Source organism: Nonomuraea sp. NPDC049400, assembly GCF_044466425.1.
Classification (GTDB): domain Bacteria; phylum Actinomycetota; class Actinomycetes; order Streptosporangiales; family Streptosporangiaceae; genus Nonomuraea.
Genome location: NZ_JBITMP010000001.1, coordinates 1 through 57,032, shown reverse-complemented (window position 1 = coordinate 57,032; position 57,032 = coordinate 1). Strand labels below are relative to the sequence as shown.

The 57,032-nt window shown below is 71.9% G+C and carries 45 protein-coding genes and 1 pseudogene; 22 read left to right on the top strand and 24 right to left on the bottom strand.

Going from position 1 to position 57,032, the window contains the following annotated elements:
- The first annotated feature begins 220 nt into the window (after positions 1-220).
- The 3 genes from ACIBVN_RS00230 (at position 221) to ACIBVN_RS00220 (ending at position 4,658) form a co-directional block, all read left to right on the top strand.
- Positions 221-1,147, top strand: coding sequence for a pseudouridine-5'-phosphate glycosidase (locus ACIBVN_RS00230; protein WP_397130986.1), 927 nt, complete (start codon positions 221-223; stop codon positions 1,145-1,147).
- Positions 1,144-2,073, top strand: a complete 930-nt coding sequence (locus tag ACIBVN_RS00225) for a carbohydrate kinase family protein (RefSeq protein WP_397130984.1) — start codon at positions 1,144-1,146, stop codon at positions 2,071-2,073. The genes ACIBVN_RS00230 and ACIBVN_RS00225 overlap by 4 nt, the downstream gene beginning before the upstream one ends.
- Before the next feature lie 83 nt (positions 2,074-2,156).
- A complete protein-coding gene (locus ACIBVN_RS00220; protein ID WP_397130982.1) occupies positions 2,157-4,658 on the top strand; it encodes a hypothetical protein in 2,502 nt (833 codons plus the stop codon).
- 174 nt (positions 4,659-4,832) lie between these two features.
- On the opposite strand, the gene ACIBVN_RS00215 is transcribed toward ACIBVN_RS00220, so the two are convergent.
- The 6 genes from ACIBVN_RS00215 to ACIBVN_RS00190 form a co-directional block, all read right to left on the bottom strand.
- Positions 4,833-7,757 (bottom strand): AAA family ATPase, encoded by a 2,925-nt coding sequence (locus tag ACIBVN_RS00215; RefSeq protein ID WP_397130980.1) that lies wholly within the window; start codon positions 7,755-7,757, stop codon positions 4,833-4,835.
- A 74-nt stretch (positions 7,758-7,831) separates the two neighbouring features.
- Positions 7,832-8,266, bottom strand: coding sequence for a GNAT family N-acetyltransferase (locus ACIBVN_RS00210; RefSeq protein ID WP_349453256.1), 435 nt, complete (start codon positions 8,264-8,266; stop codon positions 7,832-7,834).
- A gap of 121 nt (positions 8,267-8,387) precedes the next feature.
- The gene (locus tag ACIBVN_RS00205) at positions 8,388-9,524 is read right to left on the bottom strand and encodes an acyl-CoA dehydrogenase family protein (protein ID WP_397130978.1); all 1,137 of its coding nucleotides are present in this window, start codon (positions 9,522-9,524) and stop codon (positions 8,388-8,390) included.
- Between the two features lie 2 nt (positions 9,525-9,526).
- On the bottom strand, positions 9,527-10,432 hold the full coding sequence (locus ACIBVN_RS00200) for a hydroxymethylglutaryl-CoA lyase (protein ID WP_397130976.1): 906 nt from the start codon (positions 10,430-10,432) through the stop codon (positions 9,527-9,529).
- Positions 10,432-12,480 carry an acetyl/propionyl/methylcrotonyl-CoA carboxylase subunit alpha gene (locus ACIBVN_RS00195; RefSeq protein ID WP_397130974.1) on the bottom strand — a complete coding sequence of 683 codons (2,049 nt, stop codon included), beginning with the start codon at positions 12,478-12,480 and terminating at the stop codon, positions 10,432-10,434. Before ACIBVN_RS00195 ends, ACIBVN_RS00200 begins: the two co-directional genes overlap by 1 nt.
- Before the next feature lie 4 nt (positions 12,481-12,484).
- Positions 12,485-14,053 carry a carboxyl transferase domain-containing protein gene (locus ACIBVN_RS00190; RefSeq protein WP_397130972.1) on the bottom strand — a complete coding sequence of 523 codons (1,569 nt, stop codon included), beginning with the start codon at positions 14,051-14,053 and terminating at the stop codon, positions 12,485-12,487.
- A gap of 62 nt (positions 14,054-14,115) precedes the next feature.
- Between ACIBVN_RS00190 and ACIBVN_RS00185 the strand changes: the two genes are divergently transcribed.
- The 4 genes from ACIBVN_RS00185 to ACIBVN_RS00170 all read left to right on the top strand — a co-directional run bounded on the left by ACIBVN_RS00185 (position 14,116) and on the right by ACIBVN_RS00170 (position 17,221).
- Complete coding sequence (locus tag ACIBVN_RS00185; RefSeq protein ID WP_397130970.1) at positions 14,116-14,712, top strand: TetR/AcrR family transcriptional regulator; 597 nt, start codon at positions 14,116-14,118, stop codon at positions 14,710-14,712.
- A gap of 83 nt (positions 14,713-14,795) precedes the next feature.
- Positions 14,796-15,386 (top strand): PadR family transcriptional regulator, encoded by a 591-nt coding sequence (locus ACIBVN_RS00180; RefSeq protein ID WP_397130968.1) that lies wholly within the window; start codon positions 14,796-14,798, stop codon positions 15,384-15,386.
- Positions 15,387-16,364 (top strand): ATP-binding cassette domain-containing protein, encoded by a 978-nt coding sequence (locus tag ACIBVN_RS00175; protein ID WP_397130966.1) that lies wholly within the window; start codon positions 15,387-15,389, stop codon positions 16,362-16,364.
- 2 nt (positions 16,365-16,366) lie between these two features.
- A complete protein-coding gene (locus ACIBVN_RS00170; RefSeq protein ID WP_397130964.1) occupies positions 16,367-17,221 on the top strand; it encodes an ABC transporter permease in 855 nt (284 codons plus the stop codon).
- Between the two features lie 66 nt (positions 17,222-17,287).
- Here the strand turns inward: ACIBVN_RS00170 and ACIBVN_RS00165 are convergent, their stop codons facing one another.
- Complete coding sequence (locus ACIBVN_RS00165; RefSeq protein WP_397130962.1) at positions 17,288-18,631, bottom strand: hypothetical protein; 1,344 nt, start codon at positions 18,629-18,631, stop codon at positions 17,288-17,290.
- 198 nt (positions 18,632-18,829) lie between these two features.
- Between ACIBVN_RS00165 and ACIBVN_RS00160 the strand changes: the two genes are divergently transcribed.
- Positions 18,830-21,052: a thiamine pyrophosphate-dependent enzyme gene (locus ACIBVN_RS00160; protein WP_397130960.1), complete on the top strand. Its 2,223-nt coding sequence runs from the start codon at positions 18,830-18,832 to the stop codon at positions 21,050-21,052.
- Here the strand turns inward: ACIBVN_RS00160 and ACIBVN_RS00155 are convergent.
- A complete protein-coding gene (locus tag ACIBVN_RS00155) occupies positions 20,995-21,573 on the bottom strand; it encodes a serine/threonine-protein kinase (protein WP_397130958.1) in 579 nt (192 codons plus the stop codon). The genes ACIBVN_RS00160 and ACIBVN_RS00155 overlap by 58 nt on opposite strands.
- 44 nt (positions 21,574-21,617) lie before the next feature.
- Positions 21,618-22,316 carry a M50 family metallopeptidase gene (locus ACIBVN_RS00150; RefSeq protein ID WP_397130956.1) on the bottom strand — a complete coding sequence of 233 codons (699 nt, stop codon included), beginning with the start codon at positions 22,314-22,316 and terminating at the stop codon, positions 21,618-21,620.
- A gap of 34 nt (positions 22,317-22,350) precedes the next feature.
- On the opposite strand from ACIBVN_RS00150, the gene ACIBVN_RS00145 reads away from it, so the two are divergent.
- Genes ACIBVN_RS00145 through corA form a run of 4 tightly spaced genes read left to right on the top strand, consistent with a single transcriptional unit; the run spans position 22,351 to position 24,849 of the window.
- A complete protein-coding gene (locus ACIBVN_RS00145; RefSeq protein WP_397130954.1) occupies positions 22,351-22,551 on the top strand; it encodes a hypothetical protein in 201 nt (66 codons plus the stop codon).
- Between the two features lie 12 nt (positions 22,552-22,563).
- Positions 22,564-23,235, top strand: coding sequence for an amidohydrolase family protein (locus ACIBVN_RS00140; RefSeq protein ID WP_397130952.1), 672 nt, complete (start codon positions 22,564-22,566; stop codon positions 23,233-23,235).
- 7 nt (positions 23,236-23,242) lie between these two features.
- Positions 23,243-23,710, top strand: a complete 468-nt coding sequence (locus tag ACIBVN_RS00135; RefSeq protein WP_397130950.1) for a nuclear transport factor 2 family protein — start codon at positions 23,243-23,245, stop codon at positions 23,708-23,710.
- A gap of 20 nt (positions 23,711-23,730) precedes the next feature.
- Positions 23,731-24,849, top strand: coding sequence for a magnesium/cobalt transporter CorA (gene corA / locus ACIBVN_RS00130; protein WP_397130948.1), 1,119 nt, complete (start codon positions 23,731-23,733; stop codon positions 24,847-24,849).
- A 13-nt stretch (positions 24,850-24,862) separates the two neighbouring features.
- Here the strand turns inward: corA and ACIBVN_RS00125 are convergent, their stop codons facing one another.
- The 4 genes from ACIBVN_RS00125 to ACIBVN_RS00110 form a co-directional block, all read right to left on the bottom strand.
- The gene (locus ACIBVN_RS00125; protein WP_397130946.1) at positions 24,863-25,090 is read right to left on the bottom strand and encodes a hypothetical protein; all 228 of its coding nucleotides are present in this window, start codon (positions 25,088-25,090) and stop codon (positions 24,863-24,865) included.
- On the bottom strand, positions 25,090-25,977 hold the full coding sequence (locus ACIBVN_RS00120) for a hypothetical protein (protein WP_397130944.1): 888 nt from the start codon (positions 25,975-25,977) through the stop codon (positions 25,090-25,092). Before ACIBVN_RS00120 ends, ACIBVN_RS00125 begins: the two co-directional genes overlap by 1 nt.
- 153 nt (positions 25,978-26,130) lie before the next feature.
- Complete coding sequence (locus ACIBVN_RS00115) at positions 26,131-26,880, bottom strand: Clp protease N-terminal domain-containing protein (RefSeq protein WP_397130942.1); 750 nt, start codon at positions 26,878-26,880, stop codon at positions 26,131-26,133.
- A gap of 39 nt (positions 26,881-26,919) precedes the next feature.
- Positions 26,920-27,672, bottom strand: coding sequence for an IclR family transcriptional regulator (locus ACIBVN_RS00110; RefSeq protein ID WP_397130940.1), 753 nt, complete (start codon positions 27,670-27,672; stop codon positions 26,920-26,922).
- Positions 27,673-27,720: 48 nt separating this feature from the next.
- On the opposite strand from ACIBVN_RS00110, the gene ACIBVN_RS00105 reads away from it, so the two are divergent.
- Genes ACIBVN_RS00105 through ACIBVN_RS00090 form a run of 4 tightly spaced genes read left to right on the top strand, consistent with a single transcriptional unit; the run spans position 27,721 to position 31,071 of the window.
- Positions 27,721-28,761 carry a cupin domain-containing protein gene (locus tag ACIBVN_RS00105; protein WP_397130938.1) on the top strand — a complete coding sequence of 347 codons (1,041 nt, stop codon included), beginning with the start codon at positions 27,721-27,723 and terminating at the stop codon, positions 28,759-28,761.
- Positions 28,758-29,582, top strand: coding sequence for a fumarylacetoacetate hydrolase family protein (locus tag ACIBVN_RS00100; RefSeq protein WP_397130936.1), 825 nt, complete (start codon positions 28,758-28,760; stop codon positions 29,580-29,582). The genes ACIBVN_RS00105 and ACIBVN_RS00100 overlap by 4 nt, the downstream gene beginning before the upstream one ends.
- The gene (locus ACIBVN_RS00095) at positions 29,575-29,964 is read left to right on the top strand and encodes a maleylpyruvate isomerase N-terminal domain-containing protein (protein WP_397130934.1); all 390 of its coding nucleotides are present in this window, start codon (positions 29,575-29,577) and stop codon (positions 29,962-29,964) included. Before ACIBVN_RS00100 ends, ACIBVN_RS00095 begins: the two co-directional genes overlap by 8 nt.
- Positions 29,965-29,976: 12 nt before the next feature.
- A complete protein-coding gene (locus ACIBVN_RS00090; RefSeq protein WP_397130932.1) occupies positions 29,977-31,071 on the top strand; it encodes an FAD-dependent monooxygenase in 1,095 nt (364 codons plus the stop codon).
- A gap of 60 nt (positions 31,072-31,131) precedes the next feature.
- On the opposite strand, the gene ACIBVN_RS00085 is transcribed toward ACIBVN_RS00090, so the two are convergent.
- The 3 genes and pseudogenes from ACIBVN_RS00085 to ACIBVN_RS00075 form a co-directional block, all read right to left on the bottom strand.
- The gene (locus tag ACIBVN_RS00085) at positions 31,132-32,076 is read right to left on the bottom strand and encodes a winged helix DNA-binding domain-containing protein (protein ID WP_397130930.1); all 945 of its coding nucleotides are present in this window, start codon (positions 32,074-32,076) and stop codon (positions 31,132-31,134) included.
- Positions 32,073-32,876 (bottom strand): RNA-guided endonuclease InsQ/TnpB family protein, encoded by an 804-nt coding sequence (locus ACIBVN_RS00080; protein ID WP_397130928.1) that lies wholly within the window; start codon positions 32,874-32,876, stop codon positions 32,073-32,075. The genes ACIBVN_RS00085 and ACIBVN_RS00080 overlap by 4 nt, the downstream gene beginning before the upstream one ends.
- 7 nt (positions 32,877-32,883) lie before the next feature.
- A pseudogene (locus tag ACIBVN_RS00075) lies at positions 32,884-33,047 on the bottom strand (transposase); the annotation flags it as partial.
- A gap of 106 nt (positions 33,048-33,153) precedes the next feature.
- On the opposite strand from ACIBVN_RS00075, the gene ACIBVN_RS00070 reads away from it, so the two are divergent.
- From ACIBVN_RS00070 to ACIBVN_RS00060, 3 genes are all read left to right on the top strand, one after another.
- Positions 33,154-34,350 carry a hypothetical protein gene (locus ACIBVN_RS00070; RefSeq protein WP_397130926.1) on the top strand — a complete coding sequence of 399 codons (1,197 nt, stop codon included), beginning with the start codon at positions 33,154-33,156 and terminating at the stop codon, positions 34,348-34,350.
- Between the two features lie 101 nt (positions 34,351-34,451).
- Positions 34,452-36,059, top strand: coding sequence for a hypothetical protein (locus tag ACIBVN_RS00065; protein WP_397130924.1), 1,608 nt, complete (start codon positions 34,452-34,454; stop codon positions 36,057-36,059).
- A 69-nt stretch (positions 36,060-36,128) separates the two neighbouring features.
- Positions 36,129-39,452 (top strand): chromosome partitioning protein ParA, encoded by a 3,324-nt coding sequence (locus ACIBVN_RS00060; RefSeq protein ID WP_397130922.1) that lies wholly within the window; start codon positions 36,129-36,131, stop codon positions 39,450-39,452.
- Positions 39,453-39,473: 21 nt separating this feature from the next.
- On the opposite strand, the gene ACIBVN_RS00055 is transcribed toward ACIBVN_RS00060, so the two are convergent.
- Positions 39,474-40,685, bottom strand: coding sequence for a citrate/2-methylcitrate synthase (locus ACIBVN_RS00055; protein ID WP_397130920.1), 1,212 nt, complete (start codon positions 40,683-40,685; stop codon positions 39,474-39,476).
- 64 nt (positions 40,686-40,749) lie between these two features.
- Between ACIBVN_RS00055 and ACIBVN_RS00050 the strand changes: the two genes are divergently transcribed.
- A complete protein-coding gene (locus ACIBVN_RS00050; RefSeq protein ID WP_397130918.1) occupies positions 40,750-41,970 on the top strand; it encodes a LeuA family protein in 1,221 nt (406 codons plus the stop codon).
- Here ACIBVN_RS00050 and ACIBVN_RS00045 read toward each other — a convergent pair.
- On the bottom strand, positions 41,967-43,253 hold the full coding sequence (locus tag ACIBVN_RS00045; RefSeq protein ID WP_397130916.1) for an MFS transporter: 1,287 nt from the start codon (positions 43,251-43,253) through the stop codon (positions 41,967-41,969). The genes ACIBVN_RS00050 and ACIBVN_RS00045 overlap by 4 nt on opposite strands.
- 87 nt (positions 43,254-43,340) lie before the next feature.
- Between ACIBVN_RS00045 and ACIBVN_RS00040 the strand changes: the two genes are divergently transcribed.
- Entirely contained in the window at positions 43,341-43,979 is a 639-nt protein-coding gene (locus ACIBVN_RS00040) for an HAD family hydrolase (RefSeq protein WP_397130914.1), read from the top strand.
- A 9-nt stretch (positions 43,980-43,988) separates the two neighbouring features.
- Here the strand turns inward: ACIBVN_RS00040 and ACIBVN_RS00035 are convergent, their stop codons facing one another.
- Genes ACIBVN_RS00035 through ACIBVN_RS00025 form a run of 3 tightly spaced genes read right to left on the bottom strand, consistent with a single transcriptional unit; the run spans position 43,989 to position 49,842 of the window.
- On the bottom strand, positions 43,989-44,873 hold the full coding sequence (locus tag ACIBVN_RS00035; protein ID WP_397130912.1) for an NAD-dependent epimerase/dehydratase family protein: 885 nt from the start codon (positions 44,871-44,873) through the stop codon (positions 43,989-43,991).
- Between the two features lie 49 nt (positions 44,874-44,922).
- Positions 44,923-48,723: an AAA family ATPase gene (locus ACIBVN_RS00030; protein WP_397130910.1), complete on the bottom strand. Its 3,801-nt coding sequence runs from the start codon at positions 48,721-48,723 to the stop codon at positions 44,923-44,925.
- Entirely contained in the window at positions 48,724-49,842 is a 1,119-nt protein-coding gene (locus tag ACIBVN_RS00025) for an exonuclease SbcCD subunit D (protein ID WP_397130908.1), read from the bottom strand.
- 107 nt (positions 49,843-49,949) lie between these two features.
- Between ACIBVN_RS00025 and ACIBVN_RS00020 the strand changes: the two genes are divergently transcribed.
- Positions 49,950-51,443 (top strand): alpha/beta hydrolase family protein, encoded by a 1,494-nt coding sequence (locus ACIBVN_RS00020; RefSeq protein ID WP_397130906.1) that lies wholly within the window; start codon positions 49,950-49,952, stop codon positions 51,441-51,443.
- A 366-nt stretch (positions 51,444-51,809) separates the two neighbouring features.
- On the opposite strand, the gene ACIBVN_RS00015 is transcribed toward ACIBVN_RS00020, so the two are convergent.
- The 3 genes from ACIBVN_RS00015 to ACIBVN_RS00005 all read right to left on the bottom strand — a co-directional run.
- Positions 51,810-53,741, bottom strand: a complete 1,932-nt coding sequence (locus tag ACIBVN_RS00015) for a protein kinase (protein ID WP_397130904.1) — start codon at positions 53,739-53,741, stop codon at positions 51,810-51,812.
- 144 nt (positions 53,742-53,885) lie between these two features.
- Positions 53,886-56,516: a BTAD domain-containing putative transcriptional regulator gene (locus tag ACIBVN_RS00010; protein WP_397130902.1), complete on the bottom strand. Its 2,631-nt coding sequence runs from the start codon at positions 56,514-56,516 to the stop codon at positions 53,886-53,888.
- Positions 56,517-56,795: 279 nt separating this feature from the next.
- A partial coding sequence (locus ACIBVN_RS00005; protein WP_397130900.1) for a hypothetical protein occupies positions 56,796-57,032 on the bottom strand: 237 nt, incomplete at its 5' end.

Below are 57,032 nucleotides of genomic sequence, written 5' to 3'. Positions count from 1 at the left end.
ATTGGACATTTCTCCCGGGCCTGCCGGCACCCTGCGCGACCCGCCCGCCACCCACGGTCGGGGCACGGGCGGGTCGCTGGCGTGCGCGACGCCGCTCGTGTGATCCTCAAATGGACGGGCGTCCGGCCAGAGCCGTAACCTGCTGCGTTCGGAACAAATCGCGTAAAATACGCCGTTCGCCCAAAGCACGCTGAACGACTAAAGGAGCACCAAACACACCATGCGCAGCACCCCCGACTCCGTTCTCCAGCCGTCAGACGAGGTCGCCGAGGCCCTGGCGAGTGGCGCACCCGTCGTGGCCCTGGAGTCCACGATCATCTCCCACGGGCTGCCGCAGCCGCGCAACCTCGAGGTGGCGCGCGAGCTGGAGGGGGTCGTACGGGCCGCGGGCGCCGTGCCGGCCACGATCGCCGTGCTGGACGGCGTACCCCGCATCGGCCTGAACGAGGTGGAGCTGGAGCGCATCGCCGGCGAGTCCGGGCTGCGCAAGCTGGGCCAGCGGGACCTGCCGGTGGCGGCGGCGCTCAAGGCCAGCGGCGCGACCACCGTGTCCGCCACGTCGTTCCTGGCGGCCCGCGCCGGCATCCGGGTCTTCGCCACCGGCGGGCTCGGCGGCGTGCACCGCGGGTGGACCGAGGACCAGGACGAGTCCGCCGACCTCGACACGCTGGCGCGCACCCGCATCACGGTCGTCTGCGCCGGCGTCAAGTCGATCCTCGACGTGCCCGCGACGCTCCAGCGTCTGGAGACGCGGGGCGTGACCGTGGCGGGATTCCGTACGGACACCTTCCCCGGCTTCTACCTGCACTCCTCCGGCCTGCCGATCGACTGGCGGATCGAGTCGCCCGACGAGGCGGCGGCGATCATGCGTGGCCAGGACGCGCTCGGCGGCCAGGAGACGGCGCTGATCGTGGCCAACCCGGTGCCCGAGGACCAGCAGCTCGACCCGGAGCTCCATGACCGCGTGCTGGCCGAGGCGCTGGCCGCCGCCGAGCGCGAGGGCGTCAAGGGGCAGGCGATCACGCCGTTCCTGCTCTCCTACCTGGTCGACGGCACCGCCGGCGCCTCCCTGGAGGCCAACCTGGCCGCCGTGCGCGGCAACACCGCGCTGGCCGCCCAGATCGCCCGCTGCTGGGCGCGATCGTGACGGGCGACGCCCTCCTCGTCGTCGGTGACGTGGTCACCGACGTGGTGGCGTTGCACGGCTCGCCGGTGATGTCGGGCACCGACACGTCCGCCGACATCGTCCTGCGCCCCGGCGGCTCCGGCGCGAACACCGCCGCCTGGGCCGCCCGCCTGGGCGCCGACGTGCGCCTGCTGGCCAGGCTCGGCTACGACAGCAGCGAGTGGCACACCACCGAGCTGGCCAGGACGGGCGTGCGCACGCACATGACCGTCGACGCCGACCGCCCGACCGCGGTCGTGATCGCGATGGTGGACAAGAGCGGCGAGCGTACGATGCTCACCAACCGCGGCGCCGGCGGCCTGATCTCCGAGGACGACTGGGACCCGGCCCTGCTCGACGGTGTCGCCCGGCTCCATCTGTCCGGCTACATCATGTTCGCCGAGTGCGGTCTGCGGCTGGCCAGGCGGGCGATGGCCGAGGCGGCGGCCGCGGGGATCGCGATCAGCATCGACCCGGCCTCCACGGGCCCGCTGCGCGACTTCGGCGTCGAACGTTTCGTCCGCGAGTCCGCCCCCGCCGGTCTGATCCTGCCGAACCTCGACGAGGCACTCCTGCTGAGCGGCGCCACCACGGCGGAGCAGGCCGCCGTACTTTTGAGTGAGACGTACGGCACAGCCGTCGTGAAGCTAGGATCGCTGGGCGCGCTGGCCGCCGTGGACGGCGAGATCGTCGCGACGGCCGCAGGGGTGTCCGCCGAGGTCGTGGACTCGACTGGGGCGGGTGACGCGTTCGCCGCCGGGTTCCTCACGGGGGCTTTGCAGGGTGTCAGTGAAGAGGCGGCTTTGGAGGCAGGTTGCCGTGCCGGTGCCGAATGTGTGGCCCAGGTGGGCGGCCGACCACGGTACGGTTTGGATCTGAACCGTCTTTACCCTATTCACACTGATTGATAGCTTGCCGCGTAAGCTGCACCATTAGCCACACGCGTTACGGCCAGCACCACGCGGCCCACTGGGGAGGATAAGGTCCGCCGATGGAAGTCGAGTCATCGATCTGCCTGAGCGACCTGGTCCCTGCGCTGCGCTGGAGCCGCCCACAGCAGGTGGCCGAGGCGCTGGGTGATCCGCGACTTCCCGCGGGGTGGTGGTCCTCCCTCGCGCTGTCGAGGGCGCTCGGCACGGCGGGGCTCGACTGGATCTGCGAACGTCTGGGGCGACTGGCCTGCTCTCGCTGGGACCATCTGCCGCTGTCCGACCTGCTGCCCGCGCTGACCGTTCACCACATCGACCCCACGCTGCCGGGCTGGCCGGAGGCCACCCGCACGGCGATCACGGGGCTCGGCGGCTGGCAGCGGCTGCGCCGCCTGTCCCCCAGCGACCTGGGCACGCCGTCGGCGACGCCGGAGGCGGTGCTCGGCTCGGTCTTCCGCGAGATCCTCGGCCGCATCCCGGCCCAGCGCGAGGCCCCTGCCGGGCCGCCCGCGGCCGGGCACCCGGAGGTCACGCGGCCGCTCAGCGTCTCATCCCGGAGCACGGGCTCCTTCCCGGCCCAGCCGGAAGGGGGGCCGCAGACCGGCGCGTTCGCCGCGCAGGACGGCCCTCCGGCCGAGGGTGCCGGGCAGCGGCAGGGCCCGTTCGCGAACCAGGGCCAGGCCGCCTCGCCCCCGGACGGCGCCCAGCAACGCCAGCCGGGCTCGTTCCCGGCACCGCAGCCGACGGGCGCCCAGACCGGGTCCTTCGCCGCCCAGCCTCCGGACGCCGCCCAACAGCGCCAGACCGGCTCCTCCCCCGCGCAGCGGCCGGGGGACCGCCAGACGGGCTCCTTCCCCGCGCCGCAACCGCCTGATCGCCAGACCGGCCCCTTCCCCGCACCGCAACCGTCTGACCGCCAGAGCGAGTCCTCGCCCGCGGATGGCGGTCCGCAGCGGCAGACGGGTTCGTTCCCCGCTCAGGGCGGCGGCTCGTTCCCGGCGCAACCTCAGGGCGGCGGCCCGCGCCAGGGCTTCGCGGGCGAGGGCCTGCCGCAGCGCCCGGGCCCCGGCCAGTCCGAACGCCTCCCGCAACGCCCGACCGGCCCGCAGCCCGGCCGCCCGGAAACCGGCCCGATGTCCGGCGGCCCCTCAACCGGGTCGATGCCCCCCGTCCCCGGCACCACGTCCGGCGGGCCCGCGACCGGATCGATGCCCCCCGTCCCGGGCACCACGTCCGGCGGACCCTCAACCGGGTCGATGCCCGCCATCCCCGGCACCACGTCCGGCGGACCCACGACCGGATCGATGCCCGCCATCCCCGGCACCACGTCCGGCGGACCCACGACCGGATCGATGCCTGCCATCCCCGGCTCCACGTCCGGCGGACCCGCGACCGGTTCGATGCCCGCCGTCCCCGGCACGGCGGACCCCTCCAAGAGCGGCAGCGCCTCCCGTTATCCGGCGCCCGTCCCCGGCGCGTCCTCCGGCGGTCCGGCGCCCTCCGACACCGACCACGCGATGGTCCGGGTCGTGGACCAGCTGTTCCGCAGCCTGGACAAGCTGGAGCTGGCCGTGGCCGTGCACCGGCTGTTCGCCCAGGATCCGGTGAGCCTGCGCACGCTCGCCCACAAGATGCTGGTGGACAGGGATGCGCTCTCCCAGGCACAGCGCACCGCCGAGGAGCGGGTGCTGGGCTGGCTGCGTTCCTCGGAGTCCGCGCCGGTCACCGGCCACATGTTCCGCCTGACCGAGTGGCTCGGCACGGCGGCCACCGAAGAGCAGCTCATCGGCGCCGACCCGGCCCACCCCGTGACGGTGCCCTCGCTGCGCACTCCGCTCTGGCGCGTGCTGGTGACGCTCATGCCCGACCGCCGCTTCCAGGACGGCTGGCTGGTCGTGGGCGACATCCATGGCCTGCAGGCGCGTACGAGGCAGCTGCTGGCCGCGAGCCCGCCCGACGCGGACATGGTGGAGCTGATGGCCGAGCTGGGCATCCGCGCCCACTCCGCCAAGGCGTGGCTGGACGCCCTGCCCTCCGAGAGCGCCCCCGACCCGGCCGCTTCGGCCCCGTCGCCCGCCCAGCCCCTCCCCCGCCGCACGCCCGGAGCCAACGGCCACCATCACCGGGGCGGCGCGCCCATCCCGACGGCGTCGGCGGGCTCGATCGACCCCTCCGCCGCGCTGGCCACGCTGTCCGCGCTGTCGGGCGGCCGTTCCCCGGTGCTCCCTGGCAGCCTGGCGGGCACCCCGTCCACGCCGCCTCCGCCCCTGCCGAGTCCTTCCTCGGACCCGCGCCGCTGGCAGCGCATCGAGGTCACCCCTGAACACCTCCGGGGCGGTCCCGTGCCGGTGCCGGAGGGGTACGCGGCCCAGCTCGGCATGCGCCCTGGCACGCTGCTGTCGGTGACGGGCCCGGGCGACAACGCCATCGTCCTGGTCTGGCAGGGCCACCAGCCGGTCTTCGACTCCCTCCAGCCGGTGCTGATGCGCTTGAACGCCCGGCCCGGAGACCAGGTGTATGTCACGGTGGACGGCTATCGCCTCGAGGCCCAGCTGACCGGCTGACCGCCCCACCAGGCCGCCGCCCTACCCGGAACAGCACCCCTGGTGCACCGCCCCACCAGGCCGCCGCCCTACCCGGAACAGCGCCCTCGTAGCACCGCCCCGCCAATGGGCGCCGCGACGCGCGCTCAGGCGGGGAGTGTCACGGCCGGGCCGTACCTCGGCACGCTGCAGGCATCACATGGCGGTGTCGAACAGCCGGAGGCGGTGGGCGGTGGCGGCGGCCTCGCCTCGCGTGGCGACGCCCAGCTTGGCCAGGATGTTGGAGACGTGCACGCTCACCGTCTTGACCGAGATGAACAGCGCCTCGGCGATCTCCCGGTTGCTCCGCCCGTTCGTCACCTCCCGCAGCACCTCCAGCTCCCGAGCCGTCAACCCCAGCGGATGCCCGTCGGCCGCCTCCTCGGAGCCCCCGATCCGGGCGCGCCGCGCGAAGACGTCGAGCTGCTCCAGCAGCGGCGCCGCACCCAGCCGCCCGGCGAGCTCCCGCGCGCGGCCCAGCCGCGCGGCGGCCTCCTGCCGGTCGCCGGACGCCAGCGCCGCCTGAGCCGCACCCATCAGGGATTGGGCCTCGGCGTACGGCTGCCGCAGCGCCGCCCACGCACCCACCGCCAGGTCCCACGCCTTGAACTGCCACGCGACCGCATCGACGGCGTCGTCGCCCTGCGGCGACTCGGGACCCATCAGCGCCGTGAACGTGAGCCGGTGCGCCTGCTGAAGATCGCCGTCGGTCTCGACCTCCTGCCCCAGCGCCCGGAGCCGGGCCATGAGTGACGCCGCCAGCTCGGACTGCGGCACCACGGAGGTGAGCAAGGAGGCGACGGTCACCAGCACCGGCCAGGAGTAACGCGGAGTCTCCAGCAGGTCGCGCTCCTCCATGGCCTGAGCGGCCGCCTCCAGAGCCGCCTCCAGCTGCCCGCGGGCCTGCAGCAGCCGTATCTGCCTGCACAGATGCGGCAGCACCGTCTGATCGCGGAAGGTGCCGCGCGACAGCACGCTCCGCGACGCCCCCAGCAGCTTGTCCGCCTGATCGAGCTCCCCGCGCGCCAGCGCGATGTCGGTGGCGAACCCCTGCAGGCTGGCCCGGTAGGGAGCGGGCGGGGTGAGGTCGAGCGCGTGCTCGATCACCTCCAGCGCCTCGTCCCATCGCCCGAGGGACACCAGCGGCTCGGCCAGGTTGATCGACAGGAACGTGCCCGAGGTGCGCGCCAGGCCGTAGAGCCCCGCCTCCTCGATCCCGTCGCGGGCCACCTGCGCGGCCCGCTCGTGCCGCCCGGCCCCCTCCAGCGCGTCGGACTCGGAGATGGCGCAGCGCATCAACGCGTTGAACGCCCCGTCGCGGTGCGCGATCCTGCGCACCTCCGCGAACGCCTCCATCTGGGCCTCGATCTCGGAGAAGCCGAAGCGCGCCCAGGCGAGGTCGATCAGCGCGTGCGCCTCCACCCTGGCGTCGCCCACCTCGTGGGCGATCTGGATCGCGAGCCGCGCGGTGGCGAGCTTCTCCGGCCAGAGCTCGCGCGCGTGGAGCATACGGGCCAGGTTCTCCAGGACCTGGCCGCGTAGTTTGTTGGGCTTGTCGGAGGGGACCAGCTCCGCCGCCTCGCGCAGGTCGTCGATGTAGCCGGGGCGGCCGAGGTCGTAGCGGGTCAGGCCGCGCTGGCGCAGCAGCTTGGCCGACCTGATCGGGTCGGCGTCGCGGTCGAGCTCGGCCAGGGCGGCGCCGGCCAGGGCGATGGACCGCTCGTACTCTCCGGCGAGGTGAGCGACCGTGGCCGTCTGCGCGAGCACGTCGAGCCGGTCGCGACCGATGCGCTCGGCGGCGTCGGGCACCTGGTCCCACAGCTCGAGCACCCTGGAGAGCATCCCGAGCTGCTCGTCGTAGGCGGTGGACTTGCGGGCGGCGGCGGCCGCGTGCCAGGCGCTGACCAGCGCCCAGGTGGAGTCGTGGGCGGAGTGCCAGTGGTGGGCCAGCTCGATCGCGCCGCGCGGCACGGGCAGGATCGACAGGTCGCGCTCCAGCGCCTCGGCGAAGCGGGTGTGCAGGCGGGTGTGCTCGCCGGGCAGCAGGTCGTCGTGGAGCGCCTCGCGGATCAGCGCGTGCCTGAAGCAGTAGCCCTCGCCGTCGACGGTGAGCACGTTGCCCGCCACCGCGGGCCGCAGCGCGCGGGAGAGCGCGCTCTCGTCGAACCCGGCGACGGCGGAGAGCAGGTCGTGCTCGATGCGCTGCCCGCCGGCGCTGGCCACGCGCAGCAGCTCCTGCGTCTCCTCGGGCAGCCGCTCGACGCTGGCCAGCAGCAGGTCGCGCAGCGACTCCGGCAGCGCGTCAGGGCCGCCCGTGTCGCTGAGCAGCGCCTCCACGAACAGCGGGTTTCCCTCGCTGCGCGCGTAGATCAGGTCCATGTCGGTGGGGGACGGCTCCCGCTCCAGGATGCTCGCCGCCTGCGCGACGGCCTCCCTGCGGGTGAGCCTGCGCAGCTCGACCCGGCTCACCCACTCGACCCGGCCCAGCTCGGCGAGGAGCGGCCGCAGCGGGTGGGTGCGGTGCAGCTCGTCGGTGCGGTAGGTCACCACGATCAGCAGGCCCGCCGCGCTGCGCTGGTAGCGGACCAGGAACGACAGCAGATCGCGGGTGGAGCGGTCGGCCCAGTGGGCGTCCTCGACGATCAGCAGCGCGGGACGCTCTTCCGCCAGCCGCTCCAGCAGCCCCAGCACCTGCTCGAACAGCCGCGCCCGCGCCTCGGGGCCGTCCCTGTCGGGCTCCCCGAACTCGGGCAGCAGCCGCGCGAGCCCGCGCGTGGTGCCACCGGGAACGAGCGCCGCGACGCCGTCACGGCCGAGCTCGCGCACGAGCCCGCGCAGCACGGCGGTGAACGGCGCGAACGGCAGGCCCTCCGTGCCCAGCTCCAGACACCCGCCGACGAGCACCAGGGCGTCGGCCCGATCGGTGAACTCCTTGATCAACCGCGTCTTGCCGACCCCGGCCTCGCCACCGACGAGCACGGTGGACGACGCGCCGGCACGCGCCCTGGCCAGCGCGTCGCCGAGAGCGGCGAGCTCGGGGGCTCGCCCGACGAACCGGGGGCTGACGGCGTGGATACTCACGCCCTAAGAATGCCATCCGGCGATGACAGATTCCCCGCCGCCCACTCGGGAGGAGCAACCCCCCACAGCAGGGATCAGCGCAGGACCTTGCGGAAGAACGTGGCAGAGGCCTCGTAGCCCAGCGCGTGGTAGAACTCGGGCGCCCGCCGTGTGGCCATCGCCACATATCCGGCCTCCCGCGACCGCGCCCAGCGCTCGAACTCCTCCAGCAGGGCCCGCCCGATGCCCTGCCGCCGCGAACCCGACCCGACCATGGCCTCCTCGACCCACGCCACCGGCCCGTTGGCGAACAGCGTCAGATGGACGAACCCCAGCAGGTAGCCCTGGACGCGCCCGCCGACGACGGCTGTGAGCAGCAGGGCGTCGTCGTTCGCCAGCAGCTCGGGGAGGGCGGCGTCGAAGGCCTCGCGCTCGGGCCTGAACGTCAGCCCGAACTCGCGGGCCAGCGCGAACACCGCGTCCGCGTCCGCCTTCTCCGCCCTCCTGATGAGAAGATCGTCAGCCGTCATGAAAGACGACACTAGATCTTCCGGCGTTCCTCACGCAAACTGCACGGTTTCTCCGTTTGCGTGGCGACGGCGTGGTGAGATCAAGTGGGAGACCCGACCACGCTCCCGCCTTCTGTGGTGCTCAGAGGTCGCCCAGCCCGAGCTGGCGGGCGATGAGCATGCGCTGCACCTCGCTCGTGCCCTCCCCGATCTCCAGGATCTTGGCGTCGCGGTAGAAGCGGCCGACCGGGAACTCGTTCATGAAGCCGTAGCCGCCGAACACCTGCGTGGCGTCCCGGGCGTTGTCCATCGCCGCGTTCGAGGAGACCAGCTTGGCGATCGCCGCTTCCTTCTTGAACGGCAGCCCCGCCTCCATGCGCTCCGCCGCGTGGTAGTAGGCCAGCCGGGCGGTGTGCGCGCGGGCCTCCATATCGGCGATCTTGAACTGGATGGCCTGGTAGTGGCCGATCGGGTGGCCGAACGCCTTGCGGTCCCTGACGTACTTGAGGCATTCGTCGACGCAGCCCTGCGCCAGCCCGACGCTGAGCGCCGCGATGGCGATGCGGCCCTCGTCGAGCGTCTGCAGGAACTGCGCGTAGCCACGGCCACGCTCGCCCAGGAGGTTCGCGGCGGGGACGCGGCAGTCGGTGAAGGACAGCTCGCGGGTGTCGGAGGCGTTCCAGCCGACCTTGGAGTACTTCTTCGACACCTCGAGCCCGGGGGTGCCACTCGGCACGAGGATCGTGGAGATCTCCCGCTCGCCGGTGAGCGCGGCCACGCCGACGACGGCCGTGATGTCGGTGCCGGAGTTCGTGATGAACGCCTTCGTCCCGTTGATCACCCATTCGGCCCCGTCCAGCACGGCCGTGGTACGCATGCCACCCGGCACGTCGGACCCGCCACCCGGCTCCGTCAGACCGAACGCGCCCAGCGCCGACCCCGAGGTCAGCTTGGGCAACCAGTGTTCACGCTGCTCCTGGGTGCCGAACCGGTAGATCGGCATCGCGCCCAGCGACACCGCGGCCTCCAGCGTGATCGCCACACTGGAGTCGACGCGGGCCAGCTCCTCGAGCGTCACGCACAGCGCGAAGTAGTCGCCGCCCATCCCGCCGTACTCCTCGGGGAACGGCAGCCCGAACAGCCCCATGGCGCCCATCTGCCGCACGATGTCGTACGGGAACTCCTCGCGCTCGTAGTAGTCGCCGATCACCGGCGCGACCACCTCGCGGGCGAACGACTCAACGGTCTTGCGCAACTCTTCGTACTCGTCCTTGAGCATGATCAGCCTTTCGACAGTGCCTGCACGACGCGGGACGGGCTGGGCCGGCCGAGCAGCCCCGCCAGCCAGGTGCTGGTGGAAACGAGCTTGTCCAGGTCGAGCCCGGTCTCGATGCCGAGCCCCCGCAACATCCAGACCAGGTCCTCGGTGGCGAGGTTGCCGGTGGCGGACTCGGCGTAGGGGCAGCCCCCGATGCCGCCCGTGGAGGCGTCGACCGTGGTCACGCCCGCTCGCAACGCGGCCAGCGTGTTGCCGAGCGCCTGGCCGTAGGTGTCGTGGAAGTGCACGGCGAGCCGGTCCGGCCGGCGGAACGCCTTGATCAGCGCGGTCACGTGCCCTGGCGTGCCGACCCCGATCGTGTCGCCGAGCGACAGCTCGTAGCAGCCGAGCCCGAGCAGCCGCTCCCCGACGGAGACCACCTGCGCGATCGGCGTCGGCCCCTCCCACGGGTCGCCGAAGCACATCGACACGTACGCGCGCACCCGCACGCCGTTGTCCAGCGCCCTGGCCACGACCGGCTCGAACATGTCGAACTGGCTCTCCAGGCTCCGGTTCAGGTTCTTGGCGGCGAACGTCTCGGTGGCGCTGGCGAAGATCGCGATCTCGTCCACGCCGCGTTCGAGCGCCCGGTCGAGGCCGCGCACGTTGGGGACCAGCACCGGGTAGCGCACGCCCGGCTTCCTGCGCAGGCGGGCGAGCAGCTCGTCGGCGTCGGCGAGCTGCGGCACCCACTTCGGGTGCACGAAGCTGGTCGCCTCGATCACTTTGTGCCCGGCGTCCGCGAGCCGCTCGATGAACTCGGCCTTGACCTCGACGGGCACGACAGCGGACTCGTTCTGCAGGCCGTCGCGCGGACCGACCTCGTAGATCGTGACTTGCTGCGGCAGACCTTCCAAGGGGTACGGCATCACGCCTCCTTCGTGCCCATGGCCTCACTCCGTGAGGCGGGTTCGGTCGCCCTCGATGCCGTCGCCTTCCCCCGCTCTGGTCGCTGCGCTCCCGCCGCTCCTCCAGGCGACGGCGCTCCCTCACCGGTCACCACGGCCAGCACGGCGTCCATGTCGACCGGCTGGCCGGCCTGGACCGGCAGCTCGGAGACCACGCCGTCGCGCGGGGCGGTGACCGTGTGCTCCATCTTCATGGCCTCCACGATGACCAGCGGCTGCCCCTCGCTCACCCGGTCGCCGGCCTGGGCCTTGACCACCAGGACCGTGCCGGGCATGGGGCTCCTGACCACGCCGTCGCCCGCGGCCGCGGCGCCGGGCCGGTCGCCCGGGTCGCCGATGAGGTGCCGGGTGAGCGCCCACGCCTCGCCGTCCTTGCCGAGCCAGATGGTGTCGGCATGGCGTACGTGGAGGTAGCGGTCGGTACGGCCGCCGATCGTGACGGTCAGATCGACGCCGCTGCGCCGCAGGCGCGCGGGGGCGGTCTCATCGTCCATCCGGACCTCGGCCGACTCTTCGGGCAGGCCGCGGACCTGGACCGCGTGCACCCCGTCCCTGGACTCCAGCCGCCACGTCGTCCAGGCGGGCGCCCCGATCCGCCACCCGTCGGTGACCTCCCACGGGTCGTCGCCCTGGGGCATGGCGTGGAAGGCCAGCGCCGCCGCCGCGAGCACCTCGCCGGGCACCGCCACGGACGGGACCAGTTCGGGAAGCAGGCGTTCGACCAGCCCGGTGTCCAGCTCACCCGCTCTGACGGCCGGGTGTCCGGCGAGGGCCCGCAGGAACGGGATGTTCGTGACCACGCCGAGGACTGCCGTGCGGGAAAGTGCGCGCTCGAGCGTCCTGAGCGCCGAGGCCCGATCCGGGGCCCAGGCGACGACTTTGGAGAGCATCGGGTCGAACTCGCTGCCCACGACCCCGCCTTCGACCAGCCCCGAGTCCACCCGTACGCCGTCACCCGGCTCGCGGAGCACCAGGACGCGGCCGCCGGTGGGCAGGAAGCCGCGGGCCGGGTCCTCGGCGTAGACGCGGGCCTCGACGGCGTGCCCGTCCAGCAGCACCTCCTCCTGCCCGAACGGCAGCAGCTCCCCCGCCGCCACGCGAAGCTGCAGTTCGACCAGGTCGAGCCCGGTCACCAGCTCCGTGACGGGGTGCTCGACCTGCAGCCGGGTGTTCATCTCCATGAAGTGGTGGGCCCCGGTGGTCCCGTCCACGATGAACTCGACCGTGCCCGCCCCCACGTACCCCACGGCGCGCGCGGCCTCCACCGCCGCCGACCCCATGCGGGCGCGCGTCTCGGGGCTCACGAAGGGTGAGGGCGCCTCCTCGATGATCTTCTGGTGCCTGCGCTGCAGGCTGCACTCGCGCTCGCCCAGGTGCACGACGTTGCCGTGGGTGTCGGCCAGGACCTGGATCTCGATGTGGCGCGGGCTCTCGACGTACCGCTCGATCAGCAGCGTCCCGTCGCCGAACGCCGCCCGCGCCGTACGGCGGGCCGACTCGAGCGCGTCGGGCAGCTCGGCGGCCGACCGTACCAGCACCATGCCCTTGCCCCCGCCGCCGGCGGAGGGCTTGATCAGCGCGGGGAAGTCGCGCCAGGACTCCAGCGAGTCGCCCGGCTCGGCTCCGCCGGGCACCACGGGCACGCCCGCCGCGGACACGGTGGCCTTGGCGCGGATCTTGTCGCCCATCGCCTCGATGGCTTCGGCGGGCGGGCCGACGAACACCAGTCCGGCTTCCGCGCATCGCCGCGCGAACGCGGCGTTCTCGGCGAGGAACCCGTAGCCGGGATGTACGGCCTCAGCGCCCGCGGCCTGAGCCGCCCCGATAATCGCCTCTATATCCAGATATTTCGGCACTTGGAGGGCAAGGTCGGCCTCCAGCACGTGACGCGCGCCGGCGTCCGACGGCGTGTGCACGGCCACCGACGTGATGCCGAGCGTGCGCAGCGTGCGGATGACGCGTACGGCGATCTCGCCCCTGTTGGCGATCAGAACACGGTCGAACAACATCGCGTCACATCCGGAAGACGCCGTAACCGGCGGGCTCGAGCGGGGCGTTGGCCGCCGCGGACAGCGCCAGTCCGAGGACGGTGCGGGTGTCGAGCGGATCGATCACGCCGTCGTCCCACAGCCTGGCCGTGGAGTAGTACGGGTTTCCCTGGTGCTCGTACTGTGCCCTGATCGCGTCGGCGTCGGCGGTGCCGACGGTGGTGAGCACGTTGGCGGCCTGCTCGCCGCCCATGACCGAGATGCGGGCGTTCGGCCACATCCACAGGAACCTGGGCGAGTACGCCCGCCCCGCCATCGCGTAGTTGCCCGCCCCGAAGGACCCCCCGATGACCACGGTGAACTTGGGCACCCGCGCACAGGAGACGGCGGTGACCATCTTGGCCCCGTGCTTGGCGATGCCGCCCGCCTCGTAGGCCTTGCCCACCATGAAGCCGCTGATGTTCTGCAGGAAGACGAGGGGGATGCGGCGCTGGTCGCACAGCTCGATGAAGTGCGCGCCCTTCATGGCGGACTCGCTGAACAGGATGCCGTTGTTCGCCACGATGCCCACCGGATGGCCCTGGATGTGGGCGAACCCGGTCACGAGCGTCGAGCCGTACTCGGCCTTGAACTCCAGGAAGCGCGAGCCGTCCACGATCCTGGCGATCACCTCGTGCACGTCGTACGGCTGGCGCGTGTCGCCGGGCACGATCCCGTACAGGTCGCGCGGGTCGTGCCTCGGCGGCTCCGGCGCGACCGTGTCCCAGGGGCGCGGGGCGCGCGGGGCGAGCGTGGAGACGATGTCGCGGACGATGGCCAGCGCGTGCGCGTCGTCCTCGGCAAGGTGGTCGGTGACGCCGCTGACCCGCGCGTGCAGGTCGCCGCCGCCCAGCTCCTCGGCCGTGACCTCCTCGCCGGTGGCCGCCTTCACCAGGGGCGGGCCGCCCAGGAAGATCGTGCCCTGGCCGCGCACGATGACGGCCTCGTCGCTCATCGCGGGCACGTACGCGCCGCCCGCCGTGCACGAGCCGAGCACGGCGGCGATCTGCGGGATGCCGCGGGCCGACATGGTGGCCTGGTTGTAGAAGATGCGGCCGAAGTGCTCACGGTCGGGGAACACCTCGTCCTGCTTGGGCAGGAACGCCCCGCCGGAGTCCACGAGGTAGACGCACGGCAGGTGGTTGTGCAGGGCCACCTCCTGCGCCCGCAGGTGCTTCTTGACCGTGATCGGATAGTACGTGCCGCCCTTGACGGTGGCGTCGTTGGCGACGATCACGCATTCGCGGCCCGAGACCCTGCCGACGCCCGTGATGATCCCGGCTGCGGGAGCCTGGTCGTCGTAGAGTCCGTTCGCGGCCAGCGGCGACAGCTCCAGGAAGCGGGAGCCGGGGTCGAGCAGGCCGTCGACGCGGTCGCGTGGCAGCAGCTTGCCGCGCTCGACGTGCCGCTTGCGCGACCGCTCCGGGCCGCCCATGGCGGCGACCGCCAGGCGTTCGAGCAGGTCGGCGGCGAGCCGCTCGTTGAGCTCCGCATTGCGTTTGTACGCCTCGCCGCCGGGATCGGCGGCCGACTTCAGCACGGGCCAGTCGCTCATGACTCCCCTCTCATGGCACGAGATGTTAGTCATCATTAACGTACTCGTCTAGTATGTGAGACGTGACCACTACGTCTTCACCTACCCGGAATCGCGGCAACCGGCGCAGGGAGATCCTGGAGGCGGCGGCCCGGCTGTTCGCCGCGCGCGGTTTCCACGGGGTCTCGATCGAGGACATCGGCGGCGCGGTCGGCGTCTCGGGCCCCGCGCTCTACCGGCACTTCAGCGGCAAGGACGCGCTGCTGTCAGAGATGCTGCTCGACGTCAGCTCCCGGCTGCGCGAGTCGGCCGCCGCGGTGGTCACCTCGTACCCGGATCCGCAGGAGACACTGGACGCGCTGCTCAACGTGCAGATCACGTTCGCGCTCGAGCAGCCGGCGCTGATCACGGTGCACGACAGGGAGCTGGGCAACGTGCCGGAGCCGGAGCGCAGGCAGATCAGGCGGCTGCAGCGGCTCTACGTCGAGGAGTGGGTGGCCGTGCTGGCCGAGCTGCACCCCTCGTGCCCTGCCGCGCGGCTGCGGGCGGCCACGCACGCCGTGTTCGGGCTGCTCAACTCCACGCCGCACAGCGCGGGCGAGCTGCCCGCGCAGGACATGCGGCCGCTGCTGCGCGCCATGGCGCGGGCGGCGATCGACGCCTCCGTTAACGCTCGCTAACTTCCAGCGCTATGCCCGACATGCCCTTGCTCATGCCAACTATCTAGATATATCGTCAAGATATCTCGATAGTTGGAGGAATCATGCGCGATCCTGACTTCTGGGATGGTCCACCGCCCCCTCCGATGCGCCCGCCGGGACCGGGCAGGTTCGGCGCGCCCCCGTTCGAGCCGCCTCCTCCGCCCTCGCACGGCCCCGGGTTCGGCGCGGTCGTGCACTGGGAGACGCCCGCGCCGCGGGTCCGCCGCGGCGACGTCAGGGCGGCGCTGCTGGCGCTGCTCCTGGAGGAGCCGCAGAACGGCTACCAGATGATCCAGGGCATCGAGGAGCGCAGCCGCGGCGTGTGGCGGCCCAGCCCCGGCTCGGTCTATCCGGCGCTCCAGCAGCTCGAGGACGAGGGACTGGTGTCGGGCGACGAGTCCGGCGGGAGCCGTACGTACAGCCTGACGCATGAGGGCCGCCGCCACGCGGCCAGGCACGCCGACGAGGCGCCGTGGGACGAGGTCGCCCGCTCGGTGCCGCAGGACCACCACGAGCTGCGCGCGCTCTGGGGCCAGCTCAACGAGGCCTTCTCCCACCTGGTCCGCACGGCCAGCCCCCGTCAGGTGGCGCAGGCCAAGGAGCTGATCAAGAAGACCCGCAGGTCCATGTTCCAGATCCTGGCGGAGGACTGAATGACGGCCGACGCGGCGATTGCCGTTCGCAATCTGCGGAAGGCGTACGGGAAGGTCGAGGCCGTCAAGGGCGTCGACTTCGAGGTGCGCCCCGGCGAGGTGTTCGGTTTCCTCGGCCCGAACGGCGCCGGCAAGACCACCACCATCAGCATGCTCTGCACGCTGGTGAACCCCACCGGCGGCAGCGCCACCGTGGCGGGCCACGACGTGGTGAGGGACCGCGACGAGGTGCGCAGGAACATCGGCCTGGTCTTCCAGGACCCCACCCTCGACAGCTACCTGAGCGCCGAGCAGAACCTGCGCTTCCACGCCGAGCTGTACGGCGTGCCCAAGGGCATGGTCGGCGACCGGATCCGCCAGGTCATGGAGATGGTGGCGCTGTGGGACCGCAAGGACGCCAAGGTGATGACGTTCTCCGGCGGCATGAAGCGGCGTCTGGAGATCGCCCGCGGCCTGCTGCACTCGCCGCGCGTGCTCTTCCTGGACGAGCCGACCGTGGGGCTCGACCCGCAGACCCGCTCGGCCATCTGGGGCTACATCAACCAGCTCAGGCTGCTCGAGGACATCACCATCTTCATGACCACCCACTACATGGACGAGGCCGAGTACTGCGACCGGATCGCGATCATCGACCACGGCGAGATCGTCGTCATCGACTCGCCGGAGGCGCTGAAGGCCAGCGTCGGCAAGGACCGGGTGCAGATCCAGACCGCCGACGACACGAAGGCGATCAAGGCGCTGCGGGAGCGGTTCGGCCTGGAGGCGGCCGTGCGCGAGGGCTCGGTCACGTTCGCGGTGGCCTCGGGCGAGGAGTTCGTGCCCAGGCTGTTCGCCGAGCTCGGCATGCCGATCAAGTCGGTGAGCGTCTCGCGGCCGTCCCTGGATGACGTGTTCATGTCGTACACCGGCTCCACGATCCGCGACGCCGAGGCCGGCACCGACAACAAGGCGTGGATGCGAGCGATGGTGAGGCGATAGCCATGGCGACACAGACCGTCGGCGTCCGCGTGCCGGTCCGCGGCGCCGGGCACGACCTTCGGGCGATCAAGATCGTGCTGCACCGGGAGATGCTGCGCTTCCTCAACGACCGCACCCGCATGCTGTCCATGCTCGTGCAGCCCGCGCTCTGGCTGTTCGTCATGGGCACGGGGCTGGGGTCGCTGGTACAGGGGTCGATCCCGGGGGTCGACTACCGCACGTTCATGTATCCCGGCATGATCTCCATGACCGTGATCATGACGGGGATGTTCTCGGCGGGGTCCATCGTGTGGGACCGCGAGTTCGGTTTCCTCAGGGAGATGCTGGTCGCGCCCGTCTCCCGGGGCGCGATCGTGGTCGGCAAGTGCCTGGGCGGCGCCATCGTGGCCACCGGGCAGGGCGTCGTCATCCTGGCGCTGGCCGGGCTGGTGGGGGTGCCCTACTCGCCCACGCTCTTCGTGACGCTGCTGGCGGAGATGTTCCTCGCGGCGTTCACGATCACCGCCTTCGGGGTGATGCTGGCCGCCCGGATGAAGAACATGCAGACCTTCTTCGGGCTGATGCAGATGGCGATCATGCCCATGATGTTCCTGTCCGGGGCGATGTTCCCGCTGGCCAACCTGCCCTCGTGGCTGCACGTGCTGACCGTGGTCAACCCGATGACGTACGCGGTGGACCCGATGCGGGAGGCGGTCTTCTCGCACCTGGACGTGAGCGCGCAGGTGAACGCGGTGCTGAACCCCGGGGTCCGGTGGTTCGACTTCCAGGTGCCGGTGCTGCTGGAGATCGGGGTCGTGGCCGCTCTGGGGCTGGCGCTGCTGGCGGTCGGGATCGCGCAGTTCAGGCGGGCGGAATAGCCGCCGCAAAGCTGAGGCCCGGGGTGGTGTCCCCGGGCCTCAGGCGTCGATCAGGCGGTCAGCCGGTCAGCGCTTCACGCGGACGTAGTCCGAGCTGCTGGTGTCGCCGTAGGCGTCCTCGTCGCCGGCGAACACGAACCGCCAGCGGCCCGAGTTCCACGCCTTGACCTTGGTGTAGAGGCGGCCGCTGCCGTTCGACCAGGTGGTCTTCACGTACTGCCACTTGTGCGAGCCCGCACGCTTGAAGTACAGCGCCACCTTGCCCCGGTAGCCCTCCCAGGTGCCCTCGTCGTCGATCTGCAGCTTGCCCGTGAACCTCGCGTACTTGCCGCGCTTGACCGGCTCCGGGTACGCGTTGAACTTGATCAGCCGCGTGTCGGCCTTGGCGGGCGGCGGGGCGGGCTGGTCGACCCGCACCCAGTCGGCGTCGCTGACCGAGCCGCGCACGCCGCGGGTGCCCGCGTACTCGGCGCGCCACCAGCCCGAGGTCTGCGCGGTGGCGGAGGCCCAGAAGCGGCCGTCACGGCCGGTCACGTCGCTGGTGACGTACTCCCACCGGTGCGCGCCGCCAGCCCGGAAGAAGATCGACACGCGCTCGCCGGGCACGCCGCCGCGGCCCTCGACCTGCAGGGCGCCGGTGAACGTGAGGCGGTCGCCCTTGTCCACGGGCTCGGGCCGGGCGTCGAAGCCGGCGATCCTGCTGGCGAGCTCGCCGCGCCTGACGTCCACCCTGTCGGCGTCGCTGACCGAGCCCTTGGCCGCGGACGTGGCCGCGAACTCGGCCCGCCACCAGCCCGTCTCGCGGGCCCGCACGTTCGCGCTGAACGAGCCGTCGGCGCCGGTCGTCACCTTGGTGACCGTACGGTAGGCGTCGGTGCCGCGCGCGCGGAAGGTGAGCGCGACGGACTGCCCGCCGTACCCCTTGCCGTCGGCGAGCAGCCGCCCTGAGACCTTGATCAGGTCGCCCCGGTCCACGAAGTCGGGGTTGGCGTCGAAGTCGACGATCTTGGTGTCGAGCACCTTCTTGACGACGACCTCGAACGTGCCGCCGCGGGAGGCGTCGCCGGCGACGGCGAGCCAGCTCCACTTGCCGACGTTCGTGGAGTCGAAGGACCTGGTGCCGGTCCACCTGGTCCAGTCGCCGTCCTTGGTGGGCGTCAGGTCGAGGGGCTTGCCGACGCTGACGTCGCCCGGGGGCTTGAGCTGGAGCTCGGCCTTGTCGGTCCCCTTGGTGGCGAACCGGAACGTGGCCGTGACCGCCCCGTTCGTGACGTCGATCGGCGGGCCGGGGCTGATCCCCACGCGGGTGACGACGGGGTCCGCGGCCGCCGTCGCGGCGGTGGGTGCCAGGACGAGAGTCCCGGCGCCCAGCGCGACGGCGAGAGCGGCCACGCGGAAGCGTTGCAACATGCGGGTTCCTTTCTGGATACCCCAGGGGTTGAACGCGGCATTGAGGGTGCCACGTATGTCGTCTCTGTAGACGTGCGCATCAGCCCAAAAGTTTGGGAATGTGACAAAACGTTATAGATCATGCCCAATAGGACCGGTCCACAAGATGTGGGCGGCGTCCAGCAGACGTCAGCGCCGAACGAGGACATAATCGGTGGTGTGGCGCGGGACACAGTTGAGACTCATTTCATCCAGGCGGTTGCGACGCTGAAGGCGGGCCCCGCACGAGATCCGGGGCGGCCGGTCCGCGAGGGCACCTCCCTGACCGGCGAGCAGTGCGTGCGGCTGTTCCAACGCCAGCTCGACAGCCGCCTGCTGGACATCGCGGCCCGCTGGCTGCGCGAACGGGACGAGGGCTTCTACACGATCGGCTCGGCCGGTCACGAGGGCAACGCGGCCGTCGCCGCCGCCCTGCGGCCCACCGATCCGGCCCTGCTCCACTACCGCTCGGGCGCGTTCTACCTGACCAGGTCCGAGCAGGCCGGCCGGCTGCCCGAGCAGGGGCTCCGCGACGTGCTGATGGGCCTGACCGCGGCGGCCGACGAGCCGATCGCGGGGGGCAGGCACAAGGTGTTCGGCCATCCCGAGCTGGCCGTCATCCCCCAGACCTCGACGATCGCCAGCCACCTGCCGAGGGCGGTGGGCGTGGCGTTCGCCATCGAGCGGGCCAAGGCGCTCGGCGCGCCGAGCGCGTGGCAAGCGGATGAGGCGGTCACGGTGTGCAGCTTCGGCGACGCCTCGATCAACCACGCGAGCGCCCTCAGCGGCCTCAACACCGCCTCCTACGCCACCTACCAGGGGCAGCCGCTGCCGATCCTGTTCGTGTGCGAGGACAACGGCATCGGCATCAGCGTCCGCACGCCCAAGGGCTGGGTGGAGTCGGCCGCGCGGCGCCCCGGCATCGAATACTTCGCCGCCGACGGCTGCGACCTGGCCGAGGCGTACGACGCCGCCGTCCGCGCGGTCCAGCACGTACGCGAGCACCGCTCCCCCGCGTTCCTCCACCTGTCCACCGTGCGGCTCATGGGGCACGCCGGGTCCGACGTCGAGCAGGCCTACCGCACCCAGCGGGAGATCAGGGCCGACCTCGAGCGCGACCCGCTGGTCCGCACGGCGGCGCTGCTCGTGCAGGCCGGGCTGAGCACGCCGGAAGAGCTGCTCAGCGCGTACGAGTCGCAGCGCGAGCACGTGCTGCGGATCGCGCTCGAGACGACGCGCAGCCCGCGGCTCGGCTCCGCCAAGGAGATCATGGAGCCGCTCGCGCCGCGCAAGCCCGAGCTGATCGCGAAGATCAGCCCGATGGCGGCCACGACCGCGGCCAGGGAGAAGGCCTTCGCCGGCGCGCTGCCCGAGCACGACAAGCCGATGACGCTCTCGCAGGCCGTCAACCGCACGCTCGCCGACGCGCTGGCCGTCTACCCGGAGATGACGGTGTTCGGCGAGGACGTCGCCAAGAAGGGCGGCGTCTACGGCGTGACCAGGGGGCTGCAGAAGAGGTTCGGCGCCGGGCAGGTGTTCGACACGTTGCTCGACGAGCAGGCGATCCTGGGACTGGCGCTCGGCTCAGGCGTGTCGGGGCTGCTGCCCGTGCCCGAGATCCAATATCTGGCCTACCTGCACAACGCGCTCGACCAGATCCGCGGCGAGGCGTCCACGCTGTCGTTCTTCTCGCGCGGCTCGTACACCAACCCGATGGTGGTGCGGGTGGCCGCGTACGCCTACCAGAAGGGCTTCGGCGGGCACTTCCACAACGACAACGCGGTGGCCGCGCTGCGCGACATCCCCGGCCTGGTCATCGCCTCGCCCGCGCGTCCCGACGACGCCGCGGCCATGCTGCGCACCTGCCTGGCGGCGGCCCGCACGTGCGGCTCGGTGTGCGTGTTCCTGGAGCCGATCGCGCTCTACCACACGCGTGACCTGTTCGAGGAGGGCGACGGCGGCTGGCTCGCGCCCTATCCGCCGCCCGGGCGCTGGGCGGAGACGCACGTGCCCATCGGGCGGGCGCGCTCCTACGGCGACGGGCGCGATCTGACGATCGTGACGTTCGGCAACGGCGTGCGGATGAGCCTGCGGGCCGCCGTGCGGCTGACCCAGGAGAACGTCGGATGCCGCGTCCTCGACCTGCGCTGGCTGGCGCCGCTGCCGAAGGAGGACCTGCTGCGGGCGGCCGAGCTGACCGGCAACGTGCTGATCGCCGACGAGACCCGGCACACCGGCAGCGTGTCCGAGGCGGTCGTGGCGGAGCTGGTCGACGCCGGGTTCACCGGCAAGATCGGCCGGGTGACCTCGGCCGACAGCTTCATCCCCCTCGGCAAGGCGGCCGATCACGTGCTGCTGTCGGAGGACGAGATCGAGCAGGCGGCGCGCAAGCTACTGGGTTGAGCGGGCCACGGCTCCGCGGACGCACGCCGGCTTGGACCACGCGACCGTGGAGCTCTCCGAGATCTGGAGCGGGACGCCCACCAGGAAGCAGTAGCCGGTGCGCGGGTCCAGGGCTTGATGTCGCCGTGCAGGACCCCGGCCTCGTGTACGGCGGCCAGCGCCCCGGCCAGCTTCACCCCGGCCCGCAGCACGTCGGGGACCGGCAGCGGCCCCTCCTTGCGGACCTTGTCGCGCAGCGAGCCGTTCTCGAAGAAGTCCATCGCGATGTACGGCTTGCCGGAGCGCGTCACGCCGGTGTCGAAGACGGTCACGACGTTCGGGTGGCCGGTGAGGCGGCCCGTGAGCTGCAGCTCGCGCTGGAACCTGCGCATCGTGCGCTGGTCGACCCGGTCGACGGACAGCACCTTGAGCGCCACGACCCGGTCGAGGCGCTCCTGGTAGGCGCGGTACACGACGGCGAACCCGCCCTGGCCCGCCTGATCGAGTATCCGGTAGCCGGGCGCGTCCTCGACTGGCAGCACGGCACTCCCCCTGTTGCAGGCGAGTTTAGTGCGTATTTTCGAGGTTAGAGAGGATTCATGAGGTACGCCCCGAAGGCCGCGGACACGACCGATACCAGCAGGAAGAAGAACACGTAGAACCCGCCGGGGAGGAACGTCAGCCTGGCCAGCTGGTCCGCGTCGGAGTCCCGCGCCTGCCGCCTGCGCCGCTTGCGCTGTAACTCGATGATCGGCCTGATCCCGCCGAACAGCAGGAACCAGACCGCGACCAGGGCGACGACCTGCTGGACCTCGGCCGGCGCGTACATGATCAGGGCGAAGACGGCGCCGCCGGTGGCCAGCAGGATCAGCGCGCCGTACAGGTTGCGGATCAGCAGCAGCATGCAGACCAGGAACAGCAGCACGCCCCAGATCAGCAGCGTGATGTGCCCCATCTCGGTCAGCCAGGCGGCGGCCAGCCCCAGCAGCGGGGGCGCGACGTAACCGGCGAGCGCGGTCAGCACCATGCCGGGCCCGGTGGGCCTGCCCCTGGTCAGCGTCACGCCCGAGGTGTCGGAGTGGAGGCGGATGCCTTCGAGCTTGCGCCGGGTGACCAGCGCCATCAGCGCGTGGCCACCCTCGTGTGCGATCGTGATCAGGCCTCTGGACACCTGCCAGGGCATGCGGAAGCCGACGAGCACGAGCGCGGCCAGAGCCGAGACCCCCACGACCCAGGGGTCGGGGTCAGGCTGAACCTTGATCAGGTGGGCCCAGAGCTGTTCCATCGAAGACAAACCCTATCCAGGTAAAGTCTCGTCCGTGGCCACAGAACAACATTCTGACGCGCGGGTGCCGGACTGGTGGCGGGGGCTGGGTCTGCCCGGACTGATCGACCTGCACGTGCACTTCCTGCCGGAGCGGATGGAGCGCCGCGTGTGGCACCACTTCAGGCACGGTGGCCCGCTGATGGGGAACGGCTGGAAGATCGAGTACGAGTGGCCGGTGGAGGAGCGGGTCTAGCGGCTGCGGGCGATGGGCGTACGGAGGTTCCCCGCCCTCGCCTACGCGCACAAGCCGGACATGGCGGCCGACCTCAACGCCTGGACGCTGGATTTCGCCAGCCGCACACCTGAATGCCTCCCTTCGGCGACTTTCTACCCCGAGCCTGGGGTCGTGGAGTACGTGCGCCGGGCGCTGGAGGGCGGCGCGAGGATCTTCAAGGTGCACCTGCAGGTCGGCGCGTTCGACCCGCGAGCCGCCGAGCTGGACGAGGTCTGGGGGCTGCTGGCGGACGCGGACGTGCCGGTGGTGACGCATGCCAGCTCGGTGCCCGTGCCCGGCGGACACATCGGGGCGGAGCCGATCGGCGAGGTGCTGCGCAGGCATCCGCGGCTGCGGGTGGTGATCGCGCATCTGGGGATGCCGGAGTACGACCCGTTCTTCGAGCTGGCCGCGCGCTACGAACGGGTCGCGCTGGACACCACGATGGCCTTCACCGACTTCGCCGAGTCGGGCATGCCGTTCCCCGCGCGGTTGCGGCCGGCGTTGCTTGATCTGGGCCTTTCCGGGAAAGTGGTGCTCGGCACTGACTTTCCGACAATTCCGTACCCCTACTCCCATCAACTGGACGCCCTCGCCCGGCTGGAGCTGGGCGATGACTGGCTGCGGGCCGTCTGCTGGGACAACGGCGCGGCCGTGATCTGATAGGAAGGTGAACGATCGGCACGTGGCGCTCATCGGCGCTCTCTTCGACGCTCTGGACCGCGCGGACCTCGCGGCCATGGAGCGCTGCTATCACCCTGACGTCAGCTTCGGCGATCCGATCTTCCAGGAGGTCGAGGGGCGCGACAGGGTGATGAGGATGTGGCGGCTACAGCTCGGCGTGCGCGACGGGGTGAAGTCCGCATATCGTGACGTGACGGCCGACGACCATACCGGGGCGGCGCACCGGACGGCGCGGTACACGTTCTCCAGCACAGGGCGCGAGGTCGTGAACGAGATCGACGCGCTGTTCAGGTTCGAGGACGATCTGATCGTCCGTCATCACGACGAATTCGACTTCAGGCGCTGGTCGAAGATGGCGCTCGGCAGGCCGCACGGGCTGCTGTTCGGGTGGACGCCGATGTGGCGCAAGACCATCAGAGACCGCGCCGCACAACGACTCGACGAGCTCTCGTAGTTCCAGGGAGTAGGGCAGGCATGGCCAGGGTGAAGGGGTTCAGGCGCAGCGGTGACGTACGCGAGGAGGCGCCCGAGCATTCGATGGACCCGCGCGCCGCGGAGGAGCGGCCGTACCGGCCGACCGTCATCGACAACGCGATCTACCTGAACGGCCAGCGCGTCGACAACCCCGGCTCGCTCGGCGACGCCTTCGAGCGGCTCAAGCAGATGCCGGACAGCATGGCCTGGATCGGCCTCTACCGGCCGAAGGAGTGGGAGCTGGTCAAGCTCGGCGAGGAGTTCGAGCTGCACGAGCTGGCGCTGGAGGACGCGATCGTCGGCTCCCAGCGCCCCAAGGCCGACCGCTACGGCGACACGCTCTTCGTGGTGCTGCGGGCCGCCCGCTACCTGGACGACGTCGAGGAGGTCGCCTTCGGGGAGGTGCACGTCTTCGTCGGACCCAACTTCGTGATCACCGTCCGCCACGCGGAGGCGCCCGACCTGCAGGCCGTCCGCAAGCGCATGGAGTCGGACCCCGAGCTGCTCCAGCAGGGCCCGCAGGCCGTGCTCTACGCCATCCTCGACGCGGTGGTCGACGGCTACGCGCCGGTGGTCGCCGGGCTGCAGAAGGACATCGAGGAGATCGAGGTCCAGGTCTTCGGCGGCGACCCCTCGGTGTCGCGGCGCGTCTACGAGCTGTCCGGCGAGGTGATCGAGTTCCAGCGCGCCACGGCGCCGCTCGTGGGCATGCTCCACGGACTCATCGCGGGGGCGGCCAAGTACGGCGTCAACGACGAGCTGCAGAGCTACCTGCGTGACGTGGCCGACCACGCGATCACCGTGGCGGAGCGGATCTCCTCCTTCCGGACGATGCTGCAGAACATCCTGGTCATCAACTCGACGCTGGTGACACAGGCGCAGAACGCGGAGATGGCCCGGATGACCGAGGCGAGCATCCAGCAGGGCGAGGAGGTCAAGAAGATCTCCGCCTGGGCCGCCATTCTCTTCGCACCGACCCTGGTCGGGACCATTTACGGGATGAACTTCGACTTCATGCCGGAAACGCACTGGGCTTTTGGTTACCCGTTCGCGATCGTGCTGATGGCGGCCGTTTGCTTGACCCTTTATGTGGTCTTCAAGAGGCGGAACTGGCTCTGACGCCGGGTCGAGATCAGGCGAAGAGCTCCTCGGCGGCGGTGACCTTGAGGGACCGAACGAACCACGCATCAAGGAGGGCGAGATCCCTGCACGCGAGAATCCGCTCCCGCGCTGACTTCGTGACAGGTACGCCACGCTCCTCCAGGGCCTTGAGCACTAGCTTCGCCTCGCCCTGGGCCCGCCCCTCGTCTCTGAGCATCTCGGCGAACTCGGACTTGAAGCGGTAGTTCTGCATCGTCATCAGACGTCTCCGTCGAAGATCTCCTCGGCGGCGGTGACCTTGAGGGACCGAACGAACCACGCATCAAGGAGGGCGAGATCCCTGCACGCGAGAATCCGCTCCCGAGCTGACTTCGTGACAGGTACGCCACGCTCCTCCAGGGCCTTGAGCACTAGCTTCGCTTCGCCCTCGGCCCGCCCCTGGATGCGCCCCTCATCTCGGAGCATCTCGGCGAACTCGGACTTGAAGCGGTAGTTCTGCATCGTCATCAGACGCCTCCAGATCTGTCGGGCGCGGGTGTCCCCGAGACCTATTTCCGTTTGCTCGGCGATGTACTTGGCGGTGTCGGTGTCGATCGTGGCCAGCGCGACGTCCAGGGCTTTCAGTATGGCACCGACCTTGGGAGATCGCGCGTGTGTCAGGGCCGAGTACATGGCGAGCACCGCGTCCGTGCACGCCTCGGCGGTATCAGTGATCGCGGGCACGATGTCGGGACCGAGCGCGATGGGGTGCACGACCAGAGAGGGATGACCGGCCAGGCCGATCGGCTTCGGCTCGCGGGCCCATCTGGCCGTGGCCACGTCCTGACAGATGACCATGAGCGTCACCGGACATTCGAACTTCGCATGCGCGTAGCTGATGTAGTAGGCCCACGCGGAGATCTTGTCGTCATCTCTCTGTGACTGCGACTCGCTGATGACGACGTGCTTGCGACCCCCTAGGGACGTGAACATCATCACCGTGTCGGCGCGCCGCTCGATCGGCTTTAGCTCCGTCAGGTCGGTATCGACGACGGCGACTTCCCTGGGCGTCGGGAAGTCGATGTTGAGCATTTTGAAGGCACGGGCATAGAGCTCCGGTTTGTCGCGGAATATGCGGTGGAGCACCTCGTGCTGCGAGGAAGGCATGTGCGAAAAGTTACCACTCGATGACTCTCTGTTCGCACGTGTTTCGAAAACCGGTCACCACAAAGCCGCGATCACGAGGCCCGTCACGATCAGCGCCGCGAGGGCGATGCGAAGGGCCGCGAGCGCGCGGCCGGTGGCTTTCACTGAAGGTCCTCAGGCGTCCAGGCCGACGTGCTGTTCCAGGCGTTCCAGGCGCTGCGCGATCGACTGCAGCTCGCCCTTGATCACGGTGGCCAGCGCCGCCAGCTGATCGCCGCTCTGGGTCGCGGGCCCGCCCTCCTGGGTCTGCGCGCGCAGGTGGACATAGCCCGCCAGGGCCGCGACCACCGCGCGGCGGGTGAGCCTGGGCTCGGCGCCCAGCGCGCGCAGGACCTGACCGGCGGTCCCGTCCGGCTCGGCGACCAGGCCCAGCAGGAGGTGCTCGCAACCGACGTAGTTGTGACCCAGCGAGGTGGCCTCGGTGACGGCGAACTCGAGCGCGTTGGCCGCGGGGCCGCTGAAGCTTCGAGGCGCCTCCGTGCCCGCCGCGGGCTGGTGGCGGTGGGCGAGGTCGCGTTCGACCTGCTGGGGGTCGATCTCCATGGCGTGCAGGACGCGCAGCGCCAGGTTGCTGCCCTCGCTCAGCATGCCGCTGAGCAGGTGCTCGGTGCCGACGCTCGCGGCCCCCTCCGCGCGGGCCTGGTCGGCGGCGAGCTTGAGCACGGTACGCGTTCTCGCCGTCAGGTGGGTCAGCGCCCCCGTCGGCTCCTCCAGGTCGAGATCGGCCAGGACGGTCTCCCTGATGGCGGTCACCCGGCGCACCGCCTGCTCCAGTGCTCGCTGGCAGACCGCCGACACCGGCACGCCGGCCTGCTTGACGGCCTCCGCGAGCTCATCCGGCAGATATACGTTGATCTTCGGCATGCCCCTACTGTAACCCCAAGGGGGTTACATGACAATGCGCTAATCGGGGAAGCCGGCAAGGGCCTGTTCCGCCTCGGCGACCGCGCGGCACAGCTCCTTCGCGAACGCCGCCACGCGGTCCGTCCCGAAGCGCGCGGACGGCGCCGAGATCGACAGCGCCGCCACCGCCGATCCGCTCCCGTTGCGCAGGGCGGCGCCGATGGCCGAGACGCCCTGCTCGGTCCCATCGATGTTCAGGGCGAATCCGCGCACCCGGACCTCGTCGAGCTCGCGTGCCAGCGCCGCGCGCTCCGCGTCGGCGAGGTCCGGGTAGAGGTCCCAGAGCTGGTCGGGGGTCAGCGTCGCGAGCAGGACCTTGCCGCCGGACGCCAGCCGCGCCGGCAGGATCGTGCCCCGCCGGTCGCCCACGTGCAGGATCTGCGACGACTCCACGCTGTCCAGGAAGCGCACCTCCGTGCCGACCCTGACCATGAGGTTCACGGTCTCCGCTGCCCGCGCGCACAGCCCCTCCATCGCGGGCCTGACCCGGGCGCGCAGCTCGCGCAGACCCGTGCCGCCGGGAGTGGCCTGCGTCGAGGTGAGGAACGGCCCCGGCAGGTATGTGTGGTGCTCGTCCTGTACGGCGAAGTCGCGATAGACCAGCATGGCCAGCAGGCGGTGGGCGGTCGACCGGGCGATGCCCAGCTCCCTGGCGACATCGGTGACCTTGAGCCGTCCCTGGTCGCGCAGCATGTGCAGGAGCAGCAGCACGTTGTCGACCGAGCCCAGGGCGTACGCCGGCTTGTTCTTCATAGCAGAACGCTAGTGCAGTACGCGGAACGAGCTTCTAGCGTGGGCACCATGAACCCAGAGGAGAGGCTCTACGCCGACTTCGCGGCGGAAAATCTCATACCGCTGTGGACGCAGGTCGGCGACCTGATGCCCATGCATCCGAAGCCGAAGGCCAGGCCGCACGTGTGGGAGTGGAAGACGCTCCACCCGCTGGCCGAGCGGGCCGGCGAGCTGGTGCCCGTCGGGCGGGGCGGTGAGCGGCGGGCGATCGCGCTGGCCAACCCCGGCCTGGGCGGGCTGCCGTACGCGACTCCGACGCTCTGGGCGGCCATCCAGTACCTGGGCCCGCGCGAGGTCGCCCCCGAGCACCGCCACACCCAGAACGCCTTCCGCTTCGTCGTCGAGGGCGAGGGCGTCTGGACCGTCGTGAACGGCGACCCGGTCGCCATGCGGCGCGGCGACTTCCTGCTGACGCCCGGCTGGCACTTCCACGGGCACCACAACACCACCGACGCCCCGATGGCCTGGATCGACGGGCTGGACATCCCGCTCGTGCACTACACCGACACCTCGTTCTTCGAGTTCGGCCCCGACCAGGTGACCGACGTGACCACGCCGAGCGTGTCGCGTTCAGAACGGCTGTGGGCGCATCCGGGGCTGCGTCCCGTGTCGGCGCCCGGGGCCGCGCCCAGCTCGCCGATCGCCGCGTACCGCTGGGAGCACACCGATCGCGCGCTGGACGAGCAGCTCGCGCTGGAGGACGAGGGCCACCCGGGGACCGTCGAGCCCGGCCACGCCGCCGTCCGCTACACGAACCCCACCACCGGCGGCGACGTCATGCCGACGATCAGGGCCGAGTTCCACCGGCTGCGACCGGGGACCGCGACGGCAGCGCGGAGGGAGGTGGGCTCGTCGGTGTACCAGGTGTTCGACGGCGAGGGATTCGTGACGCTCGACGGCGAGGAGCGGCGGCTGTCGCGGGGCGACCTCGTCGTGGTGCCGTCGTGGTGCGCGTGGTCGTTCCGCGCGGAGACCCGCTTCGACCTGTTCCGTTTCGCCGACACGCCCGTGTTCGAAGGGCTGCACCAGTACCGGGAGGAGCTCGCGTGAAGCTCGCGACTTTGCGGCTGCCCGGCCGTACGACCGCTGCCAGGATCGACGGCGACCAGGCCGTGGAGATCGTGGCGCCCGACGTGGGGGCGCTGCTGGCCGACCCGGGCTGGCGGGACGTCGCGGCCGCCGCGGACGGGCCCAGGCATCCGCTGTCCACGGCCGGCCTCGCCCCCGTCGTCCCCCTACCCGGGAAGATCATCTGCGTCGGGCTCAACTACCGCAACCACGTCCTGGAGATGGGCCGCGAGCTGCCGGAGTATCCGACGCTGTTCGCCAAGTTCGCCGAGGCGCTCATCGGCCCGTACGACGACATCGCCCTGCCGGCCGTCTCCCAGGCTGTGGACTGGGAGGCCGAGCTGGCGATGATCATCGGTACGGAGGCCAGGAACGTGTCCCCCGAACAGGCGACGGCCGCCATCGCGGGCTACTCCGTGATCAACGACGTGACGGCCCGCGACTACCAGAACCGCACGCTGCAGTGGCTCCAGGGCAAGACCTTCGAGGCCAGCACGCCGTTCGGCCCGTTCCTCGTCACGCCCGACGAGCTGGAGGGCAGGTCGATGGCCGTGCGGTGCGAGGTGGACGGCGAGGTGATGCAGGAGGCGGACACGTCCGACCTGGTCTTCGACCCGGCACGGCTCATCTCGTACGTGTCGGAGATCCTCACGCTGAGGCCCGGCGACGTCATCGCCACCGGCACGCCCGGCGGGGTCGGGCACGCCCGCAAGCCCCCTCGGTACCTCGCCGACGGCAGCAAGGTCGTGACCCGCATCGCGGGGGTCGGCGAGCTGGTGAACGTGGCGCGCCGCGATGGCTGACCTGGGCTGGATGGACTCCGGCACCGCGTATTTCGAGGCCCGCCTGCGCCGGAGCGACCTCGGGCGGGAGAGCCGGCTGCCCGGGTGGACGGGACGGCACGTGGCGGCGCACGTCGCCGCGAACGCCCGCGCTCTGGGCAGGCTCGTGCATTGGGCGCGTACGGGTGAGGAGCGGCCGATGTACGACTCGCCGGCGGCCCGGGACGCCGAGATCGACGACCTGGCCGCCCGGCTTGACGCCGCCGAGCTGGAGAGCCTGGTGAAGGAGACGGCCGAGGAGCTGCGGGAGGTGCGGGGCACCGCCGCCGAGCTGGCCGCCTGGGTCACCGGGCGAGGCCCCGCGCCCAGCCCAGGCGCCCCGGCCATCGGGCGCTGGCTCTGAGGAAGGAATGTCGTGACCGAGGTGATCGTGGTCGGAGGCGGCATCGGCGGGCTCGCCGCCGCCTTCGCGCAGGCCAGGGCCGGGCGGGCGGTCAGGGTGCTGGAGCGGTCGGCCGAGTTCGCGGAGGTGGGCGCCGGGTTGCAGCTCGGCCCCAACGCCACCCGCGTGCTCGACCGCTGGGGCCTGCTCGGCCAGGTGATCGAGGCGGGCGTGCTCCCCCGGCGGCTGGTCTTCCGCGACGCGCTGACCGGCGAGGAGCTCACCCGTCTCGACCTGGGTGAGGAGTTCCGGCGCCGCTACGGGGCCCCGTACGTGGTGGCGCACCGCAGCGACCTGCACGCCATCCTCCTCCGCGCCTGCGAGAAAGCAGGCGTGGAGCTGCTGAACGGGCAGCACGTCGAGCGGGTGGACGCCGAACGGGCCAGGGCGTACTGCGCGGACGGCTCGGTGCACGAGAGCAGTGTGGTGGTCGCGGCGGACGGCCTGCAATCAGCGTTGCGGGCGCAGCTCTCAGCGGACCAACCCCACGATTCCGGATTTGTCGCTTATAGAGGTACGTGTCCGATACCGGATGGCTTCGATACCTCCGAGGTGATCGCGTACCTGGGCCCCGACCGCCACTTCGTCCAGTACGCCCTCCGCGGCGGCGAGCTGCTGAACCAGGTCGCCGTGTTCCGCGGTCCCGGCGAGCTGGAGCCGGCCTTCGACGGCTCCTGCGACGAGATCCTCAAGGGGCTGCCCTACCTGTGGCGCGACCGCCACTGGCCCATGCTCGACCGCCGGCCGATCGGCACCTGGGTGCGGGGCAGGCTCGCCCTGCTGGGGGACGCCGCGCACCCCATGCTCCAGTACCTGGCCCAGGGCGCGTGCCAGGCCATCGAGGACGCCCACGAGCTGGCCGAGCAGTCGGCGGGCGGCGACTGGGACCAGGCGCTGGCGGCGTACCAGGAGATCCGCGCGCCCCGGACGGCGCGCGTGCAGACGACGGCGCGGCTGTGGGGCGACATCTGGCATGTGGACGGCGTGGCGAGGGTGCTGCGCAACGAGCTGTTCCGCACCAGGGACATGTCCAGCTACGCCTACGTCGACTGGTTGTACCAGGGATGAAGCGTGACGGGGCCGTCCGGGGTGTGGACGGTGGGGTGTCGCCCGACCCCGGCGCCGCGGTCAGCTCAGGAAGCGGCGGACGTCGGCGACCTCGCCGTCGAGGAGGCCGCCGGGAAGCTCGTCGAACGGCTGGACGCTCACCTGCGTGCCCTTCCGCCCCCACACGCCCCTGATCACGCCGCCCACCAGCACGACGGGCCGCAGGATGCCTCCGCCCGGGAACACCTTCCTCGCGTGCTCGGCCACCAGGATCGGGTCGCGGCTGCGCCAGCCCATCAGGTATTCGTCGAAGGCGGGCGCCAGGCGTACCACGGGCTCCTCCTCGGCGGGCGGCGGGCCGGCGGCGCCGAGGCTCCAGGCGGTGCGGGCCTCGCCCAGCGGCAGGCCCGACCAGGCGGCCAGGTCCTCGGGCCCGGCGGGGTGGTGGGCACGGCGGTAGCGGGTGGCCAGCTCCTTGAGCGCGCGGTCGCGGTCGGGCTCGGGGATGATCGGGGCGCCCAGCCAGTCGGCGGCGTGCACGTACGTGGGCTTGCCCGCCCGGAGCGGGCCCAGCACGGCCAGGCCGTGGTAGGCGGCCAGCGCCACCAGGTGCACGACGCCCTGGCCGCGAGCCCGTCCCGCCAGGCGCTCCTCCAGCTCGGCCTTGGTGAGCGGGCCCTGGCCCTCGAGGGCGCGGCCGATGAGCGCGGGCAGGTCGTCGCCGGTGACGCCCTCCTCCCGGAGGCGGCGCAGGGTGTTCGTGGCGGAGCGGGTGAGGGCGTGCAGCCAGGGGAGGTCGTCGGCGTGGACGAAGTGGAGCGTGCCGCGCGGGCCCCAGGTCCTGACGATCTCGCGTGCGTGCCAGGCTGCCTCGACGTCCTGTCTGGTGAGGGTGGCGGAGCGGGCGCGGAAGGCGAGCAGGGCCGCGGGGACGTCCTGGGCCTGCATCGCACCCAGCCGCCTGACGAGCTCGCCTGCCGCCAGGCCCGGCGGGCGGTGCAGGAGCTGGGCCTCGACGCTTCTCATGCGGGAATCTTGAAGTGCTCCCCGCGACTGAAGTCGGGGATTTCAGCCAGGTCGGGCTCCGTCTGCGCGGTGGCCTGGGCTGCTGTTGCTTGGCGGTTGGCCTTCCGGCCCACGCCGTTGCGTGGTTTGCGCGCCCCAGCTCGTACACCCGGTCTGGGCTGCACAAACTCCGCCCTCCCGGCGGTGAGGATGTTCTTGGCGGCGTTCACGTCGGCGTGATCGGTGTGACCGCACAAGGTACACCGGAAGACCGCTTGGCTCCCGCGGGACTTCCGATCCACCACCGTGCACACGTTACACGTCTGACTCGTGTAGGCCGGATTGACAGTGATCACGCAGCCGTCCCGGCTGACGGTGGCGTTCTTGACCGTCCCGCCGAGCGGGCGGGTGATGCGGAAGCGGACCCAGCCGAGCTTGGGTAGTTTCGCCCGTGCCCAGCGCCGGTTGAGCCGCTCGATGGCGATCTTGGCGCCCTCGGGGAACCGGAACGACGGCCGCGTCCTGGCCTTGGATTTCCAGCGGACCCTCCAGGTCCCGTGCCGGGAACACGCCTGGTTCAGGTCGATGAGCGTCTGCTGAAGGCAGTGGCCGGGCACCTCTGCCAGCCACGCGAACTCGCCCTTGGCCTCAGCGAGTTGGCGGGCTTGTTCGTGGTAGCCGATCCACGCCTCCCGGCGGCGGTAGGCGCGGCGCTGCTCCAGGGCGGTGTTCCACACACTGCGGCAGGCGCCGCCGATCCGCTCGGCGAACTCCGCCTGGCCGGAGGTGAGGTCCAGGCGATACTTACGTCCGATCAGCATCCGCGATCATGACCTCCATCTCCACCAGCCAGGCCCCAATTCTCCTCGATCACCTCGCGGATCAGCTCTTCCAGCCGCACCTCGATCCGCCCCCAGCACCCGCCTGCGGTGCTTGGCGCACCACACCACGCGGAAGGCACACTGGAAGGCGATGTTGCTGTCCGCGGGCATCACATTAGCGTTCAGTGGTTTCTTGCGCGTGCGTACTCGCTGGTAGCGCACTTGGGGTTGCTGTGGCGTGCCGAGACTGTCGGTGCGAAGCCGTACCTTAGTGCCCGTGTCCGAACAGCCCCTGACCCTCGACGCCGTCCTCACCGACGAGGCGGTCCTGTCGACCTACCGCCGCATGTTCGCCGCGCTGGCGCGCGACAGCGGCGCGGTGGTCGACGACCCGGCCCTGGTCGACATCGCCGAGACGCTGTTCTCGGCGTTCGCGGAGGCGGGCGAGGAGTGGCTGACGCACGAGCAGATGCGTTTCGCGTGCCGGGCATATCCGGCCGACCAGTTCGACAACCGACTGCGGGTGCTCAAGGGGCTGGGGGCCGTCCGCGAGGTGTTCCCCAAGCCCAACCAGCTGCGTTACCGGGCCTCGTTCACCAGTGTCGTCGGGCTGATGTTCATCAGGCGGATGATGTCCGACGGCGGCCAGTCGGAGATGCACCGGCTGCTGGCGCTCGAAGACCTCAACGTCGCCGATCCGCGCACCACGATGGAGGAGGCCAGGCAGAGCGCGGTCAACCTGGCGCGGGCGTTCCGGCTCTGGGCGCTGGAGCTGATCACGCTCACCACGGGCACGATCGAGGAGCTGCGCGAGCAGGCGCCCAAGCTGTGGGGCACCGAGGAGATCGCCCGCCGCGCCCAGGGCCTGCACGGCACCATCCTGACCCGGTGGCCGGAGCTCGACCGCGTCTGCACCGACCTGCGGGCGGCGATCTACGCCTACAGCGACGCCTCGCGCCGCGCCGCCGGTCGCCTGGCCGACTCGGCGGGCACCACGCGCAACCTGACGTTGCTGCCCACGGAGACGTGGCGCACGTTCGCGCAGACCGCGTCCCGGGAGCGGCTGGCGGCCGTGCTCGACGGGTTCGTGTTCGACGCGCCCGCGCCGTGGCACGACCCGGCTGCCATCGCCCGCGCCGTGGACGAGGCCCCGCGCCCCGCCCCCGCCCAGCCCACTCCCCCACGCTCCCACCTCCCCGACGCCGGGCCGGACTCCTCCCTCGACTCCTCGCCCAGCGCCGCCATGGAGCGGCTGCGCGAGGTGGCGGAGTCGCTGCTGGGTGACGCTTCGCGGGTGGCCCTCGCCGACGTGCTGGGCTCCGACTGGCCCTCGGCGCGTCGCGTGCTCGCCGACCTGACGACCGTGGACCTGCGGCCCGAGCTGCCTTACCGGCTGACGTGGTCCGACGGCCTCACGATCGACCCGGACCGCGAGCCGGCCTGGCTCTCGCACGGCTACCTGGAGCGCACCTGATGGCCATCGAGAAACGTCCCAAGCCCCTGACAGGTGCCATGCGGGCGCAGGGCCAGTCCCCGGCTGTGGCTCATGTGCGGGCGCAGGGCCAGTCTTCCGCCGTGGCTCATGTGCGGGCGCGGTCGGGTGGGCCGCTGTGGCTGGATGCCGGGGTGCCGGCGCCGCCCGGGATGGTGCGGTTGACGCGTCCCGACTCCACGGGGCAGGCGCTGCCGCTGTGGCCCGACGGGGTGACGCCGTCGTTGCTGGAGGAGTATCAGGTGGCGCCCGTCCCGGTGGAGCGGTCCGGGGAGACCCGGCGGGTGCTGGCCGCCGTGCTCAAGTGCTGCTGGACCGACCTGTCCGTGGACCCGTGGCCCGGCCAGCCCGCGCCCATGGAGCTGGTGCTCGACACATACCGGGCGCTGATCGGCCGCACCGACGACCTGATGCGCAACTGGGCGATCGGCGCGCTGCGGCGACTGCACGACTCGGCGTGGATCGTGATGGACGACGGCGTGGTCGTGCTCGGCCCCCGCTGCGCCCTGTGGCCGGTCGAGTCGCACGCGCAGCTGCAGGAGCTGGCACGCCGCCTGCCCGATCCCGAACGCCCCGAGCTCACCGTGGTGGGTGACGCCGACATCGTGGCCGCCGCCGAGACCGATCCTGAGGGAGCCGGCGGGCGGGTCGAGGCCGCTTCTTCGGCGGAGTTCGACGATTTGCTGGGGGCTTACGACGAGCGGCGGCGGGCGGAGCTGGTGGCGGCGTTCATGGCGGTGGAGTACGCCGCCGAGCCGGTGCAGGAGGCGCGTTTCGCCGCCCTGCGGGACCCGGCGCTGCGCCACACGCTGGGCGAGATGCTGACCAGGCGCGGCCGTACGCTGATCCAGCACCGCGACCGCTGGACCTCCGGTTATGACGACACCCACGCCGCCTCGCTGACGAGGCTCGATGCCGAGGCCGAGGCCACGCACGAGCCATCCCCTGGCACCGACCCGACCCCGTCGGACGAGCCCTCGCCGACCGGCCAGGGTGGTGGCGGCATCGCAGACGCAGCGTCCGCAGCCGTCGAGGCGGCCGACCGGGCGGGCGAGATCGATGCAGCGGAGCCGGGCGATGCGACCCGCGCAGCCGAGGCGGGCAAGGTGCCCGGCGCGCTCAGGGAGGGCAACACGACCGGTAGAGGTCCGGCAGCCGACGCAACCGGCAGGGCCGAAGCGGGCAAGGTGCCCGGCACAACTACTGCGGGCGACGTGTCCGGCACCGCCGCAGTGGGTGCGGCTGCCGGTGCTTCGGGCGGTGCCCCGGGGTCCCGGCAGGCGGTCCGGCCGTCAGGTCCGAGCGGTGGCGGCTCGGCGGGCGCGCGGCTGGGGGTGAGCGAGCGGGCGGTGCTGACGCTCGTACTGGTGCACTCCGTTGCGATCCCGAGGGCCGAAGGGCTGCTGCCCGAGGACTCCTGGCTGTCGCCGCACCCCACACCGGTGGACGAGCTGCGCCGCCACACCCAGCTGCCCATCGGCGAGTTGGAGGCGGCGTTGCGGGCGTTGCGGCACTCGGGGCTCTTGGGCCAGGTCAAGGCGGGTGAGGAGGCGGGCGGTTACGTGCCGGGGCCGCAGTTCCACCGGCTCACTCCGGCGGCCAGGCGGCGCCTGCAGGAGGAGCTGATCCTGGCGGCCGGGCCGAACACGCCGCTGGCGGCCGCCGTACGAGCTCGAAGATCGGCGAAGTGATCACAGCCGAGTGCGGCGAGTTCAGCGTCAGGACGAATGGAAGGACTACGGGGGTCAGAGGTGTCACAGATGGAGAACGTCGTCGGAGACCGGGTGCTGATCGCCATGCAGGCGGTCAACATTTCGCGGCTCTCGACCCATCCGGTGCCCACCGTCCCCGGCACGCTCATCGTCGTGGCCGGCGCCGGGCCGAAGGACTCCAACGGCGCGGGTAAGTCGTCGTTCATCGCCTCGATCACGGCGCTGCTCGGGGACGAGCAGTGGCGCTTCGCCTCGGGCGCGAAGGCGGTGTCCGAGCTGCTCTTCAACGCCGAGCTGGCCAGCGGCGCCGGAGCCCGCCAGTGGGCGAGCGCCGACCACGGCTACATCGTGGGCGTCTTCGGTCCGCCCGGCATGGAGGGCTTCGCCCCCTATGACCTGGACCTCCAGCGATCGGGCGACGCCGCTTCCGGGCCGCCCCCGCAGGCGGGCGATGCTCCCGCCACGGCTTCCGAGTCGCCGGACGACGCGGAGGAGGCCGAGTTCGTGCTCGAGAGCCAGGTGGCCGGGGGCGAGCTCAGCGGGGAGCTGTTCGAGGTGCCCGACACCTCGGGTGGGGCGCTCACCGTGTGGCTCAAGGTCAACCAGGAGGCGCCGCACCTGGAGATCCGCTGGCGCGAGGGGGTGCACCTGGCGGCGTCCCCGTCCGAGGCCGAGCGGGTGGCGCGGGCCGACGAGATCTGGGCGTCTCTGCCGAAGTCGGCCGGTAGGCGGGACGTGGTGGCGCGCGACCTGACCAAGGTGCTCTACGGCGACCGGGTCAGGTGCGTGTCGTTCCTGTCCACGTCCGTACGGAGCAAGGTCGCCACCAACCTGCTCTCCCAGCCGCTCAACGAGATCTCCCCCGAGCGGGTCTTCGAGGCCATCGCCGCCCTCACCGGCCTCGATGCCGAGCTGGAGCAGGAGCGGGAGGCCCGCCGCGACGAGCACGCCAAGCGGGTGCGCGCGGCGCAGGCGGCCGAGCGGCTGGCGGAGTTCGAGTCGGAGTCGAAGGCGCTGCTGACCACGTTCGACCGGCGTGATCAGGCGAGGGTACGGCTGGCGGACGCGTTGCGGTGCTGGCGGGGCAGGCAGGCACGCAAGCTGGCCGACGCGGCGGCGAAGGACGAGGCGCTGGCCGCCGACCTGGAGCGGCACCACGCGGCCGGTGAGGCGGCCGCCGAGGCGATCGCCATGGTCAAGGCGGAGATCGCCACGCTGCGGGAGGACACCCTCGACAGGCAGGTCTCGCAGGCCCGCAAGGAGCTGGCGGCGCTGCAGGCGCGGGCGGCCAAGCTCGACGCCGACCGGGCGGTGGCCGAGAACTCCGCCGACGAGCTGCGCGGGCTGATTCCGGCGCTGGAGGAGAGGCGCAGGTTCGCGGACGGGCGCGACGTGCCTACGGCCGAGCGGGAGCTGGGAGAGGTCCGGCTGCGGCTCAACGAGGCGCTCAAGGGGCTCGGGGTGGCCGACCAGGAGGTGGCCTCCGCTCAGGCGGCGCTGGACGACGCCGAGGGCGGTCCGGCGGCGGCGCAGCTCAACGCGCTGGCGGCGGCCGGGGTCGGCGCGACCGGCCTGCTGGACGCCCTCGACGTGGCCGAGCAGGCCCGCGACGCCGCCCAGACTCCAGGGCACGGCCAGACTCCGGGACACGGCCAGAGTCCAGGGCACGACCAGCCCCACGACGCCGCCATGTCGTCGGGACACGACCAGGCATTGCGTGGGAGGACCGCCGGTGTGGAGGCCGGCGGGGCGGGTGACGCCGAGGCGCGGGACGTCGAGGCGCTGGGTGCGGCCCTCAAGGCACGCTATGGAAAAGCGCCGGGCGGCGTCGGCGGGCCGTCGGGTGGGCTGGTGCTGGGCGATCTGCGGGGGTGGCCCAACGAGCATGCGGTGATCGTGGATGCGGCGCAGCTCGATGCCGCCGCCGCCGCGCTGGCCGCGTTGCCCGGGTCCGTGCTGGTCAGTTCGGCCGGGGTGAGCGTCGTGGGGGCGTTCGACGGGGTGGCCACGGGGCGTGAGGCCCGGATCAAGGCCGCCGAGCAGCGGCTCAACCGCGCGAAGGACGTACAGGAGACGGCGGCGCAGGCCGTACGCGATGGGGAGGAAGCCGTCGCCGAGGCGCAGCGGCGGCTGGAAGGGGCCAGGGCCGGGGTGCGCCTGGCCGAGCTGGAGGCGAAGCTGGCCGAGCGGCGGGACAGGCTGGCCGAGCTGAACGCCGCGATCGAGGAGGTCGCGCCGAAGGTCGCCGAGGCCGAGCGGCAGACCGGAGCGCTGGACTTCCGGGCCAGGACCAGGGACATGGAGATCGAACGCCTGGAGGGGCGGCGCCACCGGCACGAGGCCGAGCGGGCGCAGGCCCGCGACCAGGAGGCCAAGGTCGGCGCCGAACGCGAGTCGCTCAAGCTCGACGGGCTGGCCGCCGACTGGGGCGGCACGGTGGAGACGGCCCGCGAATGGCTCGGCGCGCTCCCGGAGGAGGAACGACCGCGCGCGGCCGAGGAATGGTGGCGGATCGCCGAACGCCACTTCGACCAGGCGTTGCGCGACACGTTCCCGGAGGAGGACGCGGAGATCCCGGAGGAGCTGCGGTTCCTGCTGAGCGAGCGGGGCGGGAGCGCGGCGCGGGAGCAGGCGACGTTCGCGGCGGTGTGCGGGGCGCTGGCCTCCTACCTGCGGGGCCAGGAGGAGTACGAACGGCACCAGCGGCGCCAGATCGAGGCCCAGGTCGTCTCCAGGCAGCGTGACCTGGCGGCGGCGGCGCGCGGCGCCGAGGAGGCGGCGCAGTCGACGGCCGTGCACCGGGCGGCGTTGACGGCGGCGATCAAGGCGCGGCTCACGCGGGTGGCCGAGGAGTTCGAGAAGCTGGACACCTCTTACGGAGGCTACGGGGCCACGCTGGAGTTCCCCGTGCCGCCCGCGCCCGCCGACCCCGAGCAGCGCTGGCAGTGGCGGGTGACGCCGAAGTGGCGGCGCGGCGAGGGGCAGGGGTTCGTGCCGTACAACCGGCGGGCCAACACCGCGCTCATGGACGAGAAGGCCGTCAAGCTGGTGTGCGCGGCGGCCATCGCCTCCTCCGGGGGCGGACACCTGTGCCTGGTGCTCGACGAGCTCGGCCGCAACCTGGGCAAGGAGCACCGCAGGGAGGCGGTGGCGCTGTTCCGGCGGATCGGGGAGACGTACGGGATCACGGTGATCGGGGCACTCCAGGACGACATGGAGCCGTACGCGATCGATGCCTGCGGGCAGTACATCAAGCTGCGGCGGTCGTCGGACGCGATGCCGTACAACGAGCCGCCGGTGATCGTCGGGCACGACCAGCACGCCGAACGGGTGCGGGCGCTGGCCGCGTACGTCGACAGGACGGCCGGTTGACGGAGCGGTAGCGCCCGCCGGTTATTTGATCGGCGGGCCGGTGTAGGAGGCGCGGAGGCGGAGAAGGGTGCCTCGGCCGTACTCCTCCATCGCGTGCGCCAGCCAGCCCGCCACCCTGGCCACCGCGAAGATGGCCTCGCCCGCGCCGCTCACCATGCCGCTCACGGCGGTGAGGATGGCGAGGGCGAAGTCCGTGTTCCGCTCCGGGAGGCGGCGCCTGCGCATCTCCTCCAGTACGGCCCTTCCGGCGACGAGCCGCTCGTGCCCTGGCGCGGCCTCGCTGACCAGGTCGAGCAGGAGGCCGCCGCGACCGTCGCCGTTCTTGTAGATGCTGTGGCCGAAGCCGGGGATGCGCTCGCCGCGCCGCACCCGCTCGCCGATCTCCCGTGCGGCCTGGTGCGGCTCGGCGACCTCGGCGAGCAGGCGTTCCGCGCCGTACGACGCGCCGCCGTGCAGGGGGCCGCCGAGCACGCCGAGCCCGGTCAGCACCACGGCGTACGGGTCCGCCTTGGCGGAGGCGGCGACCCTGGCGGCCAGGGTGGAGGCGGCGAGCTCGTGGTCGGCGAGCAGGACCAGGGCGGCCTGGAGGGCGTCGAGGAGTGCGGGGGTGGCGGGCCGCGGGCACAGGCGGGACCAGAGGCGCTCGGCGATCGACCCGCCTTGGGGCTCGCTGAGCTGTGGCAGGGCGTCGACGAGGCCCGCGATCATGCGGCGGCCGGTGGCGGCGACGGAGGCGGGGTCCAGCTGGTAGCGGAGGGAATCGGACGCGCCGAGGACTGTAGTGATCACCTGGAGGCGGTCGAGGGGCAGGAGGTCCTCGGGAAGCCCGCGCTGCGCGGCCACAGCGGCCACCAGCGCGTCCGGCTCGCACCGCCACGGCACCGATCCTGGGTTCCGCGCCTCGCTGCCGCCGGCAGGATCGGCGGTCCAGAGCCAGGTCGCGACCGTTTCGAAGTCGCTCGTTCCGGCCAGCTCCAGCGCGTCGAGCCCCCGGTAGTAGGGCCGGTCCACGCCGAGGGCCGTGATGCCCGACTCGATCACCAGCTCGGGCGGCTGGTTGCGGGGACGCCCGCGCCGGGCGAGGCGCTCGACCTCCTCCGCCGAGAAGAGGCTGCGCCGCCCGTCCTCGCTGTGCCGCCGCTGCAGCACTCCCCGGCTCACGTACGCGTACAGCGTGGCGGGCTTGACCCCGAGGCGTGCGGACGCCGTGGCCGCGTCGATCCACTCCACCATGACCCCTCAATGTTGATGAAAATCAATATTGATCCATGTTGAGAGAGCGTGTCAACGTGAGGGCATGCCAAAAGTTCACTTCCTCGATGTGACCAACCGGGACGGCGTGCAGACCGCACGCACCGGCCTGTCGAAGTTCGGCAAGACCATGGTCAACTTCTATCTGGCCAAGCTCGGGGTGGCGCAGTCCGAGATCGGATTCCCCTTCCTGTTCCACGAGGTCCCGTACGTCAAGGCGCAGGTGGCGCTGGCCGAGGCGGGGGCGTTCGGCGGCCTGCGGCTGTCCGGATGGTGCCGCGGCGTGCCGCAGGACGTGGAGCAGGCGGCCCCGCTCGGGCTCAAGCACTACAACCTGTCCATCTCGACGTCCGACTACATGATCCAGAACAAGTTCCGGGGGCGCCTGGACAGGAACGCGATCATCAGGGAGATGACGGCCGCCGTGCGCACGGCCAAGGCCGCGGGCGCGCGGACCGTGGGGGTGAACGCGGAGGACGGCTCGAGGACGGACGACGGCTTCCTGCTGGAGTTCGCGCTGGCGGCCAAGGAGGCGGGCGCCGACCGGGTGCGTTACTGCGACACGATCGGCGGCGACACGCCCGACAGGATCCGCGAGCGCTTCGCCAAGCTGGCCTCCGCCGTCGCGATGCCGGTCGAGACCCACTGCCACAACGACCTGGGCATGGCCGTGGCCAACTCCGTCTCGGGCGCGCTCGGCGACCTCGAGGCAGGGCAGGACGCCTGGATCAACACGTGCGTGAACGGCATCGGCGAGCGCTCCGGCAACGCCGACCTGCTCGCCACGATCCTGGCCTTCCAGCACGGCTTCGGGCTGGACGCGGAGCTCGGCGACGCGCTCGACCTGTCGTGGGCCCGCAGATTCGCGTTGTGGGCGAGTTACGCGTTCGGGCAGCCGCTGCCGTACAACCAGGTCGGGGTGGGACGGAACGCGTTCGCGCACGAGAGCGGCATCCACGCCGACGGCGCGCTCAAGGACCACGGCAACTACGAGCTGTACGACGAGGCCACGCTGGGCCCGTTCCCCGAGGACTGGCACGCGCGGGACGGCCGGGTCGTGCTGACCGGCGAGTACGGCGGGAAGGCGGGCTTCCGGCACGTCATGGACGGGCTGGGGGTGGAGGTCCGCGAGGAGGACCTGGCATTCCGGCTGGTGCAGCTCTGCAACGCCATGACCGGCCGCCCGCTCACCGACGACGAGCTCCGCCTGATCGCCGCGTACCCGCGCGAGTTGTCCCTGTTGTTCCCGGGCTACGAGAACCCTTAGAGGGTGCCGTCGCCCGTCTCGGGCAGGGCCAGCAGGCAGAGCAGGCTCAGCAGGGCCATCGCCGCGACGTACCCGCCGACGGCCGTCACGCCCAGACCGCTGGCCTGCATGCTGGTGGCGACCAGCGGCGGCACCGCGCCGCCGAGGACGCCGCCGAGGCTGTAGGCCACCGAGGCGCCGCTGTAGCGGTACTGGGTCCTGAACAGCTCCGGCAGGTACGCGCCCATCGGCCCGAAGATCAGCCCCATCAGGCCCAGCGCCCCCGCCAGGGCCACGCCGGTCAGAAAGACCGACCCGGTCTCCATCAGCGGGAACATCACCAGTCCCCACACGACGGCCGCGCCTGTCCCGGCGATCAGGGTGCGGCGGCGACCGAGGCGGTCGGAGACCATCGCGGAGACCACCGTGCCCGCGCCCATGAACACGACCCCGATCATGGTCAGGGCGAGCATGGTGGTCTTCGGGATCTTCAGCGTGGTGGTGCCGTACGCCAGGCAGTAGGTGGTGGCGGTGTAGAAGAGCGTGTAGGCGACGGTCATGGCGCCGGCGCCGAGCAGCACGCGCCGCCACTGGTGCCGCATGAGGCCCGCGAACGGCACCTTGGCGATCCGGTGCTGGTCCATGGCCGCCTGGAAGACCGGCGTTTCGGAGATCTTGAGACGTACGTACAGGCCGACGACCACCAGCAGCAGGCTCGCCACGAACGGCAGCCGCCAGCCCCATGACCCGAACGCCTCGTCACTGAGCGCCTCGCCGAGGATCAGGAAGAGCCCGTTCGCCATGATGAAGCCGACCGACGGGCCGAGCTGCGGGAACATCGCGTAGAGCCCGCGCTTGCCGGGCGGCGCGTGCTCGGTGGCCAGCAGCGCCGCGCCGCCCCACTCGCCGCCGAGCCCGATGCCCTGCGTGAACCGCAGCAGCACGAGCAGCACCGGCGCCGCCACGCCGATGGCCGCGTAGCCGGGCAGCAGCCCGATCGCGACCGTCGAGAGCCCCATCACCAGCAGCGACACGACCAGCATCGACTTGCGGCCGACCCGGTCCCCCCAGTGCCCGAACACGGCAGAGCCGAGCGGGCGCGAGATGAACGCCACCGCGAACGACGCGAACGCGGCCAGGCTGCCCGCCACCGGGTCCAATTTGGGGAAGAAGGCGGCATTGAGCACCAAAGCCGCCGCGGTGCCGTAGATGTAGAAGTCGTAGAACTCGATCGCGGTGCCGATGAGGCTGGCGGCCGCGATCCTGGACCGGCTGGGGGCCGCGATATCGGGGGAAGTTGTCATCTTTGGTCTCACTATGCGGACTTGCGTCTTGTAAAGCGATACAGAGAAGCTATCACCCGCGAAATATCACCTTGGGAAGGAACGGGATTGGCTGTCGATCTGGTCATCTTCGACTGCGACGGGGTGCTCGTGGACAGCGAGCCGATCTCCGTACGCGTGGGCACGGCGGCGCTGCGGCGCCTGGGCTGGTCGATCGATGAGGCGGAGTACGCCGAGCGGTTCGTGGGGTGCGCCAACGAGTACTGGGACGAGCAGGTGGGCGAGACGCCGCCGGGCTGGCGCGACCAGCTCATCGCCGATTACACGGCCGCGGTCAAGGCCGAGCTGTGCGCGGTCGACGGCATCGAGGAGGCGCTCGACCGGCTCACCGTGCCGACCTGCGTGGCCTCGAACGGCCGGCACCGCACGATCCGCCGCAGCCTCGAGCTCACGGGGCTGGCCGAGCGGTTCGCCGGGCGGGTGTTCAGCGCCGAGGACGTGGCCAGGGGCAAGCCGGCGCCGGACCTGTTCCTGCACGCGGCGGCCACGATGGGGGTGGAGCCGGAGCGGTGCGTGGTGGTGGAGGACAGCCCGTTCGGGGTGACGGCGGCGATGAGCGCGGGCATGCGCTGCCTGGCCTTCGCCGGCGGACTCACGCCCGCTTCCCGCCTCACCGGACTGGGCGCCACCGTCTTCCACCACCATGCCGCCCTGCCCGGCCTGATCAGCTCTCTCGAGGGCGATTAGGCTCTCTCATCACCCCTGACGGGCACGCCCGTTCTCGTCCAGATAGTCGCGCCAGGAGCGCTTCGGGTTCCAGCCCAGCAGGTGGTGGGCCTTGGCGCAGGAGATGCCCGAGGCGTCCTTGCGGGCGAGCGGGCGCAGCTCGATCCGGTCGCCGTAGTGCTCGCGCAGCGCGGCGGCGAAGTCGTGCCCGCCCGCGTTGTCCGGCGAGGCGATGTAGAACACCTCGTGACCGGGCAGGCCGGACTCGGTGGCCAGGACGATCGCGTCCGCGAGGTCGTACACGTCGATGTAGCTCCACAGGCCCGCGCCGATCTCGGAGACGTCGCGGACCTGCGGGCCGAGGTTGCGCTCGTAGTTGCCCTCGTGCTGCACCCAGCTCGGCCGCAGCGAGATGCACCTGATGTCCGAGCGGCGCACCGCCGCGTCCATGAGCTGCTCGCCGAAGTGCTTGGCCAGCGCGTACGGGTCCTGCGGCCGGATCGGGTGCTCCTCGTCGACGGGCGCGTAGTCGGGCAGGAAGGGGCGCTCGGGGAAGAAGAAGCCGGGGACGGTCTCGCTGGAGATGTTCACGAAGCGGGAGACGCCGAAGCGGACCGCGGCTTCGATCATGTTGAACGTCGCCATCAGGTTGTTCTGGAAGACCACGTGCGGGGGGTTGGCGGTGGGGTCGGGGATGGCGGCGGCGTGCACGACCGCGTCGGCCCCGCGGACCACGGCGAACGCCTGCCCGGCGTCGGTCAGCTCGGCCTGCTGGTAGCGGGGCCTGCCGGGCTCGGGCCGCTCGAAGACGGGACGCGTGAGGTCCACGCCGGTCACTTCGTGACCGGCCTCGGCCAGCGCCTTGACGGCCGCACGGCCTACCTTGCCGTGGGCTCCGGTGACGACGACGCGCATGAGCTCTGCTCCTTAACGGGTTCGGTGCGAGCAATCTAGCGCGGGTCCCTCAGCCCACCCCGGCCAGGGCCAGGGTCGAGCCGGTGCGGGTCTTGGTGACCTTGAGCTGGGCGGTGATCCTCGACCGGAGCTCGGCGACGTGGCTGACGATGCCCACGGCCCGCCCGCCGTCGCGCAGCCCGTCGAGGATGTCCAGCACGCCGTCGAGGGTGTCCTCGTCCAGGGTGCCGAAGCCCTCGTCCACGAACAGCGTGCCGAGCTCCGCGCCCCCGGCCTCGGCCGTGACGACGTCGGCCAGCCCCAGCGCCAGCGCCAGTGAGGTGATGAAGCTCTCGCCGCCGGACAGTGTGGCCGGGTCGCGATCGACGCCGGTCCACCCGTCGGCCACCCGCAGCCCCAGCCCGCCGCCCGAACGCCCCCGGGACCCCGCCGTCTTCCGCAGGTCGTGCCGTAGCAGGTAACGCCCTGACGACATGTGGTCGAGCCGTTCGTTCGCGGCGTCCACCACCTGCCGCAGCCGCTCCCCCAGCACGAACGACGACAGGCTCATGCTCCACTGGTTGTCGCTGGACGTGCCGCTGGCCAGGGCCGCCATCCGCTCGGCCAGCCGGTGCCGCTCGGCCGCCGGTCGCCACTGCTCGATGCGCCCGGCCAGCTCGCCGTGCAGCTCCTCCAGCCGCCGCACCCTGGCCACGGCGCGGTCGCGCTCGCTCGACAGCCGCGTGTACGCCGCCTCCAGCCGGTCCCGCTCGCCCTCGATCGCCGCCAGGTCGGGCGCGGGCTCGGCGGCGGCCGCGATCAGCTCGGGCTGGGCCAGCACGCTTGTGACGGCGGCCTGCTCGTCGTCCAGCCGCCGCAACGCCTCGGCCTTGCGCTCCCGTTCGGCCGGACTCCTGAACGCCGCCTCCGCCTCCGCCACGTCCGCGAACCCCGCCTCGACGGCCGCCTCGGACGCGGCCTGCCCGGCTCTGAGCAGCTCGTCGCCGGCCGCCATCGCCGCCTGCGTGGCCTCCAGCGCCTCCCGGAGCAGCTCGGCCTCGTCGTGCAGCCTGGACAGGCGCGCGGTCAGGGTGGGATCGTCGCCCCGCGCCGCGTCCAGCCGCGCGCTCAGCCGCCCGGCGTCGCCGCTCAGCTCCTCATGCCTGGTGCGGCAGGCCGCCAGCCGGGCGGCGACCCGCCGGCCGCGCTCCTCCAGCTCCAGCCGTTCCCGGCTGAGCGCCGCCGCCTCCCGCGCCAGCACCGGCTCGTTGCCCGCCGACGCCCGCAGCCTGCGCAGCTCGCGCTCGGCCCGGTCCAGCACCGTGGGGCCGTCCAGGGCCGCCTGCACGGAGCCCTCTCCTTCGAGCGCCTCGCCCTGCGCATCGCGCGCAGCCGCCGCCTGCACCGCCGCACCCGCGTAGTCGAGCTCCCCAGGCATCGCATCGGCGCCGTTGAGCTCCCCGGACATCGCGTCCTCGCCGTCGAGCTCTCGCGGCATCGCATCGGCGCCGTCGAGCGAGCCGGGGCCGTCCTTCTCGGGAGCGCTGACGCGCCCGGCCGCGAGAGCCGGCTGCGTGGAGCCGTCGGCTGGGACCGGTGCCTGGGTGAGGCGGGTCAGGAGCCGGGCGCGTTCGGACTCCAGGTGGGTGCGGTGGGCGCGGTGGGCGGCGAGTCCCTCGGCGACCTCCCTGGCCTGATCCCGAACCCGTTCGCGCTCGCTCTCGATGCGGTCGAGTGCGGCGGCCAGGGCGGGCTCCCGGCCGGCCACCGCCTGGAGACGGGCCAGCTCCTGCTCGGCCCCCAGAACCTGCGCCTGCGCCGTCTCGACGTCCAAACCCTCGGTGACCTCGGCCGCGTCGGCGTGCCGGGACTCGAGGGAGGCCAGGGCGCGTTCGGCGGCCTCGCGTTCGGCCAGGGCGGCTTCGTGGGCGCTCTCGGCTGCGTGCTCGTCCTCCGGCGAAGGCGCGCTGGGGGCGGGAGAGGCGGGGTGAGGATGGTGGTCGGAGCCGCAGACCGCGCAGGGCCGGCCCTCGGACAGGTCGCGGGCCAGCTCCGCCGCCATGCCGTCGATGCGCGCCTGGCGCAGGTCCAGCCAGCGTTCGCGCAGGGTCTGGGCGTGGTCAACGAGCGCCTGGTGGGTGGCGACGGCCGCCTCCAGCTCCACGGCCAAGGCTTCGCGGCGGTGAGTGGCCTCCAGCGCGGCCCTGGCTGTGTCGAGGCCGGCGGACGCCGCCGGGATGGCCGCCGCCTGCGCCTGCACCTCCGCCAGCGCCGCGCCGGCGGCGGCGATGCGTCCTGGCAGCTCGGCCTCGGCGGCCGACACCTCGGCCTCGCGCTGTGCCAGCGCGTCGAGCTCCACGGCCAGCCTGGCCAGCTCGTCGTCGATCTCGATCAGGTGGGCGGCGGCATCGCGTACGGCCTGCGCGGCCGGGATCCTGGCGGCATCCATCCGCGCCTCGGCCAGCCTGCCCTCGGCCTGTTCGATGAGGCCGGGCAGGACCGCCAGCCGTGCGCCGACGGCCTCGTCGGCGCCGACCAGCTCGGCCAGCTCCGCCTCGACGCGCAGCAGGTCGCGCCGGACCACCGACAGCCTGGCCTCTTCGGTGAGCAGCTCCGACAACCGCGCGATCTCCGCCTGCCGCTCCCGCTCCAGCCCCGCCAACTGAGCCGCCGCAGGACCGCCCGCCAGGGATGACGTGCTTGAGTGACGACTTGAGGTCGGCGAGAGGCCGGTGGCGTCGCCCGGCTGCCGTTCCCGCTCCGCCTGGCGGGCCAGGAGGGGGCGGGCTCGGGCGAGGGCGTCGGCGGCCAGGGTGCGTGCCTTGGTGGCGGCCTCCGAACGTTGCCTGGCCACCGTGATGAGAGGCAGCACGCGATCGGCCCTGGCGGCGTCGTCGAGGATGGCCTGCAAGTCGGCCCGCTCATCCGCCCGCTCGTCGAGGATGTGGCGCCGGGTGAGCGCCTCGGCGTGACGGCGCTGCCGGTCGGCGAGGGCGGCGGCCTGCTCGAACCGCACCCGCGCCGAACGCAACGCCTGCCCGGCCGGCTCGTGCTGCTCATCGGCCCGCGTCACGACTGCCCGCGCCGCTTCGAGCAGCGCTCCCGCCCAGCGCAAGGGGTCCTCCTCGGGCGTGGGCACCCCGGCGTCGGCCCCGTCCCCGCCCGCGGCGCCATCGCCGGCGGACACACCACCGTGCAGGTCGTCGCCCGCCGCCTCCTCCACCCGCTTGATGGCGAAGTCCACCTGCTGCCGGAGCTCCTGCGCCTCCCGCCACGCCAGTTTCCGGTGCTCGGCCAGCCACGACTCGGCCTGGGTGAAGACCTTCACCGTGAACAGCCGCTCGAGCAGCTTGGCCCGATCATCCCCGTCCGCGCGCAGGAACTTGGCGAAATCCCCCTGGGGCAGCATCGCGACCTGGCAGAACTGGTCGGCGTTCATGCCCAGCAGCCCGCCCACCAGATCGCCCGCCTCGTCGAGCCTGGTCGTCAGCCCGTGCCACTCGGCCCCCTGCCACTCGGAGACGACGACCTTGGACTTCTCCTCCGTGAAACCGGTCCCGCGCAGCTTGGGACGTTGCCAGGCCGGTGAGCGCTGGATGCGGAGTAACCGGCCGCGGATGGACACCTCCAGCGTGACCGAGGGCCCGGTCGAGGGCGGGGCGTGGTCGCAGCGCAGGCTGCGGGCGCTGTTGCGCTGACCGGGCACCTGGCCGTAGAGGGCGAAGCAGAGCGCGTCGAGGATCGTGGTCTTGCCCGCCCCCGTGGGCCCGTGGACCAGGAACAGGCCCGCCTCGGCCAGCGCGTCGAAGTCGACCGTCTCGGAGCCGGGAAAGGACCCGAACGCCGTCAGCGAGAGCCGGTGCGGCCGCATCTACGCCATCGTCTCCTTCACCCTCGACGCCTCGATGGCCTGTCTTAGCAGGTCTTCCTCCTCAGGTGCGGCAGGCTCGCCGCGGACCTCCCTGACGAAATCAAGGGCCACCTCCGCCTCAGGACGCCCGCTGAGGCGTACGGGCTGGGCGGCGGTCGCGGCGCCGACCGGGTCGAAGGAGAGGGCGAGGGTGTGGGGGAAACGGGCGCGCAGCCGGTCCATGGCGGATTTTGGGCGGACGGCGTCGGTGAGCGTGACCTGCAGCCAGTGATCCTCGACCGCGGCATGTGCCGGGTCTGTCAGCAGGGCCTCGAGCTCGCCCCGCAGCCGCCCGACGGGCCGGGGCACAGGCGCCGGCACGAACTCCACCTCCTCCACCTCGGAGCCGAGCGTGACCAGCCACGACCCCTTGACCTGCCCGGCCTCCGAGAACGAGTAGGCCAGCGGCGAGCCCGAGTAACGCACGGTCTGCGACATCCGCTGCCGCCCGTGCAGATGGCCCAGCGCGACGTACGACACCCCGTCGAAGGCCGGCAGCGGAACATGCGCCACCCCGCCCACGCTGATGTCGCGCTCGCTGTCGCTGGCCTGCCCGCCGGTGACGAAGCAGTGCGAGAGCACCACCGAGGCGCGATGGCGCGCGGAATCGGCCCTGATGCGGTCCATCGCGTACGTGAGCGCGGCCGTGTGGCTCCGGTCGGGCAGCTCCCAGGCGGCGCGGACCAGCTCGGGCTCGAGGTAGGGGATGCCGTAGAAGGCCACGTCGTCCACCAGCACCGGCTCCCAGGCGAGGTCGGGCGAGGTGCGCACATGGACCCCTGCGGCCTCGAACAGCGCCGAGCCGAAGCGCAGCCGTAGCGCCGAGTCATGGTTGCCGCTGATCAGCACCACCCGCGCCCCGGCCGCGCGCAGCCTCGCGAGCGCCTCGTCGAGCAGCGCCACCGCGTCGACCGGCGGCAGCGCCCGGTCGTAGACGTCGCCCGCGACCGCCACCACGTCGACCCCCTCGGATCGCACCGTCTCCACCAGGTGGTCGACGAACGCCGCCTGCCCGGCGAGCAGGCTCTCCCGGTGGAAGGAGCGCCCCAGATGCCAGTCGGAGGTGTGCAGGATCCGCATGTCGCAGGAAGCTAACAGCTCTCACCGACAAATGCGGCCTCACCTGTCTCATGGGCCGGGAGTAAGCTGGAAGATCGGCGGGCAAACCAACCCACATGGGGAGGCCGATGCGCACTGGCCGTGGCACCTTGAGCGTCGCCGCCGGCCTGGTCCTGGTGGCTCTCGCGACGGTCGGATACGTGCTGCCACCCGCGTTCGATCCGCCGCCGCTCAAGGCGGATCCAGTCTTCCAGTCGATTCCGGCGCAGCCGCCGAGCGAGCTGCGGCCGGTGGTGGCAGTCGATCCCATCCGCAGGGAGGAGATCTCCATCGCGGCGGAGGGCCAGCGCCTGGACGGCACGCTCCGGGTGCCGCTGACGCCTGGGCGCCATCCGGCGCTGGTGTTCGTGTCGGGTTCGGGCAACGGGTCGCGGACGGAGTTCACGCCGCAGGCGGAGTTCCTGGCCAAGGCGGGCGTGGTCACGATGGCGTTCGACAAGCGCACGACCGGCTACGACTTCCGCCACAGGGACTTCTCGCTGCTCGCCGACGACGCGCTGCGCATGGTGGAGTTCCTGCGCGCGCGTCCCGAGGTGGACCCGGCGCGGATCGGCCTGTGGGGGGTCAGCGAGGGCGGTTGGGTGGTGCCGATCGCGGCGGCCAAGAGCACGGCGGTGGGGTTCGTGGTCCTGGTGTCGTCCCCGAACGTCTCCCCGCTCCGCCAGGTCGCCTGGGCGCTCAACGAGCAACTGCTCAGGCTGCACGCCCCGATCGGCGCCCGCGACCTGCTGACCAGAGCGATGGGCGGGGTCGGCTTCAACTTCCTGAGGTACGACGCGCAGCCGGCATTGAGCGAGGTCAAGCAGCCGGTTCTGGCCTTCTACGGCACGATGGACCCCTCGATCCCCTTCGTCGAGTCCACTCAGGCCCTCATCAAGGGACTACACAAAGCGGGCAACGACAACTACACGATCCGGTTCATGGCCAAGGGCGACCACGCCATGCGGGTGAACGGCGGCGAGTTCACCAAGGGCTATCTCGAGACCCTCACCAACTGGATCACCGGACTGCCCGGCACGGCCAGGTCCGCGCTGCACATGGCGGGCGCCAGGCCGGTGCAGCGGTTCGAGGCCAGCGACGTGCCGGCCGCCCCCTGGTACGCGGGCGGCACGATGCTGGGGCTGACGATCTGCCTGGCCGCCGTCGGCTACGTGGCGGGCCCGGTCGCGGCCATGGTCGTACGCCTGCGCGGGCGCAACCAGGTCCGCGCCGAGACCAACGCCACGCTGTGGCCGCCGATCAGACGCAGGCTGAACCGGATGGCCTGGACGGGCCTGGGCCTGCTGGCATCGGTGGTGGCGTTCATCACCTTGCTGGTGCTGTTCTCCGTCAACCAGGCGGGCGCCTGGCCCGCCGTGCTGGCGGGCTGGCTGGTCGTGCGGCTGCTGGCCGTGCTGATGCTGATTCAAGAGGTCACGGCGGTGGCGGCGTTCGTGTCCGCGCTGCGTGAGGGCATGCGGCCGGGCCGCTGGCAGCACGTGGCCGTGGCGGGCGTGCTGGGCGGCACCGGGCTCCTGCTGGTGGCGGCGGCCTACTACGGGCTGTTCTCCTTCCCCTGGTAGATGTAGGGGTGCCTAATTGGGAATCTGCGCGAATCCAGGTTGTCACCCATGGTGGAGATCATCTGGGAGAAGTACCCCTGGTCGCCGGGCAGGAGCAAGCGCGGCGGTGGTTGCAGTTCACGGCCGACATCGGGAGTGCGCCGAACGCGATCACGGCGTATGGCTGGGCGCTTGTCATCGTGGCCGAGCTCGTCCGGCGTATCCCGAACCGGTCACCTCGGCGTTCGACCTGCTCACCGCACGCGAGCGACAGGTGCTCCACCATCTGGCGCCGGGGGCTCGGCATCGCCGGGATCGCCTGCTCCGGGCCGAACGGATTGTCGGCTCGCGGTGAGTCGGTCACGTTCCAGGAGGTCACCAAGCACGTCACCCCGGTGCTGCGGTCAGGGCGAGGTCGTCCACGGTCACCGTGACGGGGGTGTCGGTGGCCGTACGGGACAAGAAGGTCAGGACGCCGGCCCCACCCGGGACCTGGAGTCCGGAGGTCGCGTCCGTGACGGAGAGCAGCCAGTCCGGCTCGGGCGCGCCGATGGCCCAGACCTTGCCGCGGATCGTGGTCGGCGACGTGCCGGTGACCTGGACGCGTACTCGCATCGCGATGCCCGCGCCCGCTGTCAGCCCGGGGACCCGCAGTGGCTGTGCGAGGTCGATCTCACTGCGGCCCGCCTCGAAGCGGATCAGCTGGAACAGGACCTTGCCGTTGGGCCGCAGGCTCACGTGCGCCCGGTAACCCCCCACTGTCGGGACCCTGCGTCCCACGGCGGACACGTAGATCCCGCCACCGGTGGGGGGCTTGTCGCCGGCGAAGGTGAAGCTGAGGTCGGTTCCGCTCTCCTTCACGCCGTCCAGGTACGCGCTGGAGCCGGCTCCGGAGGTCATCGTGATCCGGCCCTTCTTGCCGTCCACCGAGTAGCCGCTCGCCGGAACGCCGACCGACCAGTGACGCTCCCCGTCGTCCGTCGTACCGAATCCGGTGCTGACCGTACGCCCGAACGTGTCGGACACCCGCAGCCCCCCGCCCCGGACCGCCGACGGCCCCGGACTCGCCGACCCGCTGGGCGAGACCTCCCGTGAGCCCGACGGTGAGGCCGATGAGGGCTCGGTGGAGGTGGGGGCGGAAGCGTCGGGACGTGAGGCGGCCGAGGAGCCCGGCTCACCGGTACGTGAAGACGCCTGGGACCCCGTCCCGCCGAACGGCCGCAACCAGGCGAGCGCCCCCACCACGACCGCGAGCAGTGCCGCCGCCACGGCGAGCGCGGCACGGCGGCCCCGCCCAGCGCTCCACCCGATGAGCACCGGGGCCCGTGAGGAGGGCGGGGCCGTCGGCTCCCCGGCCGGTCCCGCGGTGCCCCCACGACCGGTGGGTTCCGCGGTGTCCCCACGACCGGCCGCCCCGGCGAGATCCCGACCGCCGGCCGGGTCCGGCGTTCCCCGATCGCCGGCCGGTTCGGCGGCGAGGCGGCTGCCCAGGCTGGTGAGCTCCACGATCGACCGGCCGCGGCCACCGGAGACCGGGTCGATCAGGCGGGACAGCAGCTCGCCCGCCGCCGGCCGGTGCGAAGGGTCCTTCTCCAAGGCGGCGGCGATCGAGCCGCGCAACGGCGGCGGGACCGCTGACAGATCCGGTTCGTGGGTGACGATGCGGTTCAGCACGTCCGCGATGCCCGCGGCGGCGAACGGGGAGGTGCCGGTGGCGGCGAAGACCATGGTGCCCGCCCAGGCGAAGACGTCCGAGGCGGGCAAGGCGGGGGCGCCGCTCAGCTGTTCGGGCGCGAGGTAGGCAGGGGTGCCGATGAGTCCGCTGGTCATGGTCGTGACACCGTCCGCGCGGGCGATGCCGAAGTCGACCACCCGGGGACCGTCCGGGCCGAGCAGCACGTTGCTCGGTTTGAAGTCGCGGTGCACGACGCCGGCCGCGTGGATGGCGGCCAGGGCCGTCGTGGTGCCGACGGCCAGCCGTTCCAGCTCGCCGCCGTGCAGGGGGCCGTGCTCGTGCACCCGTTCCGCCAGCGTCGGCCCGTCCACGAACTCGCTCACCACGTACGGCCGCGGCCCGTCCGGCACGGCCGTGAGCACGCGGGCGGTGCAGAAGGGCGCCACGCTCTCCACCGCGGCCAGCTCGCGGGCCAGACGGGCACGGGCCTCGGCGTCGGCCCTGATCAGCACCTTCACCGCCACCCGCTGCCCACCTGCGTCGCGGGCCAGGTAGACGATTCCCTGGCCGCCTTCACCGAGTCGGCCCAGCAGCTCGAACTCACCCAGACTCGGAGGATCCTCAGGGGCAAGAGGGGCAACCATGCTCCATACGGTACTGATCCGCTCAACCAAGTGTGAGACGTCTAGGCCGTGCTCCCGCGTCCAATGTGACGAGCTCGCCCTTCCTCGCGAACGCGGCGGCCACCACCCCGCCGAACCGTGAGAGCAGGCCGTCACACCAGGCCGTCACACCAGGGCGGCGAGTAGGTCCAGCGCGGTCGCCCTGCCGGATTCGTCGGCGATGCCGTCGAAGATCTTGAACGCGTCCTCGGCCAGCTTGCGCGCCGCGTCGCGGTCGCCCTCAGCCCGGTTGACCCGGGCCAGCGCCAGCAGCGCGTGCCCGTCCAGCAGCCGGTCGCCGAGCCGTACGGCGATGGACCTGGCCCGCTGCGCGCAGTCCCTGGCGTCGGGCACCCGCCGCTGCGCCAGCCGTGCCGCGGCCAGCTCCAGCAGGGTGTCGGCGTGCCGGTGCCGGTCGCCCGCAGCATCGAAGAAGCCTGCCGCGGCGGCGAGCCGGTCGGCTGCCTCGTCGGGGCGGTCGGCCCGCCGCAGCACCGCGCCAAGCGCCTGCTGCGCCTCGGCGCCGGACCTCCCGCCGCTGAAGGCGTGCAGAGAGGAGGTCAGCTGGCGTTCTGCCTCGTCCAGACGGCCCTGTTCCAGGTACACCTGGCCGATCCTGCGCCGGACCTGCGCGGCCTCCTTGCCGCTGGACGTACCGAGGCTCGTGAACGTCCCGAGCGCCCGCGTGAGCAGATCCAGCGCCTCCGTCCACCGGCCCTCGGCCCGGCACAGGTCGCCCTGGTCGCGCAGGAGCAGCGCCTCGGCGCGAGCGTCACCCGTGCGCCGAGCCGCCGCGAGGCCGGTCTCGGCGACCGGCCGCCAGTCGTCCAGGAAGCGCCGCCGTTCCAGGAACGGGCCCAGCAGATGCGCGAGCCGCCACGCGCCCTCGTCGAGCCCGGCCCCGTACAGGTCGCCGACCAGGGCGGCGAGGAACGCGCGCTCGGCGAGGAGCCACTCGACCGACTCCTTGATGTCCCTGGTCACGAAGCTGCGCATGGTCGGCTCACCGGAGACCAGCGGGAACCGGGACCCCTGCACCCGGGCGATCACGACGGCCTGGAGCCGCGCGAGCGCGTCCCGTACCGCATGCACGCCCTCCTCCTCCACCAGCCGCTCGCGGGCATAGAGCCGGGTCAGGTCGTGCATGCGGTAGCGGACCTGGCCCGCCACGTCCACGGTGTGCGCCTCCAGCAGGCCGGCGTCCACGAGCGTGTCGGCCTGGTCGCCGAAGGCCTGGGCGGCCCAGTCGGCGACGTCGGGGGCCGACAGCGCACCCAGCAGCCGCACCATGCGGCGCGCCGGCGTGGGCAGGCCCTCGTAGCCGACCGCGTACACGCTGCGGACCGTCTGGTCGCCCGAGTGAAGGCGGTCCAGCCGCCCGCGCTCGTCCTCCAGCAGGCCCGCGAGGTAGGCAGGGGTCCAGCCTGGTCTGGTGGCCAGGCGGGATCCGGCGATGCGCAGCGCGATGGGCAGGCCGCCACAGAACCGCATCAGCTCCCGCACCCCGCCGTCGTCCGCCCGTTCCTCGCCGATGAGCTTGACGAGCAGGTCACGGGCCTCGTCGTCGTCCAGGACGCCCAGCGGCAGCCGTACGGCGCCGGTCAGCCCGCCGAGCGCCGACCGGCTGGTGATCACGGTGGGGCACGAGGTGAGCAGCGGCCGTACCTGGGACTCGTCGGCGGCGTCGTCCAGCACGACGAGCATGCGGCGGTTGGCGGTGTAAGTGCGCAGCAGCCGCTGCCGCTGGCCCTCCGATGCCGGTACCGCCTGGGCCGGGCAGCCGAGCCAGCGCAGGAAGTCCTCCAGGATCGCGCCGGGCCGGGTGGACTCGCGCAGGTCCGTGTACAGGATCCCGTCGGGGAAGCGCTCCCTGTGCCGCCACGCGGCGCGTACGGCGAGCGCCGACTTGCCCACCCCGGCCGGGCCGTGCACGACGACCAGGCCGGACAACACCTGGTCGAGCAGGTCGGCGCGGCCAGTGAAGTGGGCGACGTCCCGCGGCAACAGCACCGGCGGGCCCGCGGAGACGTGCAGCATGACGTCGTCGTGCAGCATGCGGTGATAGAGCAGCTGCAGCTCGGGGTCGGGCTCGATGGCGTGCCCGCCGTCGAGCTCGTCGCGCAGCGCCGTGTACGCGGCCAGCGCCTCCACGCGCCGCCCGCTGCGATAGAGCGCCAGCATGAACTGGCCGCGGAAACGCTGCCAGAGCGGGTGCTGCGCGACCAGCCCCCGCACCTCGGACAGCAGCTCGCGGTGCCGGCCCGCGTCCAGGTCGAGCTCGATCCGACGCTCCAGGGCGAGCAGGCGAAGCTCTTCGAGCTCCTCGCGCAGCCGCCCGGTCTCGGCCCAGCGCCTCGCGTCAGGATCCACGTCCGCCAGAACCGGCCCGCGCCACAGGCCCAGCGCCTCCCGCAGCTTCCCGCCGTCACGCCCGGACAGCCCTTCCTGTACGAGCCGGCGGAAGCGACCGACGTCGAGCTGATCGTCGTTGACGGCCAGCGTGTACGTGCCGGACACGGTGGTGATGACGTCCTTGCCGATCAGCTGCCGGAGCCGGCCGATGTAGCCGCGGATCAGCGAATCTGACCGGTCGCCCTCCTCCAGCGGCCACAGCAGCTGTCGCAGCCGCTCGACGGTGAGCGGGCGGCGGGCGTTGAGCACGAACATCGCCAGCAGGTCACGGTGCTTCGGCGCGGTGGGGGTGCGATCCTCGGCGCCGTCACGTACCGACAATGCCCCCATAATCCGAAATTCCATGACAAATCCCCGGGTGCGGCGGGCAGGACGTGACGTCAAAGCCTCCACGATCCCACAGCTCCGCACCTCGCACCCGGGATTCCACACCGTTCCCGGCCAGTGAGCAGGTGTCAGTTTCCGAAGTCGAGTGCACGGATATGCGTTCCACGTCGGCCCGGTCCGCGATCACCACCACCGGCTCGCCGCGGCCGCACTACGAATCACCTGTGCCGGACACGGGCGCAGCCCCCGCTGGGGCTGCCCGCACCACTGAACGTGACCGGTCTCCCACTCGTGCGGTCACTTGACGTGTGGATAGGCGACCATGGTGTTTGTGGAGTCATCCCAGAACAGACCGTATCCGGAGTAGTCACCGAAGGGAGCCACAACATAGTCGCCGGGCTGGACCTGGCCTGTGGCGAGATCGACGGTGACCCGAGGATCGGCCTGGTCGGCAGTCGAGGCGCCGATACCGAAGGCGACGCCGTCATCGGTCACACCGGTCAGATGGACCGGCTTGTCCTGGTCGGTCTCCTC

What these genes read in the sequence shown, in the direction of transcription:
- ACIBVN_RS00105 (WP_397130938.1), top strand. Translation starts at nt 27,721, where the DNA reads ATGAACCCAGAGGAGAGGCTCTACGCCGACTTCGCGGCGGAAAATCTC.
- ACIBVN_RS00015 (WP_397130904.1), bottom strand. Translation starts at nt 53,741, where the DNA reads ATGGTTGCCCCTCTTGCCCCTGAGGATCCTCCGAGTCTGGGTGAGTTC.
- ACIBVN_RS00060 (WP_397130922.1), top strand. Translation starts at nt 36,129, where the DNA reads ATGGAGAACGTCGTCGGAGACCGGGTGCTGATCGCCATGCAGGCGGTC.
- ACIBVN_RS00035 (WP_397130912.1), bottom strand. Translation starts at nt 44,873, where the DNA reads ATGCGCGTCGTCGTCACCGGAGCCCACGGCAAGGTAGGCCGTGCGGCC.
- ACIBVN_RS00115 (WP_397130942.1), bottom strand. Translation starts at nt 26,880, where the DNA reads ATGCCGAAGATCAACGTATATCTGCCGGATGAGCTCGCGGAGGCCGTC.
- ACIBVN_RS00210 (WP_349453256.1), bottom strand. Translation starts at nt 8,266, where the DNA reads ATGACGGCTGACGATCTTCTCATCAGGAGGGCGGAGAAGGCGGACGCG.
- ACIBVN_RS00095 (WP_397130934.1), top strand. Translation starts at nt 29,575, where the DNA reads ATGGCTGACCTGGGCTGGATGGACTCCGGCACCGCGTATTTCGAGGCC.
- ACIBVN_RS00050 (WP_397130918.1), top strand. Translation starts at nt 40,750, where the DNA reads ATGCCAAAAGTTCACTTCCTCGATGTGACCAACCGGGACGGCGTGCAG.
- ACIBVN_RS00175 (WP_397130966.1), top strand. Translation starts at nt 15,387, where the DNA reads ATGACGGCCGACGCGGCGATTGCCGTTCGCAATCTGCGGAAGGCGTAC.
- ACIBVN_RS00030 (WP_397130910.1), bottom strand. Translation starts at nt 48,723, where the DNA reads ATGCGGCCGCACCGGCTCTCGCTGACGGCGTTCGGGTCCTTTCCCGGC.
- ACIBVN_RS00055 (WP_397130920.1), bottom strand. Translation starts at nt 40,685, where the DNA reads ATGGTGGAGTGGATCGACGCGGCCACGGCGTCCGCACGCCTCGGGGTC.
- ACIBVN_RS00230 (WP_397130986.1), top strand. Translation starts at nt 221, where the DNA reads ATGCGCAGCACCCCCGACTCCGTTCTCCAGCCGTCAGACGAGGTCGCC.
- ACIBVN_RS00140 (WP_397130952.1), top strand. Translation starts at nt 22,564, where the DNA reads ATGGGCGTACGGAGGTTCCCCGCCCTCGCCTACGCGCACAAGCCGGAC.
- ACIBVN_RS00020 (WP_397130906.1), top strand. Translation starts at nt 49,950, where the DNA reads ATGCGCACTGGCCGTGGCACCTTGAGCGTCGCCGCCGGCCTGGTCCTG.
- ACIBVN_RS00150 (WP_397130956.1), bottom strand. Translation starts at nt 22,316, where the DNA reads ATGGAACAGCTCTGGGCCCACCTGATCAAGGTTCAGCCTGACCCCGAC.
- ACIBVN_RS00120 (WP_397130944.1), bottom strand. Translation starts at nt 25,977, where the DNA reads ATGCCTTCCTCGCAGCACGAGGTGCTCCACCGCATATTCCGCGACAAA.
- ACIBVN_RS00080 (WP_397130928.1), bottom strand. Translation starts at nt 32,876, where the DNA reads ATGCTGATCGGACGTAAGTATCGCCTGGACCTCACCTCCGGCCAGGCG.
- ACIBVN_RS00125 (WP_397130946.1), bottom strand. Translation starts at nt 25,090, where the DNA reads ATGACGATGCAGAACTACCGCTTCAAGTCCGAGTTCGCCGAGATGCTC.
- ACIBVN_RS00010 (WP_397130902.1), bottom strand. Translation starts at nt 56,516, where the DNA reads ATGGAATTTCGGATTATGGGGGCATTGTCGGTACGTGACGGCGCCGAG.
- corA (WP_397130948.1), top strand. Translation starts at nt 23,731, where the DNA reads ATGGCCAGGGTGAAGGGGTTCAGGCGCAGCGGTGACGTACGCGAGGAG.
- ACIBVN_RS00110 (WP_397130940.1), bottom strand. Translation starts at nt 27,672, where the DNA reads ATGAAGAACAAGCCGGCGTACGCCCTGGGCTCGGTCGACAACGTGCTG.
- ACIBVN_RS00220 (WP_397130982.1), top strand. Translation starts at nt 2,157, where the DNA reads ATGGAAGTCGAGTCATCGATCTGCCTGAGCGACCTGGTCCCTGCGCTG.
- ACIBVN_RS00180 (WP_397130968.1), top strand. Translation starts at nt 14,796, where the DNA reads ATGCGCGATCCTGACTTCTGGGATGGTCCACCGCCCCCTCCGATGCGC.
- ACIBVN_RS00165 (WP_397130962.1), bottom strand. Translation starts at nt 18,631, where the DNA reads ATGTTGCAACGCTTCCGCGTGGCCGCTCTCGCCGTCGCGCTGGGCGCC.
- ACIBVN_RS00205 (WP_397130978.1), bottom strand. Translation starts at nt 9,524, where the DNA reads ATGCTCAAGGACGAGTACGAAGAGTTGCGCAAGACCGTTGAGTCGTTC.
- ACIBVN_RS00170 (WP_397130964.1), top strand. Translation starts at nt 16,367, where the DNA reads ATGGCGACACAGACCGTCGGCGTCCGCGTGCCGGTCCGCGGCGCCGGG.
- ACIBVN_RS00045 (WP_397130916.1), bottom strand. Translation starts at nt 43,253, where the DNA reads ATGACAACTTCCCCCGATATCGCGGCCCCCAGCCGGTCCAGGATCGCG.
- ACIBVN_RS00085 (WP_397130930.1), bottom strand. Translation starts at nt 32,076, where the DNA reads ATGAGAAGCGTCGAGGCCCAGCTCCTGCACCGCCCGCCGGGCCTGGCG.
- ACIBVN_RS00195 (WP_397130974.1), bottom strand. Translation starts at nt 12,480, where the DNA reads ATGTTGTTCGACCGTGTTCTGATCGCCAACAGGGGCGAGATCGCCGTA.
- ACIBVN_RS00025 (WP_397130908.1), bottom strand. Translation starts at nt 49,842, where the DNA reads ATGCGGATCCTGCACACCTCCGACTGGCATCTGGGGCGCTCCTTCCAC.
- ACIBVN_RS00190 (WP_397130972.1), bottom strand. Translation starts at nt 14,053, where the DNA reads ATGAGCGACTGGCCCGTGCTGAAGTCGGCCGCCGATCCCGGCGGCGAG.
- ACIBVN_RS00200 (WP_397130976.1), bottom strand. Translation starts at nt 10,432, where the DNA reads ATGCCGTACCCCTTGGAAGGTCTGCCGCAGCAAGTCACGATCTACGAG.